The organism is Rathayibacter sp. AY1B6, from assembly GCF_002932755.1.
Classification (GTDB): Bacteria; Actinomycetota; Actinomycetes; order Actinomycetales; family Microbacteriaceae; genus Rathayibacter.
Genome location: NZ_PSWL01000019.1, coordinates 1 through 57,671 on the forward strand (window position 1 = coordinate 1; position 57,671 = coordinate 57,671).

Below are 57,671 nucleotides of genomic sequence, written 5' to 3' on the forward strand. Positions count from 1 at the left end.
GGTTGTTCGGGGCAGCTTGCCGGCTGTCCCGCCCCCGCCCCCCCCGGGGAGACGGGGGGCGCTGGGTGGGGGGGGGGGGGGGTGGGGGGGGGGGGGGGGGGGGGGGGGGGGCACCGGACGAGAAGCGCTCGTGACGGACTCGGTCGCATCCCGGGTGACGCTGCTCGGCCCGCAGCGGCGAGGGTGCTCCTCGAGGGGCGACCGGCATCGGAGCCGAGCGCTCGCATGCCGGGAAGAGGAGCGGAGGACCGCGGATGTGCCCCCAGTAGGATTCGAACCTACGCCCCTGCCTCCGGAGGGCAGTGCTCTATCCCCTGAGCTATGGGGGCCAGGAGTGCCTGACCACATTAGCACCCGGGCGGGGCGGGCCCCGACGCCGGGAGCGGTCCTCGCGCGTGCCACCATGGAGCCATGCTGCGCACTGTCTCCGCCTCGCTGGATCTGCGTCTGAACGGTCCGACCGACCTCATCTTCCTGGTGGCGGCGACGCCCACCGGCGATGCGTTCGAGGACTCGTTCACCGTCCGGCTCGACGGGCAGGACGTGCCTGTGCGGGAGTTCCCGGCCCGGCACGGCGCGCGGGTGCACCGTGTCGCGGGGAACGAGGGCGACCTGCGTGTCGAGTACCGGGCGCGGGTCGCCGGGCACGGCGTTCCGGACGAGCCGAGCGAGCTCGAGCTGGTGGAGTACCTCCGCCCGAGCCGGTACGCCGAGGCGGACGTGCTCGGCGGCATCGCCCGGCGCGAGTTCGGGCGGGCCCGCGGCTTCGAGGCTCTGACGGCCGTGGAGGAGTGGGTGCACGGCCACCTGTCCTACGTCTACGGGTCGACGGTCGGCACCGGGGGAGCGGCGCAGGTGATCGAGAGCGGCCAGGGCGTGTGCCGCGATTTCGCGCACACGGTCGCCGGGCTCCTCCGCGCCCTCGACATCCCCGCCCGGGTGACGGCGGTCTACGCGCCGGGGCTCGAGCCGCGGGACTTCCACGCGGTCACGGAGGCGTGGGTCGGCGGCGCCTGGCACGTCGTGGACGCGACCCGGCTGGCTCCGCGCGGGTCGATGCTGCGCATCTCGTCGGGCCGGGACACGGCCGACACCGCGTTCCTCAGCAGCTATCTGACGGACCTGCGCCTGACCGGGATGAGCGTGGAGGCGGACTGCGACGCGGCGCTCGTCGACGACCACGTCTCGCCGGTGCGCCTGGGCTGACGCCGGGGTCAGCCGGCGAGGACGCCGATCGCCGACCGCACGAGCGGCTCGGGGTCGCCCGGCTCGACGAAGGAGGCGCTGGACGCCTCGATCCAGTACTCGCCGACGAAGGCGTCCGCGGCGCCCCTCCCCTCGGCCACCTGGTAGTAGCCCTCGATCTCCGGCGGCTTGCCGTAGGTGGGGACGGCCTTGCTGGTGGTGAAGAACTCGTTCTTGAGCGCCTCGATCACCGCGGGGTCGAGGTGGGCCACGGCCAGCTGCAGCTCGGCTCCCGAATCGTCGGACCATCCGCAGACCAGCCCGTCGTACTGGGCGATCTCCTCGGAGACCGCGGTGGTCTCGATGCCGTCGTCCGGGGAGAATCCGCCCCAGAGGCCCGCGAGCGCCGAGGCCGGGACCAGCTGCTCGCAGGCGAGGGGGATCGGCGTGCCGCTGACAGCGCCGCTCGCGCTGGGCTCCGGGTCGGCCGCGGGGGAGCAGCCGCAGAGAGCCGCCGCGGCGAGGGCGACGAGGAGGAGGGCGGCGGGACGGCGCATGCGTCGCACCCTAGCAACGCCGCCCTGCTGAGCGGCTCCGCGGTGCAGGAGAGACGGAGGGCGCGGGCGCGGCGGCCGGTAGAATCGCTCCCCGTGACTCCCGAACAGCTCGCCGCCTCCCTGCACGCCCTCGTCCTCGACGCCGTGCAGCGACGGGGGAGCGACGCGGGCGTCGAGCTCTCGGACGTCGTGCTGGAGCGCCCGAAGAACCGGGACCACGGCGACTGGGCCTCGAACATCGCGATGAAGCTCGCGAAGCGGGTCGGCGCGAATCCGCGCGAGCTCGCCGCCGAGCTGGCCGAGGGGCTCGGCGCGGCCGAGGGCGTCGCCTCGGTCGAGGTCGCCGGTCCCGGCTTCCTCAACGTCCGGCTCGAAGCCGCGGCCGCGGGCGCCCTGGCCGGCGCCGTCGTCGAGGCGGGCGAGGCCTACGGCACCGGATCCGCCTACGCCGGCGTGCGGATGAACCTCGAGTTCGTCTCCGCCAACCCCACCGGCCCCATCCACATCGGCGGGACGCGCTGGGCGGCGGTCGGCGACAGCCTGGCCCGGATGCTCCTCTCGCAGGGCGCCGAGGTGACCCGCGAGTACTACTTCAACGACCACGGCGCGCAGATCGACCGCTTCACGCGGAGCCTGCTCGCCGCCCACCGCGGCGAGCCGACCCCGGAGGACGGCTACGGCGGCGCCTACATCGGCGACATCGCCGAGCGCGTCGCCGCCGCCTACCCGGGCGACCTCGCCGTCCTGCCCGAGGAGGAGCTCGCCGAGACCTTCCGCTCGATCGGGGTCGAGCTGATGTTCGGCGAGATCAAGCAGAGCCTGCACGAGTTCGGCGTCGACTTCGACGTGTACTTCCACGAGAACTCCCTGCACGAGTCGCGCGCCGTCGACCGCGCGATCGAGCGCCTCCGCGAGCTCGGGCACATCTTCGAGGCGGACGGCGCCACCTGGCTGCGCACCACCTCGTTCGGCGACGACCGCGACCGCGTCATCATCAAGAGCGACGGGGAGGCGGCCTACATCGCGGGCGACCTCGCCTACTACCTCGACAAGCGCGAGCGCGGCTTCGACCGGGCGATCATCATGCTCGGCGCCGACCACCACGGCTACATCGGCCGGATGATGGCGATGTGCGCGGCGTTCGGCGACACCCCGGGCGTGAACCTCGAGATCCTGATCGGCCAGCTGGTCAACCTGCTCCGCGACGGCGAGGCGGTCCGGATGTCCAAGCGGGCGGGGACCGTCGTCACGATGGAGGACCTCACGGAGGCCGTCGGCGTGGACGCCGCGCGCTACTCGCTGGTGCGCTCCTCCGCCGACTCGACCCTCGACATCGACCTCGACCTGCTGACCAAGCGGAGCAACGACAACCCCGTCTACTACGTGCAGTACGCCCACGCGCGCACCCGCCAGGTCGCGGCGAAGGCCGCGGCGTCGGGCGTCCCCGTCGAGCCGTTCGCGCCCGAGACGCTGGTGCACCCGACCGAGTCGGCGCTGCTCGGCGGCCTCCAGGAGTTCCCGCGCATCGTGGCGCACGCCGCGGAGCTGCGCGAGCCGCACCGCGTCGCGCGGTACCTCGAGGAGGTCGCCGGGCTCTACCACCGCTGGTACGACAACTGCCGGGTCGTGCCGCAGGGCGAGGATCCGGTCGAGGCCGTGCACTCGACCCGGCTGCGCCTGAACGAGGCGACCGGGCAGGTGCTCCGCAACGGGCTCTCGCTCCTGGGCGTCACCGCTCCGGACCGGATGTGAGCGCGTCGGTGGCGGTGCCGCGGCGCCGGCGCGGGGGACGCGCGGTCGTGGTGGTCGTCGTGGTGCTGGTGCTGCTCGTGGTCGCGGCGGTGGTGGGCGACTCGCTCGCTCGCCGCGCCGTCGCCGACCGCGCCGCCGCGAGCCTCCGCGAGGCGCTCGCGCTGCCCGCGGACCGGGCGGTGGACGTCGACGTCGCCGGCTGGGCCGTGCTCCCGCAGCTCGTCTCGGGGCGACTGGACCGGCTCGACCTGAGCAGCTCGGACGTGACCTTCGGCGAGCTCGACGGCGATGTGACCGCGACCCTGATCGGCGTGCCGGTGAGCGGAGTCGGAGCAGTCGAGTCCGGCAGCACGACGGTCGCGATCGACGCGGCCTCGGTCGCGCGGCTCGTGACCGAGCGCAGCGCCGTGCCGGTCGACGAGGTGACCCTGGACGCTCCGCTCGTGCGCGTGACCGCCTCCGTCGAGGTGCTCGGCCTCCGGCTCGGCGCGGGCGTCGGGATGGAGCTCGCCGCCGTGGACGGAGCCATCCGGCTGACCCCGGCCGAGGTCTCCGCCGCCGGAGCGACCTTCTCGGCGACCGACTTCCGCGACCGCTTCGGCGCCGTCTCCGGCGACCTGCTCGCTCCGTCCTCCGTGTGCATCGCGGACTCGGTGCCGCGAGGGCTGACGCTGACCGGTGTCGAGGTCGCCGACGAGTCGCTGAACGCGAGCTTCGCACTCTCTCCGACGTTCCTCAGCGACCCCGCCGAGCAGGAACCGGGCACCTGCGCCTGAGCCCGCGCGGCGCCGCCGCCCCGGACCGGTAGGATCGGAGCCCTGTGCCGGCGTCTTCCGCGGGCCGAACACTGACATCGCTGGCTTCAGGGGTCAATCCGGACCCGCTCGCCCCGCAGTGACGCTCCCACTCTCTCCTGTGAGGTCTCACCCGTGGACACCGTCGACGCCCGCGCCCGCGCCCCCCGGCATCCGCTCGCGCCTGAGTGGCTGCACACGCCCGCCGACCCGAACGCGCTGGCCGACGGCGTGTGGCCGGACAGCGCCGAGCGCGGCGAGGACGGCGCGCTCCGGATCGCCGGAGTGCCCGTCGCCGAACTGGTGCGCGAGCACGGCACTCCTCTCTACGTGGTGGACGAGGCCGACGCCCGTCGCAGGGCCGTCGAGATGCGCGAGGTCTTCGCCCGCGAGCTCGGCCGCATCGGCACCGGCGTCACCGTCTACTACGCGGGCAAGGCGTTCCTCTCGACCGAGGTCGCCCGCTGGATGCGCGACGAGGGGCTGAACCTCGACCTCTCCAGCGGCGGCGAGATGGCGGTGGCCCTCGCGGCCGGGATCGAGCCCGAGCGCTTCGGCCTCCACGGCAACAACAAGTCGCTCCGCGAGATCGACCGGGCCGTCGAAGTGGGCGCGGGCACGATCGTGCTCGACAGCCTCGTCGAGATCGAGCGCGTCGCGGCCGCGGCCGAGCGGCACGGACGCGTGCAGGCGGTGCGCCTCCGGGTCAACAGCGGAGTGCACGCGCACACCCACGAGTTCCTCGCCACGGCGCACGAGGACCAGAAGTTCGGCCTCGCGCTCGCCGACTGCCCGGCCGCGGTCGCCCTCATCCGCTCCTTCTCGTCCCTGCGGTTCCTCGGGCTGCACTGCCACATCGGATCCCAGATCTTCGGCTCCGCCGGGTTCGCGGAGTCGGCGTCGCGCCTGCTCGACGTCCACGCGGCACTGCTCGCGGACGGCCCCGTGCCGGAGCTCAACCTCGGCGGAGGCTTCGGCATCGCCTACACCAGCGCCGACGACCCGACCCCGATCGCCGAGATCGCGGCCGCCGTCGCCGACGCGGTGGCCGAGCAGTGCGCGGCCCGCGGCGTCCCGGTCCCGCACATCGCGATCGAGCCCGGCCGCTCGCTGATCGGGCCCGCCGGCGTCACCCTCTACGAGGTGGGCACCGTGAAGGACGTGACGGTCGGCTCCGAGGGCTCGACCGCGGTCCGCCGCTATGTCAGCGTCGACGGCGGCATGAGCGACAACGCCCGTCCGGCGCTCTACGGCGCCGACTACACGGCGCGGATCGCCGACCGCTCCTCCTCGGCCGAGCCCGCCCTCGTGCGGGTGGCCGGGAAGCACTGCGAGTCGGGCGACATCGTCGTCCACGACGACTTCCTGCCCGCGGACGTCCGGCCGGGCGACCTGCTCGCCGTCGCCGCGACCGGCGCCTACTGCTGGTCGCTCGCCAGCAACTACAACTACCTCGGGCGCCCCCCGGTGGTCGCCGTCCGCGACGGGCGCTCCCGCGTCCTCGTGCGCGGCGAGACCGAGGAGGACCTCCTCCGCCGCGACGCCGGCATCGAACGAAAGGCCACCTCCCGATGATCGAGTACCGCAGCCTCCGCGTCGCCCTGCTGGGCGCCGGGTCCGTCGGTGCCCAGGTGGCGCGCCTCCTGCTCGACCACGGCGACGAGCTCGCCCAGCGCGTGGGGGCGCCGCTGGAGCTCGTGGGCGTGGCCGTCAGGGACGTGGACGCGCCCCGCACCACCGACATCCCGAAGCACCTCCTGACCACCGACGCCGAGTCGCTGATCCTGGGCGCCGACATCGTGGTCGAGTTGATCGGCGGGCTCGAGCCCGCCCGCAGCCACATCCTCACCGCGATCTCGTCCGGCGCGGACGTGATCACGGCCAACAAGGCGCTGCTCGCCGCCCACGGCAACGAGCTCTTCGAGGCGGCCGACCAGGTCGGCGCCCAGCTCAACTACGAGGCGGCCGTCGCCGGCGCGATCCCGATCATCCGGCCGCTGCGCGACAGCCTCGCCGGCGACCGGGTCCACCGCATCCTCGGCATCGTCAACGGCACGACCAACTACATCCTCGACCGGATGGACACCGAGCACGCGAGCCTGGAGGACGCGCTCGCCCGCGCCACCGAGCTCGGCTACGCGGAATCCGACCCGACCGCCGACATCGAGGGCTACGACGCGGCGCAGAAGGCGGCGATCCTCGCCCGCCTCGCGTTCCACACCGACGTCCCGGTCACCCTGGTGCACCGCGAGGGCATCACCGGCATCACGAAGGCGCAGGTCGACCAGGCCCGCGACTCCGGCTACGTGATCAAGCTGCTCGCGATCTGCGAGCGGCTGACCGACGCCAAGACCGGCGTGGAGGGCGTCTCCGCGCGGGTCTACCCCGCGCTCGTGCACCGCTCCCACCCGCTCGCGGCCGTGCACGGGGCCAACAACGCGGTCTTCGTCGAGGCGGAGGCGGCCGGGGACCTGATGTTCTACGGCGCCGGCGCCGGCGGGATCGAGACGGCCTCCGCCGTCCTCGGCGACGTCGTGTCGGCCGCCCGCCGCCACGTCGTCGGCGGCCCCGGCCTGGTGACCAGCGCGAGCTCCGGGCTCGCGGTCCTCCCGATCGGCCACGTCACGACCCGGTACCAGGTCACCCTCGAGGTCCTCGACCGCCCCGGCGTCCTCGCGCAGATCGCGGGCGTCTTCGCCGACCACGGCGTCTCGGTCGAGACACTGGTGCAGACCCCGCCCGGCGCCGACCCGCTGGAGGAGCAGGGCGGTGCGGAGCGGCGCGAGCCGACCGCTACCCTGGTCATCGGCACGCACGCCGCGGCGGAATCCGATCTGGCGGCCACCGTCACCGCCCTCCATTCGCATGGTTTCGTCGGCGCCGTGACGTCCGTTCTACGAGTTGAAGGAGCCTGAGATGGCCAAGCAGTGGCGCGGAGTCCTGCACGAGTACGCGGACCGCCTCGATGTCACCGAGGCGACCCCGGTCATCACTCTCGGTGAGGGCGGCACGCCGCTCATCCCCGCGGCGGCCCTCTCGGCGCGCACGGGCGCGAAGGTGTGGGTCAAGTACGAGGGCATGAACCCGACCGGCTCCTTCAAGGACCGCGGCATGACCATGGCGATCTCGAAGGCCGTCGAGCACGGCGCGAAGGCCGTCATCTGCGCCTCGACCGGCAACACCTCCGCGTCGGCCGCCGCCTACGCGACGCACGCCGGCATCACCGCGGCCGTCCTCGTGCCCGAGGGCAAGATCGCCCTGGGCAAGCTCAGCCAGGCGATCGCGCACAACGCGCAGCTGCTGCAGGTGCAGGGCAACTTCGACGACTGCCTCGACATCGCCCGCGACCTCGCGAAGAACTACCCGGTCCACCTGGTCAACTCCGTGAACCCGGACCGGATCGCCGGCCAGAAGACCGCGGCCTTCGAGGTCGTCGAGGTCCTGGGCGACGCGCCGGACTTCCACATCGTGCCGGTCGGCAACGCCGGCAACTACACCGCCTACTTCCGCGGCTACTCGGAGGAGCTGGAGCGCGGCGAGTCGACCCGCCTCCCGCGCATGTTCGGCTTCCAGGCCGAGGGCTCCGCCCCCATCGTGCACGGAGCGCCGGTCCGCCATCCCGAGACGATCGCCAGCGCGATCCGGATCGGCAACCCGGCCTCGTGGGAGCTCGCTCTGAACGCGCGCACCGTCAGCGACGGCTACTTCGGCGCGATCAGCGACGAGAAGATCCTCGAGGCGTACCGCATCCTCGCGGGCGAGGTCGGCGTGTTCGTCGAGCCGGCGTCGGCGATCAGTGTCGCGGGGCTCCTCGAGCGCGCCGAGGCCGGAGCGATCCCGAAGGACGCCACCGTCGTCCTGACGGTCACCGGCCACGGGCTCAAGGACCCGCAGTGGGCGCTCCGCACGGCCGACGGCGCGGACATCACGCCGACCGTCGTCCCGGTCGACACCGCCGCGATCGCGGACGTGCTGGGGCTGGCCGGCGCATGACCTCGGCGGTTCCCGTCGGCCGCACCGTCCACGTCAAGGTCCCCGCCACCTCGGCGAACCTGGGCCCCGGCTTCGACACGCTCGGCCTGGCGCTCTCGTTCTACGACGAGCTCGACGTGACGGCCGTCGCGGCCACGGGTGCGCGGGTCACCGTGCACGGAGTCGGCGAGGGCGAGGTGGCGACCGACGAGACGAACCTCGTCGTGCAGGCCATCGCGTACACGTTCGCCGACCAACGGCAGGAGATGCCCGGCATCGAGGTGATCGCGCGCAACATCATCCCCCACGGCCGCGGGATGGGATCCTCCGGCGCCGCGATCGTCTCCGGCATCATGGCCGCGAAGGGCCTGCTCGAGGGCGTCGTCGAGCTGGACTCGGACGACCTCCTCCGCATCGCCACCGAGATGGAGGGGCACCCCGACAACGTGGCGCCCGCGCTGTTCGGCGGCCTCACCATCGCCTGGGTCGAGCCGCACGCGTCCGGCGCCGACGACTCGCCGCTGCGCCCGCGCTCGAAGAAGCTCATGGTCCACCGCGGTGTGTCCCCGGTCGTCTTCGTGCCCGAGCACACCATGTCGACGCGGCTGGCACGCTCGCTGCAGCCGCAGAGCGTGCCGCACGAGGACGCGGTGTTCAACGTCTCGCGCTCCTCGCTCCTGATCGCCGCCCTCATCCAGAGCCCGGAGCTGCTGTTCGCGGCGACCGAGGACAAGCTGCACCAGAACTACCGCGCGGCCGCCATGCCCGAGACCTCCGCGCTGATCGCGCTGCTGCGCTCGCACGGCTACGCGGCCGTCGTCTCGGGTGCCGGACCGAGCGTCCTGGTGCTCTGCAGCGACCCTGCACAGCGCCTCGCCGCCGCGGATCTGGTGGAGCGGGAGGCCCCCACGCCGTGGCGCGCGCACATGCTGGCCGTCGACTTCAAGGGTGCTACAGTGGGGACCGCATCCCGAGGAACCGCGTAACGAGCGGAATCTGTCCGACGGATCGTCCCGACAACCACGGCCATCACATCGTGTGAAGGGCGCCCCTGCTCCTCTTGCAGACCGGCGCCTGGTCTCCGGGCCCTCTCTTCGCTCTCTGCGGCAGTCGGTCCCGGCGGCCGAGAGCATCGCGTGGATCAGAACACGCGATGGCACCGCACGGTCGATGAGCTCTCCCGGTGAGCACTCGTTCCCGGGGGGAAGGAACCCTCTCCAGTGACAGACGTCAACACCCACGGCTCGACCGTGGACCTCACCGCCGACCTCTCGGGTCTGCGCGTCGCCGAGCTCCAGGCTCTCGCGACGCGGCTCGGCCTCGGCGGCGCCTCCAAGCTCCGCAAGGGCGAGCTGGTCCAGGCCATCTCGGACCTGCGCGCCGCCTCCGCCGAGGACGCGCCCGCCGCGATCGCCGACGCGGTCGCTCCGGACGACGCAGCGGTCGCCCCGGACGTCGACGCCACCGGCGTCGAGGCCGAGCCGGCCGATGTGGCCGAGCAGTCCGCTCCGCAGCCCGAGGCGCCGGCGGAGCTGCCGACGCCCGTCGAGAGCACCGAGGCCGACACGGCCGACGTCCTCGAGCAGGCTGCGCCCACCGTCAACGAGCCCTCCGCGACGGCCGCCGAGTCGGCCCCGGTCGAGCTCGAGCTCCCCGCAGCGGCCGAGCCGGTCGCCGAGCCCGCCGAGCGCACGCCCCGCCGCCGCAGCTCGCGCCGTGCCTCCAGCGGCACCGTCGCCGCCGGCGAGCACCTCAACATCCCCGGCGGGACCGGCGTCGAGTCGCTGATCCCCGACCTCCCCGTGATCGAGCAGGACCGCGACGCCGGCCAGGCCCCGAGGCCCGTCATCGACATCGAGCTGCCCAACGGGCCGGAGTCGGACGACTCCTCCCGCGAGGGCGGCCAGCGCGAGCGCCGCGGACGCCGCCGCAGCCGCGGGGGCGGCTCCGAGCAGGGCGAGCAGGCCGAGCAGGCGCCCGCCGAGAACGACGCCGATTCCTCCGACTCCGTCGACCAGCAGGAGCAGCAGAGCGGCGACCAGCAGCAGAACGGGGACCAGCAGGGCACGGGCCGCGGCCGCAACCGCCGCAACCGCAACCGCAACCGCGGGGACGACCGCCAGAACGACGCTCAGCAGAGCCCCGCCGCGCAGCCGCAGAACGGCCAGGGCACGCGCGCCGCGCAGTCCGAGGGCCAGCAGGCTCCTCAGCAGAACGGCTCCGGGCAGCCCCAGAACGGCCAGCAGGCCGAGGGCGAGGACGGCCGCCGCAGCCGCTACCGCGACCGCAAGCGCCGCGGCGGAGCGATCGGCGACGACTTCGAGCCCGAGATCGGCGAGGACGACGTCCTCATCCCCGTCGCCGGCATCCTCGACGTCCTCGACAACTACGCCTTCGTGCGCACGACCGGCTACCTGCCCGGCGTCAGCGACGTCTACGTCTCCCTCGGCCAGGTCAAGAAGTACAACCTGCGCAAGGGCGACGCGGTCGTCGGCGCCATCCGCCAGCCCCGCGAGGGCGAGGGCGGCGGCCGCCAGAAGTACAACGCGATCGTCCGCGTCGACTCGATCAACGGCCAGACCGTCGAGGAGGCCGCGGCTCGCGTCGAGTTCCAGAAGCTCACGCCGCTCTACCCGACCGAGCGCCTGCGCCTCGAGACCGAGCCCGGCAAGCTGACCCAGCGGATCATCGACCTGGTCGCCCCCATCGGCAAGGGACAGCGCGGCCTGATCGTCGCGCCGCCCAAGGCGGGCAAGACCATCGTCCTGCAGCAGATCGCCAACGCGATCGTGCAGAACAACCCCGAGGTCCACCTGATGGTCGTCCTGGTCGACGAGCGTCCGGAGGAGGTCACCGACATGCAGCGCACCGTGCGCGGCGAGGTCGTCGCCTCCACCTTCGACCGCCCGGCCGAGGACCACACGACCGTCGCCGAGCTCGCGATCGAGCGCGCCAAGCGCCTGGTCGAGCTGGGCCACGACGTCGTCGTGCTGCTCGACTCCATCACCCGCCTCGGCCGCGCCTACAACGTGACGGCGGCCCCCTCGGGCCGCGTGCTCTCGGGCGGCGTGGACGCCTCGGCGCTGTACCCGCCGAAGAAGTTCTTCGGAGCGGCGCGCAACATCGAGAACGGCGGCTCGCTCACCATCCTCGCGACGGCGCTCATCGAGACCGGCTCGAAGATGGACGAGGTGATCTTCGAGGAGTTCAAGGGCACCGGCAACATGGAGCTCCGCCTCTCCCGCCACCTCGCCGACAAGCGGATCTTCCCCGCCGTCGACGTCAACGCCTCCGGCACGCGCCGCGAGGAGATGCTGCTCAGCGCCGACGAGGTCAAGATCACCTGGAAGCTGCGCCGCGCCCTCGCCGGGCTCGACCAGCAGCAGGCGCTCGAGATCATCCTGTCGCGCCTGAAGGAGACCTCGTCCAACGTCGAGTTCCTCATGCAGGTCTCGAAGTCGGCCGTCGGCCCGGCCACCGCCGGCCACGGCAACGGCCACCACTAGCGCCCCGACGTCCGCGGTCGCCCCTGTCACCGGGGGCGGCCGCGGACGTTTTCGCGTCCCCGGGCGATGAGCCCGACCCCGACCACCTCCGGAAGCCAGGACCCCATGTTCGAATCCGTCAGCGTCCTCCTCGCCGAGCACGAGGACCTGCAGACGCAGCTCTCCGACCCGGCCCTCCACGCCGATGCCGCCCGCGCCAAGAAGGTCAACCGGCGCTACGCGGAGCTGAGCCAGATCAAGGCGGCGCACTCCGCCTGGGTCCAGGCCGGCGAGGACCTCGAGGCCGCGCGCGAGCTCGCCCGCGAGGACGAGGCCTTCGCGGAGGAGGTCCCCGAGCTGGAGGAGTCGCTGCGGGTGGCGCAGGAGAAGCTGCGGCGCCTGCTCATCCCGCGCGACCCGGACGACGGCCGCGACGTCATCATGGAGATCAAGGGCGGCGAGGGCGGAGCCGAGAGCGCGCTGTTCGCGGCCGACCTCCTCCGGATGTACCTGCACTACGCCGAGGCGAAGGGCTGGAAGACGGAGATCCTCGACCGCGACGAGTCCGACCTGGGCGGCTACAAGAACGTGCAGGTCGCCATCAAGAGCAACGCCACCGATCCCTCGCAGGGCGTGTGGGCGCACCTCAAGTACGAGGGCGGCGTGCACAGGGTGCAGCGCGTCCCCGTGACCGAGTCGCAGGGGCGGATCCACACCTCCACCACGGGCGTGCTCGTGTTCCCCGAGGTGGACGCGCCCGAGGAGGTCGCGATCAACCAGAACGACCTGAAGATCGACGTCTACCGCTCCTCCGGTCCCGGCGGGCAGTCCGTCAACACGACCGACTCCGCCGTGCGGATCACCCACCTCCCGACCGGGATCGTCGTCTCGATGCAGAACGAGAAGAGCCAGCTGCAGAACCGCGAGGCGGGCATGCGCGTGCTGCGCGCCCGCATCCTGGCGCGCCAGCAGGAGGAGATCGCCGCGGCGGCCTCCGACGCGCGCAAGACGCAGATCCGGACGATGGACCGCTCCGAGCGCATCCGGACCTACAACTTCCCCGAGAACCGCATCGCCGACCACCGCACCGGCTACAAGGCGTACAACCTCGACGGCGTGATGAACGGTGCGCTCGATCCCGTGGTGGAGAGCGCCATCCAGGCCGACGAGGAGGCCCGCCTGGCCGACATCGGCTCCGAGGAGGCGTGACCCTCGTGACCACCGGCGCCGACGCGCGCACCCTCCTCGCGGACGCGGTCGCCCGCCTCGCCGCCGCCCGCGTCCCCACGCCGGACGTCGACGCGGAGCTGCTGCTCGGGCACCTGCTCGGGCTCGGCCGCGGCCGGCTGCAGGCGCGCCTCATCACGGGGCTGAGCGTCGACGACGAGCACGCCGCAGCGTTCGCGAGCGCGATCGAGCGCCGGTCCGCTCGCGAGCCCCTGCAGCACATCACCGGGATCGCGCCGTTCCGCTCGCTCGAGCTCGCGGTCGGACCCGGCGTGTTCGTCCCGCGCCCCGAGACCGAGGGCGTCGCGCAGATCGCGATCGACGCCCTCCGAGCGGTCGTCGACCCGGAGCCGGTCGCCGTCGACCTCGGCACGGGCAGCGGAGCCCTGGCCCTCGCACTCGCGCACGAGGTGCCGCACGCGCGCGTGATCGGCGTGGAGAACGCTCCCGAGGCGTTCATCTGGGCCCGCGGCAACCGCGAGCGGCTCGGGCTCGAGAACGCGCGCATCGTCTTCGACGACCTCGCCCGGGCGCTGCCCGAACTGGACGGCACCGTCTCGGTGGTCGTCTCCAACCCGCCGTACATCCCGGCCGCGGCCGTCCCGCGCGACCCGGAGGTGCGGCTGTTCGATCCGCCCTCCGCGCTCTACGGCGGCGAGGACGGGCTCGACGTCGTCCGCTCGCTCTCGGCCACGGCCCTCCGCCTGCTCCGGCCCGGGGGAGTGCTCGTGATGGAGCACGGCGAGCTGCAGGGCGCCGAGATCCGCGACCTGCTCACCGCCGACGGCTGGCGCGGAGCGACCACGCAGCGCGATCTCACCGGCCGCGACCGCGCGACGGTGGCGGTGCGCTGACGCGTCGCGGGGCTCTGCTAGCCTCAGCGGCGATCCGGTGGCCGCGCCGGGCAGGCAGGCTCGGGAGGCTCGCATCGTCCCTGCACGCGATCGGCCGCGCCGTCGGCTCCGCCGCACGCTGGTGATCGTCCTGGCGGTCGTGGTGGTCGCGGCCCTCGTCGTCGTCGCCGTGCGGCTCCTCGAGCGGGGCGACCGCACTGCTCCCGTGGCCTGCGCGCCGGCGTCCGCCTCCGCGTCGCCAGCGGGGACATCCGCCACCGGCTCGGTCGACGACTACCTGGGCGGCCGGTCCGCCCTCCGCGGCGTGAACGTGTTCGACCTGCAGTCGCGCGTCGACGTCGGAGTCGACTGCACCGCCGGGAACCCGGCCGAGAGCTACGAGTTCCTGGCGGGCCGCGGGCTCACGCTGGTCCGGCTCGCGGTGCCCTGGTCGCTCCTGCAGCCGCAGGCCGAGGGGGAGAGCACCGACGACGCGCTGGCGAAGGGGCTCGATCCGGCGGCGGTCTCGCTGCTCCGGACCGAGATCGCCGCCATCGGCGCCGCCGGCATGCGGGTCGTGCTCGACCTGCACAACAACGGCACCTACCCGGCGAGCCAGGGCGATCTGCCCGAGGGGACGGTCTGGTTCGGATCCGGGCTCTCGGTGTCCCAGGCGCAGCGGGTCTGGACCCTGCTCGCGGCGGAGTTCCAGGACGACGGACGCATCGCCGCCTACGACCTCTTCAACGAGGTGAAGCGGGCGCTGGTCCCGGTCGAGACCTACAAGGCCTACACGCAGGCCGTGGTGTCGGCCGTCCGGGGGACCGGTGATCGGCACACGATCTGGGTCGAGGGGATGCGGGAGGCGACGACCGGCACCGTCGCCGCGATCGCGCCGGACGGGCCGTGGATCCAGGATCCGCTGGACCGGATCGTGTACTCGCAGCACTTCTACCCCGGCGGCACGGGCACGACCCTGCGCTCGGACAAGCAGGGCGGCAGCGACGAGGAGGTCTTCGTGGCGGCTGTCACGACCTTCGGACAGTGGTGCCGGCAGTACTCGGTGCACTGCTCGGTCGGCGAGGTCGGCTGGCCGAGCGATCAGAGCCTCTCCCTCGCCGCGGGCGGCGCGGGCTCCTGGACGGACGTCGGCGAAGCCTTCTACACGGCCGCCGACACCTACGGCCTCGACGTCACCTACTTCGGCTCCACCCGGAAGTCGGACTGCGGCTGGCTGATGGCCTACTGCGGCGACGATCACGAGATCGACGACGCACGCTCCCAGAGCTCCGTGATCGAGGCGCACCTCCTGCGCTGAGCGCAGATGTCCCCCTGGTGGGAGGGGGTCTCCTCGAATAAGGCTCACTCGCGCCACCCGTCGGCGACCCCTTCCGACAATGGGGGCGCGGGGCTCTCCCCGCGACCACGACCGCACGTCCGGGAGGCCCCCCTTGATCGGCGACCGAACCACTCACGAGAACCCGGGGCGTCCCGCCTCCCTCCTGCGTCGCGGTGTCCTCGCCGCCGGTGCGATCGGCGCGGTCGGCGCCTGGAGCGCCGCCGCGGCCCCCGCCGCCGAGGCCGCGGTCACGATCTCGCAGGGCGAGCTCGACCGGATCGCCGTGGTCGCCTCCGCCGCCCGCTTCTCGGGCATCGACGCGACCGGCGCGACGGACTCGAGCGCCGGCCTGCAGAAGGCGATGAACGCCGTCCCCGAGGGCGGCCTGCTGGTGATCCCGACCGGCACCTACCTCGTCGGGACCTCGCTCTACCCTCGGCTCGCCAAGTCCCTGCGGGTGAGCGCGCACGGGGCGACCCTCATCGCCACCTCGTCGAAGCCGATCTTCTCGGTCTCCGGGGCGTACGGCACCGTCCTCCCCGTCACCGCGGTGACGATCGCCGCGCCCGCCGGAGCCTCCGCCGTGTCGCAGCTGAGCGTCGGCGGCACACCGGACTGGGCTCCCGGCACGATCGTGAAGATCGTCTCGGACGACCCGATCCCGGAGCGCCGGCCGGGGGACGGCGTCGTCGAGTCGCGCCTGGGCGAGTTCGCGGTCGTGCGCTCCTCCTCCGGATCGACGGTGGTGCTCGGCGGAGTGCTCCGCGAGACCTACAGCACCAACATCCGCGTCGCGCAGATCTCGGACCAGACCTTCTCGATCGAGGGGGGCACCCTGATGGTCGCGGCTGCGCGCGCGACCGCGTCGAACGAGCCCCTCGTCTACTTCTCCCGCCTGCGCTATCCGCAGCTGCGCTCCGTGACGGTCACCCGTGCCTCCGGCCCGGTCTTCCGCTTCACCTCCTGCTACGGATACCTCGTCGAGGACGCGGTCGTGCGGTTCGCGACCGACGACGCGGGCTCGTCGATCCTCGGGTACGGCGTCTCCGACGTCGGGAGCAGCTTCGGCCAGGTCGACCGCGGCGTGTACTCGCATGTGCGCCACTCCTACTCCGACGACACCAACCGCGTCGCGGCCAACAGCGATCTCTCCGGCTACGGCCGCACCTACGGCACGGTCGTCTCGGGAGTGAACGCGCTGATGACCACCTCGAGCGCCTTCGACACCCACCACTGCTCGGAGGGAGTGACCTTCATCGGCTGCACGGCCACCTCCGGCATCGGCCAGGGCAGCCAGGGACAGTCCGGCTACCAGCTGCGGGGGATCGGGCACCGGGTCGTGGACTGCACGGCCCGTTTCGTCGAGAACGGCGTCATCGTGCAGGACGAGGCCAAGGGCGGGGACTCGCGCTCGCACCAGATCAACGGATTCCGGGCGTTCGACGCCCGGGGGGCCGCGGTGCGCGTCGTCCGTCGCCCCGCCGGGCACCCGAGCGCCGGCGTCTTCGACCCCTCGCCGACGGTGACGGCCTCGGACGTCTACGCCGAGCGCACCGGAGCGCTGCTGGTCAGCTACAACGCCTCGGTCGTGCTGGCCGGTGGCGTGTTCCGCGCGGGCGCGAGCAACCCCGGCACCGGCGACTACCACGGCATCTACTCCGAGAACAGCCTGCTGCGGATCCGCGACACCATCCTCGACTTCGAGGCCAACACCTCCGGCACGCCCCGGCCCATCGGCTCGGGCAGCACGGCGGGCGCGGTCCCGGGTCAGCAGCGCACGGAGATCGACGGACTGGAGGTGCGCAGCACGCCCGACGTGGTCGCCCGCACCTGGGGCGTCTTCAGCGGGACGGACCACCTGGTGCGCGCCCGCAACGTGCGGTTCAGCTACCCGTTCCGCTACATGCCGGGGGAGAACCTGTCGCCGCAGTCGTCCGTCGAGTGGCGGTGCGACGTGCCCGCCGACGGAGCGACCGAGGTCGCCACCTCCGGCGTCTTCGTCTGGGGCAACAACGAGGTCACGGCGACCCAGAAGCGCCTGCCGCTCTCACCCGACCCGGTGATCATGGTGCGCCTGGTGTCCACGAACACGCTGACGATGGCGGCCCTGCTTTCGGGCAGCGTCTTCGGTCAGCGGCTGCACCTGCTGCACGCCGGGGCGCGTCCGGTCACCGTGCGTCACGGCGCGGCGGGCGGTACTGCGCTCACCGGCGGCCAGGACGTCGCCGTCGATCCGGGCGGGCAGCTGCTGCTGTTCTGGGACGGCGGGGCCTGGCGCCAGTCGGTCTAGCCGCAGGGCTGCACGGCCGGCCGACGTCCGACCGTGCACCGGGTCAGCGGGGGAGGTACTGCCGGCTACGCTTCGGCGATCCGGCCTTCGACGGCGGCACCGGAGGCGTCTTCGCTCGACGAGCCGCGACGGCCACGGCGAAGACCAGCGGCCAGAGCGCGAGGGGCACGCCGGGGTTCGAGAAGTGACTGTGGATGGTGGAGATCACCACGAGCACGACCATCAGGATCGTCACCGGGAACACGGCCGCGGCTCCGAGCATCCGACGGGAGCGGAGCACGACGGCGAACGCGACCAGCAGCAGCAGGACCTCGGCGAGGAGGCCGAGGACTCCGCTCGCGATCAGCGTGCGCATCCACTCGGACTCGGGCGACACCCACACCAGCGAGGACGGCCGCACGGGCCAGCCCTTGTCGACGGCCGAGTAGACCTGGGTGCCCCAGCCGTTGAGCGGACGCTCCGCGATGGCGGGAAGCGTCTCCGTCACCCAGATGTTGACCCGGTAGCCGATGGTCTGCGGCAGCCAGGAGTACTGAGCGATCGCGTACTGCGACTGTCCGGACTGCTGCTCCAGGCGCGCGGCGATGCTCTGCCCGAGCACGAGCCAGCCGGCCGCCAGCACGGCCACTCCCGAGAGGACCAGGACGGGGCGGGCCTTCAGCCGCAGGGCGGTGAGAGCCAGGATGACCGCTGCGGCGCCGATCGTCGCGAACGTCAGCGTCGTGACGGCGCCCGCGAAGAGCACGGTGAGGGCCGCGACCGGCCAGGGGGCGAGCTTCGTACCTGCGGAACTGATGATCAGGTCGACGCAGGACGCCGCGATCACGCAGGCGAGGTACCCGCCGAGAGCGGTCCAGTGGCCGATCGTCGACGTGCCCCGGATGTCCCAGCCGCTCGAGAGCCGCTCGGCGAGACCGCCGGAGCTCGTGATCTGCACCAGCACCTCGTTGACGCCGGGCACGCGCAGCAGCTGGGCGATCGCGATCAGCGCGACGAGCACGCCCGGTGCGCTGAACCCGCGGAGGAACGGCGCCAGGTCCGACGGAGCGCGGACGACCATCCGGACCGGGAAGGTGGCCGCATAAGAGACACCGACAGTGAGCAGTACGCCGATGAAAGGGGAATGCCTCAATTCGCCCGAATTCACGAGTTCGAGCATTCCCCAGACGGTGAGGAGGAGAAGGAAGGAGTAGTCGAGAGAAGTCAGTCTCACTCGGGCGAGAAGAGCTCTGTCCTTCCAGAGAAGTGCCGTGAGGAAAGACAGCCCCACCAGCAGCATGCTCACTCCCTGGAAAGGGCCGAGAGCATTGACCTGGACTCCGACGAGCCCTGCCGCGGAGCCCAGGAGCGCGCCTACCAGTAGCGGTCGTCTCGCCCGTCGAGGATCGCTCGAGGGCATTCCGCGTCGCGCGACTCTCTGCCGCCCGTTGGGGGGTACAAGAGCTGATCGATTGTTCGAGATGGGATCGTCTTCCGTCGAGAGCGCGGGCGCCGCTCGCTAGCGGGGATATCACGCGGTGAGGCAGCTGTGCCGAGTGCCGTTAGTCTAGGTCGGCGTCGTGATTCTCGCATGCCGCAGGACGAGGAGAGCATACTTCTGTGCCGAAGATCGACGTGGTCCACTGGAATCCCGCACAGCCGATCAGTCGCGCCCCCTGGGCCCGATTCGTGCCGATCCGCAGGAGAGTCGACAACTTCGGCGATCTGCTCGGCCCGATGATCGTGGAGCGGATCCTGCAGCGCGAGGGGATCTCGCCCGGCTCCGCTGCCGAGCGCCGCCGACTGCTCGCCGTGGGGTCGATCCTCAAGCTCGCCCGCGACGGGGACACCCTGTGGGGCATCGGTGCGAACGGCAAGTCGCTGGACGCGCGGTTCGACTTCACCGACCTCGACGTCCGGGCCGTCCGCGGCCCTCTGACCCGCGGCTTCCTCCGCGCCCGGGGCATCGCCGTCCCCGAGGTCTACGGCGACCCGGGCCTGCTCGTCGGCACCCTCTGGGGCCGCGAGGAGCTGCGCCGCGGCACTCCCGACCGCCGGGTGACCGTCCTCCCGAACCTCAACGATCTCCGCCGGATGCGCGCCGACGGGACAGCCCCTCGGGCGGAGGACGGCCTCGTCGAGCCGACGCGCCCCGTCCTCGAGGTGCTGGGTGCGATCGCGGCGAGCGACCTCGTCGTCGGCTCGTCTCTGCACGCGATCGTCGTGGCGGAGTCGCTGGGGATCCCGGCCCGGCTGGTGGCCTCGGCGAGCGAGCCCGACTTCAAGTACCGCGACTACTACGAGGGCTCCGGCCGCGCGGGCTTCACCCCGGCCGCGACCGTCGCCGAGGCGATCCAGGCCGGGGGCGAGCCGCCCCTGCACTGGCGTCCGGACGCGCTGCTCGAGGCCTTCCCGCGCGATCTCTGGGGGAGCGTCGTCGAGGCCGCGCGGTGACGATCGCCGGTGACGCCGCCCGCGGCGCCGCTGCCACGCTCGGCGGGCAGTGGATACGCTTCGTCCTGCAGCTGGGCGCGCTCGCGGTCCTCGCGCGCCTCCTGAGCCCGGACGACTACGGCGTGGTCTCCATGGTGCTGGCCATCGCCGGAGTCGCGACGCTCCTGGGCGACTTCGGGCTCTCCATGGCGTCGATCCAGTCCAGCGACGTGACCGACGCCCAGCGCAACAACCTGCTCTGGATCAACGTCCTCCTCGGGCTGGTGCTGGGCGGGATCGTGTTCCTGCTCGCGGTGCCGATCGCGGCGTTCTACGGGCGCGACGAGCTCGTCCCGGTCTGCCAGGCGCTGTCCGCGGTGTTCGTGGTCAACTCCGTCACGGCCCAGTTCAAGGCGGAGGTCTCCCGCCGCTTCCGGTTCCGCTGGCTCGCCGCCTCCGACGTTCTGGCGCAGCTCGTCGCCTCCACCGGCGCGGTCCTGCTCGCGCTGTCAGGAGCCGGCTACTGGGCCCTCGTCGCCCAGCAGCTGCTGGTCGCGGTCACGACCCTGGTCGTCCTGGTGATCGGTGCCGGCTGGCTGCCCGGCCTGCCTTCGCGCACGCAGGGCATGCGCGCGTTCCTCGGCTTCGGCGCGAACACGGTCGGGGTGCAGCTGGTCAATTACATCAGCGGCAACGCCGACAGTGTGCTGATCGGTCGGGTCTGGGGCGCCGGCGCGCTGGGCGTCTACGACCGTGCCTACCAGATCTTCCGGATGCCGCTCCAGCAGATCGCCGCGCCGATGACCAGGGTCGCCTTCCCCGTGCTCTCGCGGATGAAGGACAGCCCCGAGTTCGAGCGGTACGTGCAGCGGGCTCAGCTCGTGCTCGCCTACGTCATGGGCGGAGTCTTCTTCGCGGCAGCCGCGCTCGCCGACCCGATCATTGAGATCGCGCTCGGCCCCGGCTGGGACGAGTCGAAGACGATCTTCCGGATCCTCGCGATCGGCGGCGTCTTCCAGGCGCTCGGGTTCGTCTACTACTGGGTGTTCCTGGCGAAGGCGTTGACCGGGCTCCAGCTGCGGTTCAGCATCGTCTCGCGCTCGCTCATGGTCGTCTTCATGGCGATCGGAGTGGTGTGGGGGCCGATCGGCGTCGCGATCGGCAGCACCGCCGGCCTCGTCCTGAACTGGGTGGTGCTGTCGTTCTTCGCCGTGCCGCGCGCCGGCATCGACGTGAGGGCGCTCCTCCTGCAGGCCTGCCGTCCGCTCGCGCTCGGTGTCGCGATCGTCGTCGTCTCTCTGCCCGCGCTGGCGCTGACCACCGGCCTCGGCGCCCTGGGCCAGCTGCTGATCGTGGGCGCGATCGACCTGGCGATCGCCGGGCTCGCCGTCCTCCTCCTCCGCGCCTACCGGGAGGACGCGCGGCTCCTCCAGCGGACCGTCCTGGCGATCCGCCGGCGCTGACGGCGCGGAGGCGCCCTCGGCGCCCCCGGTCGCGGAGGACTCCCGGCCCGGGTGCCCCGGCGGTCAGAGGGCGAGCGAGCCGCGGAGCCCGGCGAGGCGCTCCCGCCCGACGGCGAGGTCGGCCAGGAGCCGGTCCCTCTGATCGAGCAGGGCCTGCGCCCGCTCCAGGGCGTCCGCCTCGCCGGTGACGTCCTTCTCGGCGAAGGCCACCGGCAGGGTCGTGACTGCGGCGAACGTGCGGCGCACCTTCTCCGGGTCGCTCGTGGTGAAGCCGATCGGGACGGCGCCCTCGGTCATCCCGAGGATGAGGGCGTGGATCCGGTCGCTGACGACCGCGGCGCAGTCGCGGTAGAGCTCGCGCACCCGCTCCTCGTGGTCGGCGTGCGAGACGGAGGCGTCCCAGCCCAGGACGGTGCCGTCCAGGTCGCGGGCGAGCTCGGCGCAGCGCTGCTCGTCCTCCTGCATCTGATCGACGACGACGATGCGGGCGTCGAGCGAGCGGGCGAGTGCGCGCACCGTCCCGAGCCAGACTCCGGTGGGGGCCGGGCGATCGCCCCTCAGCGCGACGGCGATCGCACGGCGCTGATCCGCAGGGCGGAACCGCTCGGGCGCGCTGCCCAGCGCGAAGGCCCAGTCTGGAGCGACGGTCCCGATGCCCAGGTCGGACCGGCTGTCCGGGTCGCGCCAGCTGGTCGTCCCGGTCAGGGAGAGCATGCGTCGGAACCACCGGCGGGGGAGAGCTCCCTGGTCCCGCCGCAGCGCGATGCCGAGGGCGACGGGACGGCCGCCGCCGAGGCGCGAGCGGGTCAGCAGCGCCGTCTGCCAGGCGGAGTTGACGAGGAAGCGGCGATCGAGGACCCATTCGCCCGCGTTCAGCGCGAAGCCCATGCGGGAGCCGCGCGGGCCGACGGCGAGGGCGGCGCGGAGCCAGCTCGAGCGGGAGTGGTAGACGACGTCCTCCGCGGACAGGCCCAGTCCCGAGATGTACGCGGAGTGGGTGCCGGCGTAGACGTGCAGCTGTCCCTGGTCGCGCAGTGCCTCGAGGTACGCCCGGCGGAGCACCGAGTCGCCCAGGTTCTCCTTCTGGCCGCTCGGATTGACGAAGATGCGGGTGCTCATGAGGTCCCTCTTGTTCGGCGGGCACGAGCGACAGGGGCGTCGACCGCGAGGTGGTAGGCGCGGGCGTAGGACGCGCCGACGGCGCTCCAGTCGCGTCCCGCGAGGACGGGTCCCGACGCGGGGAGATCGGCGGTCGCGCGGACGGCGGCGAGCAGGTCGTCGCGGTCGATCCCGCCGTCGAACATGCGTACCCACTCCTGCCCGACCTCGTCGGCGAGCAGGACGTTCGCCGGGGTGCGCGGCACGAGGACGGGGCGGCCGAGCGACAGCGCGACCAGCAGGATGCCCGAGTTGTGCATCTCGGTGTACGGGAGGATCACCAGCTGCGACGAGGTCATCTCGGCGACCATCTCCTCGTCCGGCACGAAGCCGAAGCGCGTCGCGACACGGGCGTCGAGAGCGGCGGCCCGCGCGATCCGCTCGGCGAGGGCCGCGGGCGCCTTGCCGACGACGCCGAGGACGAGCTCCGGATCGTCCAGCTCCCGGAAGACCTCGACCAGGCGCTCGACGTTCTTGTAGGGCTCGATGCGGCCGAAGTACAGCAGTCGTCCCGGCTGCACCGGAGCGCTGTGCTCGAGCGGGAGCACGTCCCGGTAGTGGCCGTGGGGGATGAGGACGGAGCGTGCACCGCGCGGCACCGGCGTCACCCCCGTCAGGGTCACGAAGAGGTCCGTGCGGCGCTCGAGAGCGGACAGGAGCGCCGTCTCGATGCGACCGCCGGGGGCGTGCGGCTCGAGGTTGTGCAGAGTGCGGACGATCTTTCCCCGGGAAAGCGACAAGCGAGCGAGAAAGAGCGCGAACAATGCCGTCCGTGCCGCGGCTATCGGCTTCGATCTCCCTCTCATCAGGAATTCCGGCCAGTGGACGTGGAACACGTCCCATCCGCCGATCAACGCCTTTCTCCAGGAGAAGAAGGAGAAGTCGATCTCTTCGGGAGCGAAGCGCGTCACCTGGTCGACGAATCGCGTGGTTCCGTCCGGCGGAGCGACGGAGAGGAGGACTCGGACGGTATTCCTCTTCGGGGCCGGATCGGTCACGCGTGATTCCCTTTCAATGTGTTCAGGATATGAAGTCCCCTTTGGGAATCCGATGATTGTCGGTCGGACGAACGGGTGTCATGCCACCGTCCTGCACTGTCTGTAATACTCGACGAACCGAGGTGAAGGCTAATCGATCGGACTCACGAGCGAGGTGAACGATTCTCGCCGCCATGACCCCCCAACGGGTAGCCGAACCAGTCTCGGACCCGAATTGCCCGGTGTTACCGTCAAGTGATCCGTCTGGAGAGCATCGCCCCGTGAAAGCACTGTATCTATCCGGCGCTCCGCGCCTGTCGACCAAGCCCTCCACCGAGAGTCTGGGCCCGCGCTCGCACATCCTCGGCGTGATCAACGGCCTGGAGCAGAGCGGAGTCGAGGTCGAGCGCTTCATCGTGGGGGACACCATGCCGGAGGCGGTGCACGGTCAGGGGTCCGAGAGCCGCATGTCCGGCTCGCGCCTGTCCATCGTGGCGACCGACGTCTTCCGGCTGGTCTCCCGGGTGCGCTCGCGCTTCCAGCTGAAGCGCCGGGTCTCCGGGTCGACCGCCGACTTCGCCTACGAGCGGTACGCGCTCTTCCAGGAGCTCGGCTCCCTCGCCCGTCGCCTCACCGGGGCCGTCTGGGTCCTGGAGGTCAACGCCCTCCTCGCCGTCGAGGCGACCAGCGAGCGGCGGGCGACCACCAGCCGCGTTCTCGCCGAGTGGATGGAGGGACGCACGCTCCGCCGCGCCGACCTGATCGTCGCCGTCACGGACGCCCTCGCCGACCAGCTCACCGCCCGGTACGGCATCCCCCGGCAGCGCATCCTCGTCGTCGCCAACGGCGTCGACCACACCGTGCACCGCCCCGCAGAGATCGTGGACGGGACCCGCACCCCGCGGATCGGGTTCCTCGGCACGCTCTACCCGTGGCAGAACGTCTCCTCGCTGATCGAGCTGCTCGCCTCGGAGGACCTGGGCGAGGTCCACCTCGACATCGCCGGCGACGGACCGGTCCGCGCCGACCTGGAGAGGCAGGTCCGCGAGCTCGGCCTCGCGGATCGCGTCACCTTCCGCGGACGGGTGCACCCCGACGACGTCCCCGCCTTCCTCGCCGGCGTCGACCTCTGCTTCGCCGGCCATTCCAGCGCCAACGGCAGCTACTTCTCCCCGCTGAAGCTCTGGGAGTACCTCGCCGCGGGCAAGCCTGTGGTCGCGAGCCGGCACGACGTGACGGCGGGCCTCCAGCGCGAGGGCTACCCCGTCGTCTGCTACGACTCGGCGGGAGAGAAGGACCTGCGCAGCGTCCTCACCGAGAGCGTCCGCTCGCTGCCGGAGCTCTCCCGGGTCGCGGCCGACCGCCAGCGCGACGTCTGGGCCGAGCACTCGTGGGCCCGCCGCGTCGAGACCATCGTCACCTCCGTGAAGGAGACCGCATGACAGTCGCTGCGCGCACCGCGCTCCCCTTCGACCTCGGTCATGTGGACGCCCGGACCGCTCCGGAGATGATCGCCGAGATCCTCGCCGGCGAGCACCGGGGCCGCATCATCGGGAACCTGAACCTGCACGGGCTCTACATGGCGCAGACCGATGAGCACTTCCGCCGGTTCTGCGAGCAGGCCGACACGGTGCTGATCGACGGCTGGCCGATCCTGGCGCTCGCCCGAGGAACGGCGGTCGACTCGCCTCTGACGCCTCAGCACCGCATCGGCAGCACCGACTGGCTGTTCCCGCTGATCGAGAACGACGAGCCTCTGGTGGTGGTCGCCGTGGGCGGCACGCCGGAGTCGTCGGCCGCAGCGGCGGAGGCGGTCGCCGCCCGCACCTCCCGGATGACCTGGCTCGCGTACGACGGATTCGACCAGCAGTGGCACGGCGCCGGCGAGGAGCGGCCGCTCGCCGAGTCGCTCGCCCGCGCCGACCTCGTCCTGGTCGGGATGGGCATGCCCCGTCAGGAGCGCTGGATCTTGGAGAACCGGGAGCTCGCCCCGCGAGCGGCGTTCGCGAACGTCGGCGGCTGCCTCGACTACATCGCCGGCACCCAGGCGCTCGCCCCGCGGTGGATGGGCGCCCTGGGCGTGGAGTGGCTGTTCCGTCTGGCCCGCGATCCGCGCCGCCTCGCGGCCCGCTATCTCCTCGAGCCGCTGCAGCTGCTCCGCATCGTCCTGTCCGGTCGTTCCCGCGCGAAGCGGACCCCCGGCCCGTGCGACGCTCCGCGGCCCTCGGGCCGGGTGTCGACCGGAGTCGGTCCGCGCTGATCCGAGCCGGCGGGCCGCGTCAGGCCTGAGCGGAGTACTTCTTCTCGGTGGCGGCCTTCGCGGGGCGCCACCAGTCCTCGTTGGCGCGGTACCAGTCGATGGTGGCGGCGAGTCCTGCGTCGAAGTCGGTGTAGCGGGGGCGCCAGTCGAGTTCGGTGCGCAGGCGGGTGGAGTCGATGGCGTAGCGGAGGTCGTGTCCGGCGCGGTCGGTGACGTGGTCGAAGGCGTCCTCGGGCTGTCCGAAGGCGGTGAGGATGCGGGTGACGACGTCGAGGTTGCTCTTCTCGCCGTCGGCGCCGATGAGGTAGGTCTCGCCGATCTCGCCGCGGTCGATGATGGCCCAGACGCCGGTGTTGTGGTCGTCGACGTGGATCCAGTCGCGGACGTTGGCGCCGGTGCCGTAGAGCTTGGGGCGGATGCCGTCGATGGCGTTGGTGATCTGGCGGGGGATGAACTTCTCGACGTGCTGGTAGGGGCCGTAGTTGTTGGAGCAGTTGGAGATCGTGGCGCGCACGCCGAAGGAGCGCACCCAGGCGCGCACGAGCAGGTCGCTGGCGGCCTTGGTCGAGGAGTAGGGGCTGGAGGGGTTGTAGGGGGTGCGCTCGGTGAAGCGCGCAGGGTCGTCGAGCTCGAGGTCGCCGTAGACCTCGTCCGTCGAGATGTGGTGGTACCGCACGTCGTGCGCGCGCACCGCCTGGAGGAGCGCGAAGGTGCCGATGACGTTCGTCGCGAGGAAGGGCGTCGGGTCGTGCAGCGAGTTGTCGTTGTGCGACTCCGCAGCGAAGTGCACCACGAGATCCGCATCGGCGACCAGCCGGTCCACGAGCTCGGCGTCGGCGACGTCGCCCTCGACCAGCCGCACGCGGTCGGCGACGGGGGCGAGGGAGTCGCGGCTGCCCGCGTAGGTGAGCTTGTCGAGCACGGTGATCCGCGCGTCGGGACGCTCGCGCAGGGTCAGGTGGACGAAGTTGCTGCCGATGAAGCCGGCACCGCCGGTGACGAGGATCCGCACGGGGTTCTCCTGGAGGTCGGGGAGGTCGGGGAGGCCGGGCTCAGCGGCCCGCGTTCACGCCTTCGAGTCTGAGAAGGCGGTGGAGGTAGGCGCCGTAGCCGCTCTTGACCAGCGGTGCGGCGAGCTCGGCGAGGCGGGTGTCGTCGATCCAGGAGTTGCGCCAGGCGATCTCCTCGATGCAGCCGATCTTGAACCCCTGCCGCTGCTCGATCACGCGCACGAACTCCGTCGCCTCGATCATCGAGTCGAAGGTCCCGGTGTCGAGCCAGGCCGTTCCCCGGTCGAGCACCTGGACGTTCAGCCGCCCCGCCTCGAGGTAGCGCTCGTTGATCGTCGAGATCTCGAGCTCGCCGCGGGCCGAGGGCGTGATCGTCCTCGCGATCGCCACGACGTCGTTGTCGTAGAAGTAGAGGCCGGGCACGGCGTAGTTGCTGCGCGGCTGCTCGGGCTTCTCCTCGATGGAGACGGCTCGGAAGTGCTCGTCGAACTCGACGACTCCGTAGGCGCGCGGGTCGGCGACCTGGTAGGCGAAGATGACGGCGCCCTCGATCGTGGTGTTCGCCGCGAGGGCGGTGCCCAGGGCGGTGCCGTGGAAGATGTTGTCGCCCAGGACCAGGGCGACGGACTCGTCGCCGATGAACTCCTCACCGATCAGGAACGCCTGCGCGAGCCCGTCGGGGGACGGCTGCACGGCGTACTCGATCCGCATGCCCAGGCTCGACCCGTCGCCCAGCAGGGCGCGGAACTGGTCGTTGTACTCGGGCGTCGTGATCACGAGGACCTCGTCGATCCCGGCCATCATCAGCGTCGACAGCGGGTAGTAGATCATCGGCTTGTCGTAGATCGGCATCAGCTGCTTCGAGATGCCCTTGGTGATCGGCCACAGGCGCGACCCCGATCCGCCTGCGAGGACGATGCCCCTCATGAGGCGACCGCCCGGGCCGCCGCGATGGGACGGAGGAGCGGCAGGCTCCCCGATCGGCGAGGAGCGGACGAGTCGGCGCGGAGTCGGATGTGCAGCACGGTCGCAACGCTACACAAGGCGATCGGTCCTCGAGAGGAGCCGACGCCCCGGAGGCGCGAAAGAGCGCAGCGGGCCACTCTTCTGACGGAACGCGCCATTGCTGCGGACCGTCCTGGGCCCGCGAATAGCCTTCGAGCGCTGTGCTCCCGTCCGTCATTCTCGACGCGAGGCGGCCCGAACCAGTGAGGAGGCGGTCCCGATCAGTCCGCGATCCGCCGGTGTCAGATCCGCCGGTGCACGATCCGCCGGTGCATCGTCTGCCCGACACGCGCGCGCGTGCGCTTCGCGCCGGCGCACAGTCAGAACGAACCCGTGCTGCACACCGCGCCCGCCGTCCCGATGACGGCCGGGTCTCCCCGGGCCGTCCCGCTTCCCGCCGCGGTCCTCCTCTGTCATGCGCTCGTCGCGGCGGCGGCCGACCGGGTGGGCGTGCGAGTGCTCTTCGTCAAAGGTCCGACGGCGCAGCTGCAAGGTCTGCGCTCCCCGAGGATCTCGTCCGACACGGACGTCCTCGTCCCCGAGGAGAGCCTGTCAGCCCTGGTCGCCGAGCTCAGCAGCAGGGGATGGCTCGTCCGCCCCGAGGATCCTGACAAGGCCTTCCTGCAGCCGCATTCCATCACGCTGTACAGCCCGAGCTGGCCCTGCGACATCGACCTGCACTTCCGGTTCCCCGGGATGGAGGAGGAGTGGGGCGCGGTGTTCGACCGTCTGTGGTCGCGACGCACGAGGGTCGATGTCGCGCACCGGGCGATCACCGTGCCGTCGTCCGGGGACCACCTCGGGATCCTCCTGCTGAACGAGCTCCGCTCGCGGTCCGACGGCTCCGCCCAGCTCGACGAGATCCGGGACCTCGCAGTGGAGCGCCCGCACGAGCTGCTGGACTTCGCGCTCGGGACGGGAGCCGTCGGTCCGCTCCGCCAGGTGCTCGAGCTGCTCCCTGAGAGCCAGGGCGTCGTCTATCCGCGCCTCTCGCGGAACTGGCGGTGGCACACCCGTACGAGCTCGGATTCGGCTCGGCGCATCATCGCCGTACTTCAGGCTCCGTGGCGGGAGAAGCCGCGGCTGGTCCTCCACTCCGTGTTCGCCCCGCTCGAGGTCGTGCGCATCACCGACCTCCGCGCCGACGCTTCACTGCGGTCGCTCGCCGTCAAGAACCTCCAGCGATGGTCCCGAGCGCTCACGCACCTGTGCGGGTCGCTGCGAGAAGTCGTCCACTACTTCCTCGCTCCACCGCGCCGCTGAGCGCGCACTGATCGGAAAGGCCACCATGCGCATCCTGTTCCTCGCGGACGACCTGCTCTTCCCCACCACCAACGGCGGACGCGTCGAGCTGCTCGGAGAGATCCGGTGCCTGGTCGAGGCGGGCCACGAGCTCGACCTGGTGGTCTTCCACCGGGAGCCCGTCGACTCCGCTGTCCGAGACCTGCATACGGCACTGGTTCCAGGTGCCGTGCTCGTTCCGCGTGGCGGGCTCGGTCACACGAGTCTCCGCCGGCCTTCACAGCCCTACCAGCTCGCATCGCGTCGTGCTCCGCGCCCCGTCCCGGAGTACCACCCCGATGTCATCGTGGCCTCCCACGAGTGGACTCTGCGCGCCGCCCGCACCTGGAGCCGGCGCACCGGGGCACCGGTCCTCCTCCGAAGCCACAACGACGAGAAGGCGTTCCTCCGGTCCCTCGCCCGCCACACAGGAGGCGGACACGCTCTCTATCTCCGGGCCGAGGCGGCCCGCCTCGGCCTCTCCGTCCGCGCCGGCCTGCTCCACGCCGTCGCCGCGGTCGGAGTCATCTCGCCGGAGGACTCCGGCGCCTACCGTCGGTTCCGCGGCCCTGTGGAGTACCTGCCTCCGGTCTTCGACGACGCGCGGCTTCCGGTGGGCCCCACGGTCGTTGCAGAGGACCGAGTCGCCTTCGTGGGATCCCTCGACCAGTCGCACACCGAGACGGGGCTGCGCTGGTTCATCGCGGAGGTCCTCCCTCGGATCCGCCGGATCCGCCCCGACGTCCGGCTCCTGGTCGCGGGCCGCCGAGCCTCCGGCTCCCTCGCTTCCTTCCTCCGCGAGACTCCCGGAGTCGATTTCGCCGGGGAGGTCGATGATCCCGGCCCGTTCTACGCCGCGCGGGTGTTCGTCAATCCGATCTTCTCGGGCAGTGGAGTGAACATGAAGATGGGAGCACCGGGTGCGGCCGGCCAGCCGGTCGTGTCGACACGCCACGGGGTTCGCGGCCTCGGGTCCTTCGAGTCGGCCGCGCTCGTGGCCGACACCCCGGAGGAGTTCGCTCGGGCGTGCTCCCTGCTCCTGTCCGATGACGACGAGTGGGCGGATCGGTCGGCGCGGATGCGGCGGGCGGCCTCTGCGCACTCTCCTGCTCGAGTGGGCGAGGCCTGGACGCAGCTGCTCGAACGCGTCGCGGGCTGAACCGCCTCACGCGGAGCTGCGCTCGAGGAGCCCGTGCTCGAGGAGCTCGGCCAGGAAGCGCTCGACGTCTCCGGCGATCTGCTCGCTCGCGACGCGGTAGGCGTCTGCCAGCGCGTCGACGACGAGCTCGGTCGTGCAGTGGCGCGGGTCCGCCGCCGCGACCACCGACCAGATCGAGGCGGCTGTGTCGCTCAGCACCAGCGGCTCGGCGGCGCCGACGATGAGAAGCGCCACCACGGCGTCCTCCGTCCGGACCCATGCGGCGTCGTCGGAGATCCGCCATGACCAGGGCATGGTCGGAGTCACCGCCAGGGGGCGGCGCGCCGCCCGGACGGCTCGCTCGGGGTGCGCGGCGGGTCGAGGCGATGAAGGGCGAGCGGCGGCGTGACCGCACGAGCACGGCTTCTGTCGGCAGTGCCGGCGACGAGCGGACCCTCGGATCCGGTCACGGCGAAGAAGCAGAGCACCAGCGGCAGCCAGGTGCACCAGGCCAGCAGGTCGACCGTGTCGATCCGCAGCGGCGTCTCCGCGATCGAGATGCCGATCAGGGTCAGCAGGAAGTACGACACCTTGCGCATCGGGCGTCCGATCGGGAGCATCAGGACGCGAGCGACAGCCAGTCCGAACAGGACGGCGAAGAGCATGGCGGCGACGAGACCCGAGGTCGTCATCAGAGTCACGAACTCGTTGTGACCGTGATAGGAGGGAGCGCCGAGGGCCGTGGCGATGGCACCGCCGATCCCGTAGACATCGAGCCCGCTGCCGAACAGGAGCGCCGTCGGAGACCCCCAGTGCTCCCTCGAGTAGATCCAGATCTGGCCCCGTGCGGTGAAGGCCAGTGGATCGGTCGTGAGGATCGGGAGGGCCACGACCACCGACGTGATCGCCACGGCACCGAGGACGGTGAGGATCCGGAGGACCCGGCCCTTCCGCGCGGCCAGCAGGACGAGCACGACGGCGGTGCTCACGGCGAGGCCTGCCCAGGAGGTGCGGCTCGCGGTCAGCAGGAGCGCCCACAGACCCACGGCGAACGAGGCGAGGCCGAGAAGCCTCCGCTTGAAGAGGAGCATCAGAGGCATGGTCGAGCTCAGGACCATGCCGAGGATGTTCCCCTGCGGGTAGATGCCGCCGAGCGTCCTGTCGCCGATCAGCGCCTTCTCGTTGAGGGTGGCGTAGCTCTCGGACATCCACCCGGTGCCGGAGGGGATGAGCGCGAGGCTGGCGACGGCGACGAGCAGCCCGACGGCGCCGATGATCCCGAGGTCTTCGAAGCGCGGCTGCACGCTCCATCCGACGACGAGCAGGACGGCGATCGCGTAGTAGGAGAAGCGGAGGCCGGACGCCTCGTTCGCGACGAAGTCGGCCACCGTGACGACCGCGAAGAAGACGAGGAAGAGGATGAGAGCTGTCAGCTGCGGGAAGCGCCGCACCTGCGCGACGTTGGCGACGACGACGCCGAGGCAGGCCAGGACGAAGGCGGCGGCGGCGACGTTCCCGGCGAGCTCGCCCGCACCTGTCGCGACCACGGTGCCGGTCGAGGTGGCGGTAGCTGCGGCCCGTCCGCCGACCAGCAGGTTCACGACGCTTCTCGAGGACCCCAGCGCAAAGGTGACGAGCGCGATCACGAGGACCTGGCCACGCCGTCTCCGTCGATCTCTCGCCTCGGCGAGGTCCGCGGGAGCAGCGGCACCGAGCGTTGCGGGTCCGCGTCCGGTGGGCGGGACGGTCCGGGCGGTCACGATCGATCGTCTCCTTCGGATCCAGCCGAGAGGCGCCTCCCGTGCAGCGGAGGCGGCATCCGGCTTCGAGCGTCCGCCGTCCGCACTGCGGCGAGTGTAGGCGCGCTGCGGTGCCCTGAGACGGTCGGTGGCGCGTTCTGTGCGTCGGACGTGCGCGATCGGTCGCGAGGCGGCTGCGGCCTCCTACGCTGGGCGGGCTTCCTCGTCGAGGAGGCGCTCGCCGTGCGGTCCCGCGGCCGGGCCGGCGCCCTCCGGCCGGCATGCCGCCGAGCGCACGACCATGCGTTCCCGGGCCGATCAGACGACAGAACGAGGAGATCCCGTGCCGATCCTGCCCTTCATGCGCCATGCGGCGAGCGCCGCTGCGAAGCGCGCGCGCTTCGCCCTCTGGCGGGCCACCGGCGCGGTGCGGTCGTCGCCGCTCACGGGCACCGCGCCGGTGGCCGTGTCCCTCACCTCGTTCGGGCCGCGCATCCCGGACGTCGACCTCGTCATCGAGTCGATCGGCTCCGGCTACACCCGCCCGCGCAGGCTCGTGCTGTGGCTGAGCGAGTCCGACCTGTCACGCCCCCTGCCCCGTCGCCTGCTCCGCCTGCAGCGGCGAGGACTCGAGATCGCCGCCTGCCCCGACTACCGCTCCCACAAGAAGTACTACCCCTACGCCGTGGAGGCCGAGCGGATCGAGCTCCCGCTGGTCACGGCCGACGACGACGTCCACTACGGGCGCGACTGGCTGGCGGGGCTCGTCCGAGTCGGCGCGGCCCATCCTGACGACGTCGTGGCCTACCGGTCGAAGGAGATGACGTTCGACCGCGAGGGCCGGGTGCGGCCCTATGATTCGTGGCCGATGAGAGCGTCGACCGAGGCGTCCTCCCGAGTCTTCAACACGGGAGTCGCGGGCGTCCTCTATCCCGTGGCGGTCCTCGAGGAGGCGCGGCGGCACGGCACCGCCTTCATGGACCACTGCCCCGACGGCGACGACCTGTGGCTGCACCGGTGCACCCTCCGCGCCGGAGCGGTCTCCCGGCAGGTCCGAGCTCGTGCGCTCGACGTGCCGGGGATCCCCGGCGCTCAGCGGGTCTCGCTCATGTCGGCGAACATCGAGCAGGGCGGCAACGACCGGCAGCTCAGGGCGACCTACTCCGACGCCGACCTGGCCGCGATCCGGGACGATCCCCGTGCCTGACGCGGAACAAGGGCACCGGGGGGACCGACCGCGCCGCGACGCCCGCTCCCGCCCGGGCGCGCAGACCCATGAGAGCCGCGCGGTGGCCGGTGCGAAGTGGACGGCGTTCTCGGTGGTCGGCGGGAGCCTCGGGCAGATCCTGCAGATCTTCGTCCTCGCCCGGATCCTCGGTCAGGAGGAGTTCGGCCTGGTCGCCATGATCACCATCCTCAACTCCCTGCTCGACGTCTTCATCGGCCTCGGCCTGACGAACGCGCTGATCGTGCGCCGCTCGGTGACGTCGTCCGAGCTGTCCTCGGTGCACTGGTTGAACGTCGGGTTCTCTGCTCTCGTCGTGCTGATCGTCGCGGGCGCGAGCCCGGCCGTCGCCGCGTTCTTCCACGCCCCGGGGGCCTGGCCCCTGCTCGTGATCGGCTCCTCCGCGTTCCTCATCACCTCCTGGGGACAGGCGGCACGGGCCATGCTCGAGAAGCGGCTGCTGTTCAAGCCGCTCGGGATCGCCGACGTGCTCTTCGCCGCCCTGCTCCTCTCGGTGTCGCTCGTTCTGGCGCTGGCCGGTGCGGGCGCGGCGAGCGCCGCCTGGGCGGTCGTCGTCGCCTCCGCCGGGCGGACCGCGGTCTTCCTCGTGGCGGGACGACGCTACTTCCGCCTCCGCCGGCGGTTCCGGTGGTCCGATACCCGCAGATTCCTGAGCTTCGGCGTGCTCCAGTCCCTCGACGGAGTCCTCAACTACATCGGCAACACCCTCAGCTCCATCTCGACCGGCCGGTTCGTCAGCACCGCCGCTCTGGGCGGCTACAACCTGGCCTTCAACGTCGGCGTGAGCATCCCCGGGCGGATCAATCCGATCATCACGCGGGTCCTCTTCCCCTACTTCGCACTGATCCAGGACGATCTCGGCCGCATCCGGCAGAACTATCTGCGCATGGTCACCCTCTGCGGTCTGGCGAGCATCCCGCTGCTCGTCGGTGTCGCACTCACCGCGGAGGACGTCATGGTCCTCGTCTTCGGGCGCACCTGGGCCGGGTACGGCGAAGTCCTGGCCCTGCTCGCGGTCGTCGGAATGCTCCGAGCACTGGGGAACCCGCTCGGATCGCTGCTGCAGGCGACGGACAACGTCCGGCTCGGCCTCGCCTTCAATCTCGTCCGGACCACTGTCAACATCCCCCTGGTCATCGTGTCCACGATGACCGGGGGAGTCCTCGGCGCGGCCTGGTCGATGGTCGCCATGGGCGCGATGAGCTACGTGATCGGATTCCTCTGCTTGCGCCGCATCACGCGCGCCACCCTCCGCGAGTACCTCGCCTCGACGCTCTCGCCGTTCCTCCACTCGGTGCCGCTCGCGCTCGCCGTGGTGGCGGTCGGACTGCTCCTGCAGTCGTCGCCGACCGTGCTCCGCTTCGCCGCGCAGGTCGTGGCCGCAGTGCTCGCGCTCCTGATCACCCTCGTCCTCTCGCGCGACGCCACCGTCGTCCTGCTGGTGGGCACGGCGAGGGCGCGGTCGTCCCGCGCGCCTGCTCGCACGGTCGCCGTGCTGCTTCCCGTCGAGGAGCGGTTCGACGGGACCGGGGGCGCCGTCGCGAGCTGGGTCCGCAACGCCTACCGCCCCCTCTCGTCCACCCTCTCCGTCGAGGTGTTCTGCCCGGCGGCCTCCCCGGACTTCGCCTCAGGGGTGCCCCTCGCACCGCTGCGCTCGTACTCCGCTCTGGACCGGCTTCTGCGCGGGGCGAGCCGCGCGGCGGGCGCTCTGACGCGGCGGAATCCCCACGGCGTCCTGCGCCTCCTCACGCTCCAGGGCGTCGTCTGGGTCTGGTGGTGCTCGCCCTCCCTCGCGCGCGCGGACGTGGTCCACATCCACAACCGTCCCGGCTACGCGGTCCAGCTGCGACGGTCCGGGTACGCCGGCCGGATCGTCCTGCACATGCACAACGACGCGGTCGACTCGGTGGAGAGCTGGGTCCGCCGCGGCTTCGGCGCTCGCCGCGGAGTCGATGAAGTCCTCCGCTCGGTCGACGACTGGGCCTTCTGCAGCGGGTACCTGAGGCGCAGGGCGGTCGACCTGCTCGGTGTGCCCGGGGACCGGTCGAGCGTCCTCTACAACGGAGCCACCGTGGTGGCGGGCTCCCGGTCGGATCGTGGGCGTCCCGAGGTGGTCTCGGCGCTGTTCGCCGGGCGCCTGATCGCCGAGAAGGGAGTGGTGGAAGCTGTGCGCGTGTGCGGTGCAGCCAATCGGATCGCCCCGACGACCCTCGACGTCTACGGCGGCAAAGCGACGGGGAGCTCGACCGGGGAGTCTCCTTACATCCGGCGGGTCCGCGAGGAGGCGCGGCGCGTGAACGAGGAGTGCGGCGTCGAGCGGGTGCGCGTCCACGGCTTCGTGACCCCCCATGTCCTGCTCGAGGAGATGGCACGAGCGGACGTCCTGCTCTACCCCTGTCGGTGGGAGGAGCCGTTCGGCATGGTGCTGGTCGACGCGATGTCGGTCGGGACGCCGGTCGTCGCTCCCGCCCGGGGCGGCATCCCCGAGATCATCGATGACGGGGTGGACGGTCGCCTGCTGCCACCCGATGCCGATGATCAGGAGTTCGCCGAGGCGATCGTGGGGTTGGCGCTGTCGGACCGCTATCCCGCGATGGCGCGTCGAGCTGTCGAGAAGGCGTCGACGCTGTTCTCCTGGGACTCCATCGCGGAGGAGCTGCAGCGGGTGCTGCGCGCCGATGGACCGGTACTCACAGGTGACCGGCGATGACGCGCTCGAGCGACAGCATCGCCGTGTACGACCGTGCGCGCACCGTGCACCTGGAGCGCTTCGCCCACCTCGGAGTCCGGCTGGTCTTCCGCGCCCGCAACTACGACTTCGACGAAGCCGTCGCAGGTCGGGCCTCGTACCGTCGGCTCGGACGCGTCCGGACCGCGGTGCACCTCCTCCGCACCCCGTACAGGACCGTGGAACTGAACGAGCCGTTCCAGCTGAACGCCTGGCCGGGACTCCTCCTGCACCTCGCCGCGATCCGGACCTCCGACGCGCTGCGCCGCAGGCACACCGTCGTGAGCGCGTACGCCATCGGCAACGACGATCTCGCTGCGAACATCGCGGGCTACACCCGCCTCCCTCTGTCCGTGTGCCGCCCGATCGCGGCCGCGATGATGCGGCTGCTCGTCGGCGGCTACGACCGCATCGCTTTCGGCATCCCCGCCGCGGAGCAGGTCTATCGTCGGCTGGCCGGCGCCGCTCTCGACGGCGTGAGGACCCGGCTCTTCGGCGCTCTGGCTCCGGCCTGCACCGAGCATCCGCTTCCTCCGACCCGACAGCGGCGGCTCGTCTTCCTCGGCTCCCTCGAGGCCCGCAAAGGCGTCGAGCACCTCCTCAGAGCCTGGCCGGCGATCGCCGACGGCGCCGACGGCGCCAGCATCCTCGGCAAAGGCGAGCTGGCTCCACGCGTGTCCGACCTCGCCGAGTCCGACGACAGGGTCGAGTTCGTCGAGGACCCGCCGGGGGAGACGATCCATGCGCGGCTGGCGGAGGCCTCCGTGCTGGTGCTCTTCTCGCAGCGCACCCCGCGGTGGCGCGAGCAGGTGGGCCTCCCGATCCTCGAAGGGCTGTCGCACGGGTGCACCGTCGTCGCGTCCACCGAGACGGGTATCGCCGACTGGCTGCGCGCCCGCGGGCACACGGTTCTCGATGCCGACGCCGATCCGGCAGTACTCGCACACGCGATCCGCGCCGCTCTCGAGCGGCCTCTGCCCGTGTCGCAGGTGCTCGCTTCGCTGCCGGCTCAGGACACCCGGTTGGACGCTGCCGCCTGGATGATCCAGCACTGAGCTCCGCGCCGGACGCTCCGGGATGGTCGGCGCGCGGAAGCGCAGGCCCGTCTTCCGCACTCACCCGGGGACGGACCCGGATGTCCTGACCCGCCCGTGCTCGATGGCAGGTTCCCGTCGAGGTCGGCCGGCCCACATATCGGGAGAAGACTCTCCTCTGATCGAAGAACCGGGGGGCTCTTGTCGCACGTCCTATCGATCGTTCGGATGAAGGCGCGGCGCTCTGATTCCGGAGAGCATTCCCCGAAGAGAGGCACGAGTCTTCGCCACTCGGCCGCTCTTCTCCTTGAACAGCGGCTTGACGACACTCCGTAGAGTCTCGATGAGCCCCCGGCCCAGAAGGAGATCGGCTTTCCGGGTGTACTGCGAGCAGACTCTTATCCGATTGAACGCGTAGTAGTAGTAGTAAGTGGTGCTCCTGCCGATTCCGGCCGAGCTCGACCCGCCCTCGAGGTGCATGATGCGCGCCTGCGGAACGACCGTCAGCTCGATGCCCGACCGTGAGGCGCGCACCGACAGTTCGCTGTCCTCCCAGTAGAGGAAGAGGTCGTCCCGGAAGCCGCCGAGGGCGTGCCAGGTCGTCATGGTCGTCGTCATCGCCGCTCCCGTCATGAACCGGGTGGGGAACGCCCGGGTCGGAAGGCCGTCCGGCGATCGGCCGTAACCCGAGTGGGTCGACCGGCCGGACGGGAGGGAGAGCTCGCCGCCGGCGAACCACACCCCTCCCGTCGCATCGAGGATCAGAGGAGAGGCGATGGTCCTCGGGTGCGTGGCGAGATGCTCCTCGAGCACGGCCACGCACCCGGGCGCGACGACCGTGTCGGGGTTGAGGATCCAGAGCACGTCCTCGTCGGGAGCCTCGACGCTGTCGGCGAGTCTGTTCACTCCTGCGCCGAATCCGAGGTTGGTCGGGCTGACCGAGACCTGCATCCGCTCGTCGGAGCGGGCGACCTCCTCGAGGATCCGGACCTGCTCGGGACCGGAGCCGTTCTCCAGCACGCGGATCGAGTCCACGGGCTCGTCGCGGAGCGAGGCGACAAGCGCTCTGACGAGTTCGGCGGACGCGTAGTTGACGATCAGGACGTGGACGCTGATGACGGTTCCTCCGTAGTGGTGGATGCCGGTGCCGCTCCGGCGGGTTCACCTCTGGTGGTCACGACCGGACCCAGTCGGCGAGCTGCTCCTCGAACCGGGAGCGTGCGAACATCCAGGAGTGCCGTCTGCCGGCCTCGGGATCGAGCGACAGAGCTCGGATCGCCTCGTCGGCCAGGTCCGCGGAGTCCCAGTCGTGGATGTGAACGCCCGTGACTCCGTCCACGACGGTCTCCGTCGCACCGCCGGTGTCGCTGCAGATCACGGGGGTGCCGACGGCCATCGCCTCGACCGGCATGATCCCGAAGTCCTCGACCGGTGGGAAGACGTAGGCGAGCGAGCGCTCGTAGAGCGTGAAGAGGAGTGCATCCGAAGGCCGGGGGATGAAGACGACGGGCGCCGAGGAGGCGGCCGCTGCGGCTTCGAGCCTCTCCTTCTCGGGACCTGAGCCGGCGAGCACGGCGGTCGTGCCGATGGCCTCCGCGACGCGGATGACGAGTTCGAGGGATTTGTAGGCGATGAACCGGGAGGCTCCGAGCACGAAGTCGGAGGGGAGCCGTTCGACGATCCGCTCCTCCTCGGGAGTGAGGTGCGTCGACCAGTCGGCGACCGCGTGGATCCGCTCGACGTCGACCGGTGGATGGATGACGATCGAGTCGCGGTCCCACGCCCGGTCGATCCGCTCCTTGACGTACTCGCTGATGGCGGCGATCGACGTCGCCTCCTGCGCGCGCCTGCGGTCGATGCCGCGGAACGCGGGAGCGACCGCGCGCACGGCGGCGCCGTCCCCCCGAGAGTCGAGCTCGGGATTCCACACGTAGCGGGCCGGCGTGTAGGCGTAGACGTACTTGCGGAAGCCGTCCGGCTGGTTGCGGAAGCGCACGTGGTGCGCGAACGCGTGCGAGCTGACGAGCGCCCAGTCGTAGTCGTGGAACGGCTGCGACCTCCACGTCGGCAGCATGGCGGGGAGGGAGAGCGCCTTGTGCGAGCGGAGGGGCGTGCGCGCCAGCCAGGTCTCGCGGACCACGTGGTCCGGATAGCGGTCGGGGGCGTCGTTCCACAGGCACAGGATCTCGGCGTCGCTGAACGAGTCGGCCATGGCGTCGAGAACCTTCTCCGCGCCGCCGAAGGGCTCTATCCATTCGTGGACGATGACTCCGCTCATCGATTCCTCTTCTCTCCTCTCCGCGGCCCGGATCGATGTCGTCGCAGAGAGATGCAGTGAAAGGGGACGCCTCTGCACGACGAAGAACGTCTCGTCCCGGGGCCGACCGCGCGCAGTGCGTGGCGGCAGGGGAGAGTCGATCAGCGACGAAGAAGGCGTCCCGGATGAACGGGCTTTCGGATGTTACAACTCGCATTTCAAAAGCCGCCATTTCGCATTCATAACGCGACAGAGAAGAGAAAGGCGCCAATTCCGGCCGCATATCGCGCCAGTCCCGGATCGCGCGGCGGACGGGACCGTCGAGCGGATCCGGGCGATCCGCGGCAGGCACGACGGGCGCGCCGGTATCATCGACCCGTTATGGCACGCATCTACGACTGCTCCGTCGACACGGACCTCCTGACCGGCACCCGTCTCGCGCGGACGGCCATCGGCCGCGGCGAGCTCGTGGTGATCCCCACCGACACCGTCTACGGCGTCGCGGCCAACGCGTTCGACGCGGCCGCGGTCCAGCGCCTGCTCGACGCGAAGGGACGGACGAGGCAGTCGCCGCCGCCCGTCCTGATCGGGGACGTGGCCGCCCTCGACGCCCTCGCCGAGAACGTGCCGGAGGCGGTGCGCGACCTCGCGCGGGAGTTCTGGCCCGGCGGGCTCACCATCGTCCTGCACGCCCAGCCCTCCCTGGTCTGGGACCTGGGCGAGACGCGCGGCACCGTGGCGCTGCGCATGCCGGACAACCCGGTCACGATCGAGCTCCTCGCCGAGACGGGCCCGCTGGCGGTCTCCTCCGCCAACCGCACCGGAGCGCCCTCGGCCACGACCGCGCAGGAGGCGTTCGACCAGCTCGGCGATTCGGTCGACGTCTACCTCGACGCCGGCGCCGCCGGATCGCGCTACAGCGACCGCCCCACGGGCGCCAGCGAGTCCTCGACGATCGTCGACGCGACCGCGCTGAGCTTCGAGGGCGGCACCCTGCGCATCCTGCGCCAGGGCGTCGTGTCGGCCGAGCGGATCCGCGAGGTCGTCGGCGACCTGCTCCCGGATCCGGACGCGCCCCGTGCCGAGACGTCGGAGCCCGACGCCTCTGCGGTCGGCGCGGCGCAGGCCGGGGACCAGCAGGAGCCCGACGAGGCCGCGACCGCCGGCGACCCCTACGCCTTCGAGCGGACCCCGACAGCGCGTCCCGACTGGGCCTCCGGCGCGCGCCTGCAGGACGACTCCGCGCCCGTCGACTCCGCCGATGCGCCGGACGCCGACCCGTCGAGCACGGACGCGCCGACGCCCGGCACCGGCGCCGCCCGCACCGACCCCGCTCCGGGTGAGTAACCGGTGATCACCTTCGCCCTCGTCTCGCTCGCGGTCGCGCTCGTGACCGGAGCGCTCTCGTGGGTCATCTGGAAGCTGAGCCTGAAGTACCGGCTCTACCCGAAGATCCGCGTCAGGGACATGCACACGCGGCCGACCCCCCGCCTGGGCGGCATCGCGATGTTCCTCGGGATCCTCGTCGGCTTCGGCATCGCCTCCCAGCTGCCCTACTTCCGGCTGGTGTTCGCCAATCCCGAGCCGATCCTCGCGATCCTCGGCGCGAGCCTGCTCATCGTGCTCATCGGCGTCGCCGACGACATCTGGGATCTGGACTGGACCACGAAGCTGGCCGGTCAGCTGATCGCCGCGGGCCTGATCGCCTGGAAGGGCGTGCAGATCGTCTCCCTGCCGATCGGCGGCCTGACCGTCGGCTCGCCGTGGATGTCGCTGATCATCACCGTGCTCGCGATCGTCCTGGTCACCAACGCCCTGAACTTCATCGACGGCCTGGACGGCCTCGTGGCGGGCGTCGCCCTGATCGCCAACGGAGTCTTCTTCCTCTACAGCTACCTGCTGGTACAGCAGACCTCGCCCACCGACTACTTCAACCTGGCCTCGCTCATCGCGGTCCTGCTGGTCGGCGCCTGCGCCGGATTCCTCCCCATCAACTGGCGTCCGGCGCGGATGTTCATGGGCGACAGCGGCGCACTGCTGATCGGGATGCTGATGGCCACCTCCGCGATCGCCGTCACCGGCCAGATCGACCCGGCCCAGCTCGCGGCGAAGGAGCTCCTGCCCGCGTTCATCCCGATCATCCTGCCGTTCGCGATCCTCGTGGTGCCGCTGATGGACTTCGGCCTGGCCGTGATCCGGCGTCTGCGCGCGGGCAAGTCACCGTTCAGCGCCGACCGGAAGCACCTGCACCACCGCCTGCTCGACATGGGGCACTCCCACCTGCACGCCGTGCTGATCTTCTACGCGTGGACCGCCGTCGTCGCCGTCAGCTGCCTGCTGATGTTCGTGGTCGACGTGCTGTGGGTCCCGCTCGTCTTCCTCGGAGTCGGACTGCTGGTCTGCACCGTCGTCACGCTCGCCCCGCTCAGCCGTCGCAAGCGGCTCGAGGCGGCGGCGCAGTCCGCGGAGGCCTCACCCGTGCTCGACCCCCTCGACCGCGCGTCCTCGACGGAGCTGCTCCGTCCGCCGGCCGGACTCCCGATCGACCGGGACACGACAGCGCCGACCACGGCGCGGAAGGAAGCATCATGACCGGAGCCTCCCCGGCCACCCCCCGTCCGCAGCCCGCGTCCGTCCCCGTCCTGCGCCGCGCGCTGGTCGTGGGCGGCCTCTTCGTGCTCGCCCTGGCCGTTCTCGGCACCGTCGTCGGCGGGATCGCGGCCGGGGGAGAGGGCGCGATCGGCGCCCTCCTCGGCGCGATCGTCGGCGGTGCGATGGTGCTCCTCACCGCCGCGAGCATCCTCGTCGCCAACCGCCTCGACATCGGCGGGTTCTTCGCGGTCGTCCTCGGCACGTGGCTCGCCAAGTTCGTGCTGTTCGTGATCGCCGCTCTGGTGCTGCGCGATCAGCCGTGGTTGAACAGCACGGCGATGTTCGTCACGATCATCGTCGCCGTCCTCGGGTCCCTGGTGATCGACGTCCTCGTCGTCTCGCGCTCGCGCATGCCGAACGTCAGCGACATCGCTCGATGAGGACGAGCCGAACGGTTCCTGAGAGGACCACGATTCGGCTCTCAGGCCGTTCTGTTGCTACAGTAGGGACGAATCCCGCAGGCGAACGTGTCCTCAGATCGTCTCATCGTTGATGGCGGTCGTCGAGCACGATCGCCGTCCGAGCGGAAAACCCACCTTTCGTCGTCGCGAGAGCGTTGCGTCCGAATGATTCGATTCGGTCGGCTGCAACGTGCCACGCCCCGAATTCCAGGAGCTAGCGCTGTTTGCTAACGCTGTGACCCTGTTGGTCTCGTCCTCGACCGGTGAGAGTGACTTCCACACCCCGTCGATCTCCGAGTTCTTCCCGCCCGGTTTCCTCTTCGAGGGAACCCCTTTCGAGATCAACCGCGTCATGCTGGTCCGCTTCATCGCGGTCATCGCACTGATGCTGTTCTTCTGGCTCGGGACGCGCAAGCTGCGCCTCGTCCCCGGCCGCTTCCAGAACGTCGTCGAGCTCGCGTTCGACTTCGTCCGCGTCACCATCGCCAAGGACATCCTCGGCGAGAAGGACGCGCGCCGGTTCCTCCCGATCCTCGTCACGATCTTCTTCGCGATCATCTCGATGAACCTGACCGGCATCGTCCCGTTCCTGAACATCGCCGGGACGTCCGTGGTGGGCATGCCGCTCTTCCTCGGCCTGGTCGCCTACGTCACGTTCATCTACGCGGGCATCAAGGACCGGGGAATGGGCTTCTTCAAGAACGCCCTGTTCCCGCCCGGAGCGCCGTTCCTGATCTACTTCATCCTCACGCCGATCGAGCTGCTGCAGACGTTCATCATCCGTCCGCTCTCGCTCGCGCTGCGGCTCGTGATGAACATGATCGTCGGCCACCTCCTGCTGGTGCTGTGCTTCTCGGCCACGCAGTTCTTCCTCTTCAGCTCCCAGATCGACCCGGGCTTCAAGCTCTTCGGCGTCGTGACCTTCGCCTTCGGCGGTGCGTTCACGCTCTTCGAGCTCCTCGTCGCCGTGCTCCAGGCCTACATCTTCACCCTCCTCGCTGCGGTCTACATCCAGTTGGCCGTCGCCGAGGAGCACTGACCCCACTACTCACGGGCTCCCGCCCGTTCTCACGATCACCCCACTGAAAGGACCCACTCGTGGACTCAGTCACCGTTCTCGCCGAACTCACCGGCAACATCGCGACGGTCGGTTACGGCCTCGCAGCGATCGGCCCCGGCATCGGTGTCGGCATCGTCGCGGGCAAGACCGTCGAGGCCATGGCGCGCCAGCCCGAGATGGCCGGCCGCCTCCAGACCACGATGTTCCTCGGCATCGCGTTCACCGAGGTGCTCGCGCTCATCGGCCTCGCCACCTACTTCATCTTCGCGGTCTAGTCGTGCTCAGCACCGCTGTGAACATCGCTGCGGAAGAAGGTGACGTCCCCGCGGTCATTCTGATCCCGGAGTTCTACGACTTCTTCTGGTCGGGGGTGATCTTCCTCATCCTGCTGTTCTTCTTCTGGAGGCTGGTCCTGCCGCGCCTGCAGAAGATGCTCGATGCGCGGTCCGCTGCGATCGAGGGGAACATCGCGAAGGCCGACGAGGCCCAGCGACAGGCCGAGGCGGCCCTCGAGAAGTACACCGCTCAGCTGGCCGAGGCGCGCGCCGAGGCCGGAGTGATCCGTGAGAAGGCGAACGCCGACGGCAACGCGATCGTGGCGGCGAAGAAGGAGCAGGCGCAGGCCGAGGCCGAGCGCATCCTCCACAACGCGCACGCCCAGATCGAGGCGGACCGTCAGGCCGCCGTCGTCTCGCTCCGCTCCGAAGTCGGAACCCTCGCCATCGACCTCGCCTCCGGCGTGATCGGCGAGAGCCTCAACGACGACGCGAAGGCGTCCGCGATCGTGGACCGCTTCCTCGCCGACCTCGAGGCCTCGGAGAAGGCGAACAACTGATGGGCAGCGCGTCCAGGCAGGCACTCGCATCGGCGAAGGCGGAGCTCTCCGCCCTCGACGGTCAGGCGTCCCTCGACACGGCCCAGCAGCTCTTCGAGGCGGCTCGGGTCATCGACGGCCAGGCGCAGCTGCGCGCGGCCCTCGCCGACCCGAGCGCCGACTCGAGCAGCAAGCAGGCTCTCGTCGCCCGCGTGTTCGGTCCCTTCGGCGAGCCGGCCAAGCGCCTGCTCACCGTGATCGTCGGTCACCGCTGGTCGAGCCCGAGCGACATGGTCGCCGGGGTCGAGGAGGTCGGGGTCCGCGCGATCGCGTCCTCCGCTCCGGAGGGCGTCAACCTCGAGAAGGAGCTCCACTCCTTCGGCGAGGTCGTCGCCTCCGACGCCCAGCTCGAGCTCGCGCTCGGCAGCAAGCTCGCCGCCGCCGACTCGAAGGTCGCGCTCGTGCAGCGCCTCCTCGAGGGCAAGGCCGCGGCCGAGACGCTGGCGATCCTCCGGCAGCTGATCGCGCACCCGCGCGGTCGCCGCATCCCGGAGCTCGTCCGCTTCGCCGCCGGCGTGGTGGCCGACCAGGGCGGATTCATCCTCGCCACGGTCTCGGTCGCCGCACCGATCGCTCCCGAGCAGCTCGACCGGCTCCGCTCGGCGCTCACGCGCCAGTACAGCCGACCGGTCTCCGTCAACGTCGTGGTCGATCCCTCCCTCCTGGGTGGGATGCGCCTGCACGTCGGCGACGAGGTCATCGACGGAACCGTCTCCGCACGGCTGTCCGACCTGAAGCTCCAGCTCGCGTCCTGACGGGCGCACGTATCCTCAGAGGGCACTGCCCTCGACCCCCGCACCATCCAGGTCAGGCCCCGACGACCTCTTCGGCTCGCACGGACCCAACGAATAGGAATTCCCATGGCAGATATCACCATCAGCCCGGATGAGATCCGCGACGCGCTGAAGGACTTCGTCTCGTCGTACGAGCCGGGCAAGGCCTCCACCACCGAGGTCGGCTACGTCATCGACGCCGCCGACGGCATCGCCCACGTCGAGGGCCTCCCCGGCGTCATGGCCAACGAGCTCATCCGCTTCTCCAACGGCGTCCTGGGCCTGGCCCAGAACCTCGACGAGAACGAGATCGGCGTCGTCGTCCTCGGCGAGTTCTCCGGCATCGAGGAGGGCATGGAGGTCACCCGCACCGGCGAGGTCCTCTCGGTCCCCGTCGGCGACGGCTACCTCGGTCGCGTCGTCGACCCGCTCGGCAACCCGATCGACGGACTCGGCGAGATCGCCTCCGAGGGCCGCCGCGCCCTCGAGCTCCAGGCTCCCGGCGTCATGTCGCGCAAGTCGGTCCACGAGCCGCTGCAGACCGGCATCAAGGCCATCGACGCGATGATCCCGGTCGGCCGCGGCCAGCGCCAGCTCATCATCGGCGACCGCCAGACCGGCAAGACGGCCATCGCGATCGACACGATCATCAACCAGAAGGCCAACTGGGAGTCGGGCGACACGAACAAGCAGGTCCGCTGCATCTACGTCGCCATCGGCCAGAAGGGCTCGACCATCGCCTCGGTGAAGGGCGCGCTCGAGGACGCCGGAGCGATGGAGTACACGACCATCGTCGCGTCCCCCGCCTCCGACCCCGCCGGCTTCAAGTACCTCGCCCCCTACACCGGCTCGGCCATCGGCCAGCACTGGATGTACGGCGGCAAGCACGTCCTGATCATCTTCGACGACCTGTCGAAGCAGGCCGAGGCCTACCGCGCCGTATCGCTCCTCCTGCGCCGCCCGCCGGGACGCGAGGCGTACCCCGGTGACGTCTTCTACCTGCACTCCCGTCTGCTGGAGCGCTGCGCGAAGCTGTCCGACGAGCTCGGCGCCGGCTCGATGACCGGTCTCCCGATCATCGAGACCAAGGCGAACGACGTCTCGGCCTACATCCCGACCAACGTGATCTCGATCACCGACGGCCAGATCTTCCTCCAGTCCGACCTCTTCAACGCCAACCAGCGTCCCGCGGTCGACGTGGGCATCTCGGTCTCGCGGGTCGGCGGCGACGCGCAGGTCAAGTCGATCAAGAAGGTCTCCGGCACGCTGAAGCTCGAGCTGGCGCAGTACCGCTCGCTCGAGGCCTTCGCGATGTTCGCCTCCGACCTCGACGCCGCGTCGCGCCGCCAGCTCGCCCGCGGCGCCCGCCTCACCGAGCTGCTCAAGCAGCCGCAGTACTCGCCGTACCCCGTCGAGGAGCAGGTCGTCTCGATCTGGGCCGGAACGAACGGCAAGCTCGACGAGGTCCCGGTCCCCGACGTGCTGCGCTTCGAGCGCGAGCTCCTGGACTACCTGGGCCGCAACACCCAGGTGCTGAACACCCTCCGCGACACCAACGTGCTCTCCGACGACACCGTCGCCGAGCTCAACCGTGCCGTCGACGGCTTCAAGCTCGAGTTCCAGACCGGTGAGGGCAAGCCGCTCGCCTCGGTCGGGCGCGAGGAGCACCAGGCCATCGCGGCCGACGAGGTCGGCCAGGAGAAGATCGTCAAGGGCCGTCGCTGACCAGCGGCACCCCGACGATTCGCCACTTTTAGGACAACAGGAGACACATGGGAGCGCAACTCCGGGTCTACCGGTCGAAGATCCGCTCGGCCCAGACGACCAAGAAGATCACTCGGGCCATGGAGCTGATCTCGGCCTCGCGCATCCAGAAGGCGCAGAACCGCGTCGCTGCCGCGGCGCCCTACTCGAACGCGATCACGCGCGCCGTGTCCGCTGTCGCGACCTACTCGAACGTGGAGCACCCGCTCACGACCGAGCGCGAGAAGCTGGACACGGCCGCGATCGTCATCTTCACCTCCGATCGCGGCCTCGCCGGCGCCTTCTCCTCGAGCGTGCTCAAGGAGGCCGAGGAGCTGGCCGCGCTGCTGCGCAGCGAGGGCAAGGAGGTCGTCTTCTACCTGGTCGGCCGCAAGGCGAACGCGTACTTCTCGTTCCGGAAGCGGGCCAGCGTCCGCGTCTGGACGGGCGGCACCGACCAGCCCGTGTTCGAGACGGCGAAGGAGATCGCGGACGCGGTCGTCGAGTCGTACAACCTCGATGACGAGGAGGGCGGCGTGGATGAGATCCACCTCGTCTACAACCGCTTCGTCAGCATGGTCACCCAGCAGCCGACCGTCGTCCGGCTGCTGCCGCTCGAGGTCGTCGAGGGCGCCGAGGAGCAGAACAGCGAGCTGTACCCGCTCTACGAGTTCGAGCCCGACCCCGAGACGGTCCTCGACCGCCTCCTGCCCGTGTACGTCGAGAGCCGCATCTTCAACGCGATGCTGCAGTCGGCGGCCTCGGAGCACGCGGCGCGCCAGAAGGCCATGAAGTCGGCGAGCGACAACGCGGACACGCTGATCAAGACCTACACGCGTCTCGCCAACAACGCCCGCCAGACCGAGATCACGCAGCAGATCGCCGAGATCGTCGGCGGCGCCGACGCCCTGTCCTCCTCCAAGTAAGAGGGCTCCGCTCCACACAGTTTCGACTCCGCCCTCCGGGAGCGGTGAGACCACAGAAGGAAGTAGCAATGACACTGACCGCACCTGAGGCGGCGACCGGGACGTCGGGCGGGGCCATCGGCCGCATCGCCCGCGTCACCGGCCCCGTCGTTGACATCGAGTTCCCCCACGACGCGATCCCCGAGGTCTACAACGCGCTCTACACGCACGTCGAGGTCGAGGGCGTCTCGAGCAAGCTGACCTTCGAGGTCGCGCAGCACCTGGGCGACGACCTCGTCCGCGCCATCTCCCTGAACCCCACCGACGGACTCGTCCGCGGCCAGGAGGTCCACGACACCGGCCTGCCGATCTCGGTGCCGGTCGGCGACGTGACCAAGGGCAAGGTCTTCAACGTGATCGGCGAGGTCCTCAACGCCGACGCCGACGGGAAGATCAACGGCGAGTCGTTCGAGATCACCGAGCGCTGGCCCATCCACCGCAAGCCGCCGGCGTTCGACCAGCTCGAGTCCAAGACCGAGCTGTTCGAGACCGGCATCAAGGTCATCGACCTGCTGACCCCGTACGTGCAGGGCGGCAAGATCGGCCTGTTCGGCGGCGCGGGCGTCGGCAAGACCGTCCTCATCCAGGAGATGATCCAGCGCGTCGCGCAGGACCACGGTGGAGTGTCCGTGTTCGCCGGCGTCGGCGAGCGCACTCGTGAGGGCAACGACCTCATCGCCGAGATGGAGGAGGCGGGCGTCTTCGACAAGACCGCGCTCGTCTTCGGCCAGATGGACGAGCCGCCGGGAACGCGTCTGCGCGTCGCCCTGTCGGCGCTGACCATGGCGGAGTACTTCCGCGATGTGCAGAAGCAGGACGTGCTGCTCTTCATCGACAACATCTTCCGCTTCACGCAGGCCGGCTCGGAGGTGTCGACCCTCCTGGGCCGCATGCCCTCCGCGGTGGGCTACCAGCCGAACCTCGCCGACGAGATGGGTGTGCTCCAGGAGCGCATCACCTCGACGCGCGGACACTCGATCACCTCGCTGCAGGCGATCTACGTGCCCGCCGACGACTACACCGACCCGGCGCCGGCGACCACCTTCGCCCACCTCGACGCGACCACCGAGCTCTCCCGCGAGATCGCGTCGAAGGGCCTCTACCCGGCCGTCGACCCGCTCACGTCCACCTCGCGCATCCTCGACCCCCGCTACCTGGGCGCCGACCACTACCGCGTGGCGACGAACGTGAAGCAGATCCTGCAGAAGAACAAGGAGCTGCAGGAGATCATCGCGATCCTCGGTGTCGACGAGCTGTCGGAGGAGGACAAGATCACGGTGTCGCGTGCGCGCCGGATCCAGCAGTTCCTCTCGCAGAACACCTACATGGCGAAGAAGTTCACCGGTGTCGAGGGTTCGACCGTCCCGCTGAAGGACACGATCGAGTCGTTCGACGCGATCACCAAGGGCGAGTTCGACCACGTGGCCGAGCAGGCGTTCTTCAACGTCGGCTCGATCTCGGACGTCGAGGAGAAGTGGACCCAGATCCAGAAGGAGAACGGCTGATCATGGCCGGGACCCTGAAGGTCAGCGTCGTGTCCGCGAACGCCGAGGTGTGGTCCGGAGAGGCGAAGCAGCTCACGGCTCGCACCGTCGAGGGCGAGATCGGCATCCTCGCCGGCCACGAGCCGATGCTCGCGATCCTCGCCACCGGCGAGGTGCGCGTCACGGCCCTGGACGGCACGCGTCTCACCGCTCAGGCGGACGACGGCTTCCTGTCCGTCGAGAACGACGTGGTGACCGTGGTCGCCCGTCAGGCCTCGCTGGTCTAGTACACCGCCGCCCACCGCGGCACGGAGGGGCCGGACGATCATCGCGATCGTCCGGCCCCTCCGTCGTGCCGTCCTCCCCTCTTGTCCGAAGGAGTCCTGTGCACGTCCTGCTCCCACCGTCCGAGACGAAGCGGGACGGAGGCGACGAGCCGTTCGTGCTCGAGTCGCTCGCCTTCCCCGAGCTCCATGCGAAGCGGCGCGAGCTGGCGGAGGCGCTGATCGCCCTGGCCGGAGACCGCGAGCTCTCGGCGCGGGCGCTGAAGCTCGGTCCGCGCCAGCTCGGCGAGATCGATCGCAACGCCGCCCTCGCGACGGCGGTCGGCCTCCCCGCGGTCGACCGCTTCGACGGGGTGCTCTTCGATGCGCTCGACGCGCGCAGCCTCGATTCCGGTGCTCGGGAGACGCTCGGCCGGACGGCGATCGTGCAGTCCGCGCTCTGGGGGCCGATCCGGGCGCTGGACTCGATCCCCGCGTACCGGCTCTCGCACGATTCCCGCGTCCCGGGGATGCCGCTCAAGCGCTGGTGGGCGGCGGAGGCCGGGCGGGTGCTGAGCGCGCTGGACGGGCTCGTCCTGGATCTGCGGAGCGAGGCGTACGCGGCGCTCGGACCGGTACCTGCGGGCGAGGGGCGGTTCTTCGTCCGTGTCCGCTCGCGCGGAGCCGACGGTGCCCTCCGGTCGCTGAACCACTTCAACAAGCAGGGCAAGGGCCGCTTCGTCAGGGCCCTGGCCGAGGACCGGGTGGCGACGGAGTCACTCGGCGAGCTCTCGGCGTGGGCAGCCGGGCGCGGGTTCCTGCTCGCCGAGAACCGGGAGACGGGAGAGCTCGACCTCGTCGTGCCGGAGTCGTAGGCGTCAGCGTCGGCGCCAGCAGCCGGTGAGGTGGTCGTCGACGACTCCGGCCGACTGCATCAGGGCATAGGCGGTGGTCGGTCCGACGAAGCGGAGCCCGGCGGCCTTCAGCGCTCGCGCGAGCGCCGTCGACGCGGGCGTCGTCGCCGGGACGTCGGCGGCTCGGACCACCCGATCCTCGTCGTCCGGATCGTGGAAGGACCACACGAGCCTGTCGAGCGCGCCCTCTCCGCCCTGCTCGAGGAGCGCGAGCACGGCCCGGGCGTTGTCCCGGGTGGCGATGATCTTCGCCCGGTTCCGGATGATGCCGCTGTCCTCCATCAGCCGCTCGACATCGGCGTCGTCGTACCGTGCGACCAGTGCCGGATCGAAGCCGTCGAAGACCTCGCGGAACCGCGGCCGCTTGCGGAGGATCGTGATCCAGGAGAGGCCGGACTGGAACGCCTCGAGGGAGATCTTCTCGAACAGTCGGCGATCCCCGTGCAGCGGGGTGCCCCATTCCTCGTCGTGGTAGCGGCGGTACTCCGCATCCGCGCCGCTCCAGGCGCAGCGGAGAAGGCCGTCCTCTCCCTCGACGAGCCCGTCGGCCGTGCTCATCGGTGGGGGATCCCCTCGTGATCGAGAAGCCAGGCCTTCGTGGCGACGCCCTCGCCCGCGCTGAAGCCGGTGATCCGTCCGTCGCTCGCGAGCACGCGATGGCAGCCCACGATGATCGGCACCGGGTTCGCGCCGACCGCCCCGCCGATCGGCCGGCCCGCTCGGGGGCGACCGGCGGCCGCGCCCAGTGCGCCGTAGGAGGTGATCTCCCCGAACCTCAGAGCCTGGAGCCGCTGCCAGACCTCGAGCTGGAAGGGCGTGCCGCGCAGAGCGACCGGCAGATCGAACGAGCGGCGGGTCCCGTCGAAGTACTCGTCCAGCTGCTCGACGGCCCGCAGGAGCACCGGGAGATCCGATTCCGCGAGGTGCTCGTGCGGGAGCAGGCCGGCCTGCTCGATGGCGAGCGAGACGATCGCATCGCCGTCGCTGCCCACCTCGATGCGGCCGAGGGGGCTCGTCGTCCGTCGGACGTGGAGGGGAGTCGTTCTCATGCGTCGAGAGTATCCGCGGGACTCCGGACCGACCGGCGGGAATCGGACACCGGTGCAGAACTCGGCGGCTCGGGTCCTGTGGAGGGACCCCTGGTCGGAGGGCGTGCTCCGCGCGCCGGTGATCCGGTGTCGGCCGCGACCTCTCCCTCCACAGGCGTCGATCCCGGGATCCTTCTGATGATCACGGGAGAGCGTCGATCCCGGCGAGTGCAGTGGTCGGCAGGATCGCGGCATGACCTCCTCAGCGCTCCTCCTCCGTCTCACTCCCGCCTCGCGCGTGCCGGCTCCGCCCGACGACGCCGCGCTGCTCCCTGCCGCTCACGGGTCCCGACAGGACAGGTCGGAGGCGACTCTCGTGCTCGTCCCGTTCCGCTCCGGAGCGCCGAGCGGCTCGCTCCGCTTCGAACTGACGGGAGCTGATCCGTCCCTCGTCGCGCGGGCCTGCCTCGGTGCGCTCGGCCGGTTCGGGCGGGTGCAGCGAGCACTCGCGCTGGTGCATCCCGGCGAGGCGGGTCCGGAGTCGTGCGAGGGTCTCGTCGCCGCCCTCGAGGAGCGTGCGCGCGGGCTCCCCGGCCTCGCCCTCCGTGTCGCCGTGCTCCTGTCGTCCGGCCGCGATGCCGGTCGCGAGGCCTGTGACCGGGACGACTCGCGAGCGGTGGCCGCCGCGGTCGATCGCCTCCTCGACCGCCACCCGCGGGCCGAACTGCCCGACGTCCTGCTGCACGGTGTCGACGACCTCGTCCGGCGAGCTCTCGACAGTCCCGATCCCGACGTCCGGCCAGCGGGCCTGGCCGCGCTCATCGTGGCCGTGCAGCGCGGCCGCGGTGCGGATCGCGTGCTGCGGTCGGCGCGGAGCGGTGACCCCGGCGTGGCGGGAGCGCTCGCTCCGCTGCTCCGCCGTGCCGCCGTCGTCGCACCCGCGAGCGAGCGAGCCGGAGTGCTCGTCCTCCTCGCGCGGCTCCTCGCCGGCGAGGGCCGTGCCGAGGATGCCGGGCGGTTCGCCGACGAGGCCGTCGCGCTCGATCCGCACCACGCGGGTGCACGCCGAGTCGCGGCCGCGCTCGCCGCCGCTCGGCGGGAGCGCGCCGCGTGAGGGTGCTAGAGCCGCGACCAGGCCTCGGTGAGGACGCTCCGGAGGATCTGCTCGATCTCGTCGAACTCGCGCGGGCCGATGGTGAGCGGCGGCGCCAGCTGCACGACGGGATCGCCTCGGTCGTCCGCCCGGCAGTACAGCCCCGCGTCGAAGAGCCCCTTCGAGAGGAATCCGCGCAGCAGCCGCTCCGACTCGTCCTCGTCGAAGGTCTCCTTCGTCGCCTTGTCCTTCACCAGCTCGATGCCGAAGAAGTAGCCGTCGCCCCGGACGTCGCCGACGATCGGCAGGTCGAGCAGCTTCTCGAGCGTGGACCGGAAGACGGGGGAGTTCTCGCGCACGCGCTCGTTCAGGCCCTCCTCCTCGAAGATGTCGAGGTTCTCGAGCGCGACCGCGGCCGAGACGGGATGGCCGCCGAAGGTGTAGCCGTGCGGGAAGACGACCTGACCGTGGCGGAAGGGCTCGTAGATCCGATCGCTGACGATCGTCGCGCCGATGGGGGAGTAGCCGCTGGTCATCCCCTTCGCGCAGGTGATCATGTCCGGCACGTAGCCGTACTCGTCGCAGGCGAACATGTGCCCGATGCGGCCGAACGCACAGATCACCTCATCGGACACCAGCAGCACGTCGTGCTTGTCGCAGATCTCGCGGACCCTCTGGAAGTACCCGGGAGGGGGCGGGAAGCAGCCGCCCGAGTTCTGCACGGGCTCCAGGAACACGGCGGCCACCGTGTCCGGCCCCTCGAACTCGATCATCTCCTCGATGCGGTTCGCCGCCCACAGGCCGAATGCCTCCAGGTCGTCGCCGTGCTCGGGAGCCCGGTAGAAGTTGGTGTTGGGGACGCGGAAGCCGCCCGGCACCAGCGGCTCGAACATCGACTTCATCCCGGGGATGCCCGTGATCGCGAGCGCTCCCTGGGGGGTGCCGTGATACGCGACCGAGCGGGAGATCACCTTGTGCTTGCCCGGCTTGCCCTGCAGCTTCCAGTAGTGCTTGGCGAGCTTGAACGCCGTCTCCACCGCTTCGCCGCCGCCGGTCGAGAAGAAGACCCGGTTCAGGTCGCCCGGCGCGTGGTCGGCGAGCCGGTCGGCCAGCTCGATCGCCGAGGGGGTCGCGTAGGACCAGAGCGGGAAGAAGGAGAGCTCCGACGCCTGCTTCGCCGCGGCCTCCGCCAGTCGGCGCCGCCCGTGTCCGGCATTGACGACGAAGAGGCCGGACAGGCCGTCGAAGTACTTGCGCCCGGTGCTGTCCCAGATGTGGTGGCCCTCGCCGCGCGTGATGATCGGCACGCCTGCGCCGGAGTCCATCGTCGACTGACGCGTGAAGTGCATCCAGAGGTGGTCCTTCGCCTTCTTCTGCAGGGAGGCGTCGTCGATCCCCCCTGGCGCGTCCGTCCCGCGGACGGGGTCGCCCGACTCGAGGCCGGAGGTCGAGAAGGCTGTCTCGGTGGTCATCTTTTACCGCGTTCCCCAGTTGTAGAACTGCTTGTGGAGCTTCAGATAGACGAAGGTCTCGGTCGAGAGCACGCCGGGAAGCGACCGGATCTCCTGGTTGAGCAGGGCGATCAGATCGTCGTCGTTCTCGCACACGACCTCGGCGAGGATGTCGAAGGAGCCGGCCGTCAGCACGACGTAGTCGACGGCGGGGATGGAGGCGAGCCGGTCCGCGACGTCGCGGGTGTCGCCGGTGACCCGCACCCCGATCATCGCCTGGCGGTAGAAGCCGAGCTGCATCGGATCCGTCACGGCGACGATCTGCATCACGCCCGACTCGGTGAGCTTCTGCACCCGCTGCCGGACGGCCGCCTCGCTCAGGCCCACGGCCTTGCCGATCTCGGCGTACGAGCGCCGCCCGTCGGCCTGCAGCTGCTCGATGATCGCCTTCGAGACCTCGTCGAGCTGGACAGGGCGCTGAGAGGGAGGGCGGGAAGGGGCCATGCGGCGATTCTGGCAGTCCACAGGGGTCCGGGCAAGTGGATCCGCACGTCGGAGCTCTGTCCGGCGTCGGATCCGGTGGTCGGAGCGCCCGACCCTCCGTGCGACGGGCATCGCGGGGAGTGGACGGCGGGCGGGCTCGGCGGAGGGTCGTCAGCGACTACCATCGGGAGGCGGCCGGGCACCCCGGAGCCGGCGGTCACGGGCCGTCGGACCGGACGGCCACGGGCCACGGGGAGGCGAGGAGCAGCGATGACGCAGATCGGCCGCAGCCGCGCGTCCGTCATCGTCCCCGTCTCCGCCTGGAGCTCCGACTCGCCCTCGGCCGAAGTGACCCTCGGCTGGGCCGCGCGCACCGAGACCGGCCACGTGCGCAGCGCGAACGAGGACAGCTACCTCGCCAAGAGTCCGCTCTTCGCCGTCGCCGACGGAATGGGCGGGCATGCGGCGGGAGAGGTCGCCAGCGACGCGGTGGTGTCGCGCCTGTCCACGGCGGCGCTCGGCGCGACCGTCGGAGCGGAGGAGATCGACCGGGCGCTGCGGGAGGCGGTCGGAGACATCGCCCGGCAGTCGCACACGGCCGACGTCGGCACCGGGACCACGGTCACCGGGATCGCGCTCACGGTGGTCGGGGGAGAGCCCTACTGGTCCGTCTTCAACATCGGCGACTCGCGCGTGTACTTGAGCGTCTCCGGGACCCTCGTGCAGCTCACCGTGGACCACTCCATCGTCCAGGAGCTGGTCGACGCGGGCCTGATCACCCGCGACGAGGCCGACGTGCATCCGCACAGCAACGTGATCACCCGCGCGGTCGGCTTCCACGAGGCTCCCGTCCCCGACTACCGGCTGGTGCCCGTCCTCGCCGGATCGCGTCTGCTGATCTGCTCGGACGGCCTCACGAAGGAGCTGACGGACGCCGGCGTCGGCCACCTGCTCAGCGGCACCGGCTCCGCGCAGGAGGCGGCCGACGCCCTGGTCGACGCCGCGCTGGACAACGGCGGGCGCGACAACGTCACCGTGATCGTCGTCGACGTCCTCGCGGTCACCGGCGACGAGGAGGCCGGCGCACCGGTCTGACGAGCAGCTCTCCGGCACGGGACGGCCGTGCGGTCGCGGTGCCGCCGAACCGCCCGCATACGCCGAACAGCCGCACGACGGTCCCGGGCCTGCCGGTTCGCGTCGGGTTCGGCCGGCTCGGGGCTCCCCGCGCCGGCGCTGGGTACGATGGGGAGCGGAAGGGCGTTCTCGGTGATCTGCAGCACGTGTGGCTCCAACCTCGCTCCCGGGGCGATCCTCTGCGGCGAGTGCGGTTCGTCGGTGGCGGCGCACGCCACGACGGGTGCGTCCCGACCCTCCTCCTCCGGCGACACGACGGTCCTCGATCCGTCCCGCCGTGCCTGGCTGCCGGGCCTGGCCCCCGGCCGGCACCGGCGTCCCGCCCCCGGCGCTCCGATGGCACCGCCCTCGCAGGGGCTCGTCCGCCTCAGCTTCGCGACCGGGCAGCACGCGATCGTGACCGGCAACGGCCTGATCGGACGCCAGCCGCTCCCGGACCCCAACGAGACGTTCCGGCACATCCTCGCGATCCCGGATCCGTCGCGATCCCTCTCCAAGACCCACCTCGAGTTCGGCTTCGACGAGGGCGGGCTCTGGGTCAGGGACCGCTGGTCGGCCAACGGGTCCGTGCTGGTCGCGCCGACCCAGGCGCCGCTCCCGCTCGAGGCCGGCCGCCGCTACCGCGCGAAGCTCGGCAGCCGGATCCTGCTCTCCTCCGTGGAGATGGCGGTCGAGCGCGTCGACGGGTCCGCCGGCGGCTCGGGACGCCCGCCCCTCACTCGCTGAGGGCACGGCCTCCGGGGACCGAATCGGCGGTCGACACGGCCTCCGGGTGCGGAATTCGTGACGATCATGTTTCCGGATGAGCGTTCTCCTCCGTTCGCCGTGACAGGCGGACGAGCGCTGTGCCAGTATTTCCCCACGTTCGGCCCCCGAGGCACGAGCCCCGACGCAGTCAGGAGCCCCCGCCATGACCCGTCCCCTCCCGAGGGATCCCGTCCTCCGCCGGGCCGTCGCCGCGGCACGCTCGCACGAGCGCGAGCGCCGGGCGGTCCTCTCGCGTCGGGCGGTCCTCGGCGGGATCGGCCTCGGAGCGGGTGCCCTCGCCCTGGCCGCCTGCGCCCCGCAGACCCGTGCCGCTCCGACCGCCGCCGCCGACGGATCGGCCGACGACCCGCGCCTGGTCTGGGACAACTGGCCCGCCTACATGGACGAGGACGACGACGGGAACTACCCCACGCTCCAGGGCTTCGAGGAGCAGACGGGCATCGCGGTGACCTACAACGTCGCCGTCGACGACAACAACTCCTACTACGGCAAGGTGAAGGACCAGCTCGCGCTCGGGCAGTACATCGGCGCCGACACGGTCTGCCTGACGGAGTGGATGGTCTCGCGCCTGGTCCGCCGCGGCTACGTGCAGGAGCTCGACCACGCGAACATCCCGAACATCGCCAACCTCACCCCCTCGCTGGCGAACCCCGACTTCGATCCGGGCCGTCGGCTCTCCCTCCCCTACCAGGCGGGGTTCTCGGGCATCTGCTGGAACAAGGAGAAGCTGCCGAACGGCCTCTCGAGCATCGAGGAGCTGTGGGATCCGTCGCTCCGCGGCCGCGTCGGCGTGCTGAGCGAGATGCGCGACACGATCGGGCTGATCATGCTCGCGCAGGGCACGGACATCGCCGGCTCCTGGGGCGACGACGAGTACATGAACGCGATCGACGTCTTCCGCGAGCAGGTCGACGCCGGTCAGATCCGCAACATCAAGGGGAACGCGTACCTCAACGACCTGCAGAACGAGGACACCCTCGCGGCGATCTGCTGGTCCGGCGACATCACCCTGATCAACGCCGAGGCGGGCGACAAGTGGGAGTTCGCCTTCCCCGACTCGGGCGGCGCACTCTGGAACGACACCTTCGTCGTCCCGATGGGCTCCGAGCGCAAGGCCAACGCCGAGGCCCTGATGAACTACTACTACGAGCCCGAGGTCGCCGCCGAGGTGGCCGCCTGGGTCAACTACATCACCCCCGTGGATGGAGCGAAGGACGTCATGGAGAGCATCGATCCGGAGCTGGCCGAGAACCAGCTGATCTTCCCCGATGAGGACACGCTCGCGCAGGCGCACGTGTTCCGGACCCTGACCGCCGCGGAGGAGAAGGAGTACCAGGCCGAGTTCCAGAAGGTGCTCCTGGGCATCTGATGGCGATCGGGACCTTCGCCGAGAGCGGCGCCGACCTCCAGCTGGTCGGGATCAGCAAGCAGTACCCCGGCTTC

The 57,671-nt window shown here is 71.0% G+C and carries 52 protein-coding genes and 1 tRNA gene (1 of these 53 running past the window's edge); 38 read left to right on the forward strand and 15 right to left on the reverse strand.

Annotated features, from left to right (window positions below; genetic code table 11):
* Positions 1-257: 257 nt before the first annotated feature.
* Positions 258-329: transfer RNA gene (locus tag C5D08_RS11175), tRNA-Arg, on the reverse strand.
* Between the two features lie 82 nt (positions 330-411).
* On the opposite strand from C5D08_RS11175, the gene C5D08_RS11180 reads away from it, so the two are divergent.
* Positions 412-1,206, forward strand: coding sequence for a transglutaminase family protein (locus tag C5D08_RS11180; RefSeq protein ID WP_104277094.1), 795 nt, complete (start codon positions 412-414; stop codon positions 1,204-1,206).
* A gap of 8 nt (positions 1,207-1,214) precedes the next feature.
* Here C5D08_RS11180 and C5D08_RS11185 read toward each other — a convergent pair whose 3' ends face one another.
* Positions 1,215-1,742 (reverse strand): hypothetical protein, encoded by a 528-nt coding sequence (locus tag C5D08_RS11185; protein WP_104277095.1) that lies wholly within the window; start codon positions 1,740-1,742, stop codon positions 1,215-1,217.
* Positions 1,743-1,835: 93 nt separating this feature from the next.
* Here C5D08_RS11185 and argS point away from each other — a divergent pair, with 93 nt between their 5' ends.
* The 11 genes from argS (at position 1,836) to C5D08_RS17030 (ending at position 17,434) form a co-directional block, all read left to right on the forward strand.
* Positions 1,836-3,494, forward strand: a complete 1,659-nt coding sequence (gene argS, locus C5D08_RS11190; protein WP_104277096.1) for an arginine--tRNA ligase — start codon at positions 1,836-1,838, stop codon at positions 3,492-3,494.
* A complete protein-coding gene (locus C5D08_RS11195) occupies positions 3,491-4,270 on the forward strand; it encodes an LmeA family phospholipid-binding protein (RefSeq protein ID WP_104277097.1) in 780 nt (259 codons plus the stop codon). Before argS ends, C5D08_RS11195 begins: the two co-directional genes overlap by 4 nt.
* A 153-nt stretch (positions 4,271-4,423) precedes the next feature.
* Positions 4,424-5,863, forward strand: coding sequence for a diaminopimelate decarboxylase (lysA, locus tag C5D08_RS11200; RefSeq protein ID WP_104277098.1), 1,440 nt, complete (start codon positions 4,424-4,426; stop codon positions 5,861-5,863).
* On the forward strand, positions 5,860-7,203 hold the full coding sequence (locus C5D08_RS11205) for a homoserine dehydrogenase (RefSeq protein ID WP_104277099.1): 1,344 nt from the start codon (positions 5,860-5,862) through the stop codon (positions 7,201-7,203). Before lysA ends, C5D08_RS11205 begins: the two co-directional genes overlap by 4 nt.
* 1 nt (position 7,204) lies before the next feature.
* Positions 7,205-8,281, forward strand: coding sequence for a threonine synthase (thrC, locus tag C5D08_RS11210; protein ID WP_104223003.1), 1,077 nt, complete (start codon positions 7,205-7,207; stop codon positions 8,279-8,281).
* Positions 8,278-9,246: a homoserine kinase gene (thrB, locus tag C5D08_RS11215; protein ID WP_104223004.1), complete on the forward strand. Its 969-nt coding sequence runs from the start codon at positions 8,278-8,280 to the stop codon at positions 9,244-9,246. The genes thrC and thrB overlap by 4 nt, the downstream gene beginning before the upstream one ends.
* A gap of 234 nt (positions 9,247-9,480) precedes the next feature.
* Positions 9,481-11,766, forward strand: coding sequence for a transcription termination factor Rho (rho, locus tag C5D08_RS11220; protein ID WP_104277100.1), 2,286 nt, complete (start codon positions 9,481-9,483; stop codon positions 11,764-11,766).
* Positions 11,767-11,871: 105 nt separating this feature from the next.
* Positions 11,872-12,954 (forward strand): peptide chain release factor 1, encoded by a 1,083-nt coding sequence (gene prfA / locus C5D08_RS11225; RefSeq protein ID WP_104277101.1) that lies wholly within the window; start codon positions 11,872-11,874, stop codon positions 12,952-12,954.
* Positions 12,951-13,826 (forward strand): peptide chain release factor N(5)-glutamine methyltransferase, encoded by an 876-nt coding sequence (prmC, locus tag C5D08_RS11230; protein WP_104277102.1) that lies wholly within the window; start codon positions 12,951-12,953, stop codon positions 13,824-13,826. The genes prfA and prmC overlap by 4 nt, the downstream gene beginning before the upstream one ends.
* A gap of 121 nt (positions 13,827-13,947) precedes the next feature.
* A complete protein-coding gene (locus C5D08_RS11235; RefSeq protein WP_181109925.1) occupies positions 13,948-15,123 on the forward strand; it encodes a glycoside hydrolase family 5 protein in 1,176 nt (391 codons plus the stop codon).
* A 133-nt stretch (positions 15,124-15,256) separates the two neighbouring features.
* Entirely contained in the window at positions 15,257-17,434 is a 2,178-nt protein-coding gene (locus C5D08_RS17030) for a hypothetical protein (RefSeq protein ID WP_181109927.1), read from the forward strand.
* 43 nt (positions 17,435-17,477) lie between these two features.
* On the opposite strand, the gene C5D08_RS11245 is transcribed toward C5D08_RS17030, so the two are convergent.
* Positions 17,478-18,647 (reverse strand): O-antigen ligase, encoded by a 1,170-nt coding sequence (locus C5D08_RS11245; protein WP_181109930.1) that lies wholly within the window; start codon positions 18,645-18,647, stop codon positions 17,478-17,480.
* A gap of 386 nt (positions 18,648-19,033) precedes the next feature.
* Between C5D08_RS11245 and C5D08_RS11250 the strand changes: the two genes are divergently transcribed.
* Positions 19,034-19,867: a polysaccharide pyruvyl transferase family protein gene (locus C5D08_RS11250; protein WP_104277105.1), complete on the forward strand. Its 834-nt coding sequence runs from the start codon at positions 19,034-19,036 to the stop codon at positions 19,865-19,867.
* Positions 19,864-21,309: a lipopolysaccharide biosynthesis protein gene (locus C5D08_RS11255; RefSeq protein ID WP_181109933.1), complete on the forward strand. Its 1,446-nt coding sequence runs from the start codon at positions 19,864-19,866 to the stop codon at positions 21,307-21,309. The genes C5D08_RS11250 and C5D08_RS11255 overlap by 4 nt, the downstream gene beginning before the upstream one ends.
* 63 nt (positions 21,310-21,372) lie before the next feature.
* On the opposite strand, the gene C5D08_RS11260 is transcribed toward C5D08_RS11255, so the two are convergent.
* Together C5D08_RS11260 and C5D08_RS11265 are read right to left on the reverse strand one after the other, a co-directional pair.
* Complete coding sequence (locus C5D08_RS11260; RefSeq protein WP_104277106.1) at positions 21,373-22,428, reverse strand: polysaccharide pyruvyl transferase family protein; 1,056 nt, start codon at positions 22,426-22,428, stop codon at positions 21,373-21,375.
* Positions 22,425-23,207 (reverse strand): glycosyltransferase, encoded by a 783-nt coding sequence (locus C5D08_RS11265; protein WP_181109936.1) that lies wholly within the window; start codon positions 23,205-23,207, stop codon positions 22,425-22,427. The genes C5D08_RS11260 and C5D08_RS11265 overlap by 4 nt, the downstream gene beginning before the upstream one ends.
* Before the next feature lie 518 nt (positions 23,208-23,725).
* Here C5D08_RS11265 and C5D08_RS11270 point away from each other — a divergent pair.
* The gene (locus tag C5D08_RS11270) at positions 23,726-24,886 is read left to right on the forward strand and encodes a glycosyltransferase (protein ID WP_181109939.1); all 1,161 of its coding nucleotides are present in this window, start codon (positions 23,726-23,728) and stop codon (positions 24,884-24,886) included.
* Positions 24,883-25,704 carry a WecB/TagA/CpsF family glycosyltransferase gene (locus tag C5D08_RS11275; protein WP_104277109.1) on the forward strand — a complete coding sequence of 274 codons (822 nt, stop codon included), beginning with the start codon at positions 24,883-24,885 and terminating at the stop codon, positions 25,702-25,704. The genes C5D08_RS11270 and C5D08_RS11275 overlap by 4 nt, the downstream gene beginning before the upstream one ends.
* A 19-nt stretch (positions 25,705-25,723) precedes the next feature.
* Here the strand turns inward: C5D08_RS11275 and rfbB are convergent, their stop codons facing one another.
* Positions 25,724-26,716, reverse strand: coding sequence for a dTDP-glucose 4,6-dehydratase (gene rfbB, locus C5D08_RS11280; protein WP_104277110.1), 993 nt, complete (start codon positions 26,714-26,716; stop codon positions 25,724-25,726).
* 40 nt (positions 26,717-26,756) lie between these two features.
* Positions 26,757-27,641 (reverse strand): glucose-1-phosphate thymidylyltransferase RfbA, encoded by an 885-nt coding sequence (gene rfbA, locus C5D08_RS11285; protein ID WP_104277111.1) that lies wholly within the window; start codon positions 27,639-27,641, stop codon positions 26,757-26,759.
* Positions 27,642-28,052: 411 nt separating this feature from the next.
* On the opposite strand from rfbA, the gene C5D08_RS11290 reads away from it, so the two are divergent.
* Positions 28,053-28,982: a nucleotidyltransferase family protein gene (locus C5D08_RS11290; RefSeq protein ID WP_104355547.1), complete on the forward strand. Its 930-nt coding sequence runs from the start codon at positions 28,053-28,055 to the stop codon at positions 28,980-28,982.
* Between the two features lie 25 nt (positions 28,983-29,007).
* Complete coding sequence (locus tag C5D08_RS11295) at positions 29,008-30,159, forward strand: glycosyltransferase (protein ID WP_104277113.1); 1,152 nt, start codon at positions 29,008-29,010, stop codon at positions 30,157-30,159.
* Between the two features lie 6 nt (positions 30,160-30,165).
* Here C5D08_RS11295 and C5D08_RS17035 read toward each other — a convergent pair whose 3' ends face one another.
* Positions 30,166-30,453: a PqqD family protein gene (locus C5D08_RS17035; RefSeq protein WP_181109942.1), complete on the reverse strand. Its 288-nt coding sequence runs from the start codon at positions 30,451-30,453 to the stop codon at positions 30,166-30,168.
* Between the two features lie 8 nt (positions 30,454-30,461).
* Positions 30,462-31,739: an O-antigen ligase gene (locus C5D08_RS17040; RefSeq protein WP_181109945.1), complete on the reverse strand. Its 1,278-nt coding sequence runs from the start codon at positions 31,737-31,739 to the stop codon at positions 30,462-30,464.
* A gap of 481 nt (positions 31,740-32,220) precedes the next feature.
* Here C5D08_RS17040 and C5D08_RS16690 point away from each other — a divergent pair, with 481 nt between their 5' ends.
* From C5D08_RS16690 to C5D08_RS11310, 3 genes are all read left to right on the forward strand, one after another.
* Positions 32,221-33,084 (forward strand): hypothetical protein, encoded by an 864-nt coding sequence (locus tag C5D08_RS16690; RefSeq protein WP_146082484.1) that lies wholly within the window; start codon positions 32,221-32,223, stop codon positions 33,082-33,084.
* Positions 33,085-33,166: 82 nt separating this feature from the next.
* Positions 33,167-35,833 carry an MOP flippase family protein gene (locus C5D08_RS11305; RefSeq protein WP_146086041.1) on the forward strand — a complete coding sequence of 889 codons (2,667 nt, stop codon included), beginning with the start codon at positions 33,167-33,169 and terminating at the stop codon, positions 35,831-35,833.
* Complete coding sequence (locus C5D08_RS11310) at positions 35,830-36,906, forward strand: glycosyltransferase (RefSeq protein ID WP_104277115.1); 1,077 nt, start codon at positions 35,830-35,832, stop codon at positions 36,904-36,906. Before C5D08_RS11305 ends, C5D08_RS11310 begins: the two co-directional genes overlap by 4 nt.
* A 192-nt stretch (positions 36,907-37,098) precedes the next feature.
* On the opposite strand, the gene C5D08_RS11315 is transcribed toward C5D08_RS11310, so the two are convergent.
* Both C5D08_RS11315 and C5D08_RS11320 read right to left on the reverse strand, forming a co-directional pair.
* A complete protein-coding gene (locus tag C5D08_RS11315) occupies positions 37,099-38,025 on the reverse strand; it encodes a glycosyltransferase family 2 protein (RefSeq protein WP_104277116.1) in 927 nt (308 codons plus the stop codon).
* Positions 38,026-38,059: 34 nt separating this feature from the next.
* The gene (locus C5D08_RS11320) at positions 38,060-39,163 is read right to left on the reverse strand and encodes a glycosyltransferase (RefSeq protein WP_104277117.1); all 1,104 of its coding nucleotides are present in this window, start codon (positions 39,161-39,163) and stop codon (positions 38,060-38,062) included.
* Positions 39,164-39,523: 360 nt separating this feature from the next.
* Here C5D08_RS11320 and C5D08_RS11325 point away from each other — a divergent pair, with 360 nt between their 5' ends.
* The 12 genes from C5D08_RS11325 to C5D08_RS11380 all read left to right on the forward strand — a co-directional run bounded on the left by C5D08_RS11325 (position 39,524) and on the right by C5D08_RS11380 (position 50,232).
* Complete coding sequence (locus C5D08_RS11325) at positions 39,524-40,489, forward strand: L-threonylcarbamoyladenylate synthase (RefSeq protein WP_104277118.1); 966 nt, start codon at positions 39,524-39,526, stop codon at positions 40,487-40,489.
* A gap of 3 nt (positions 40,490-40,492) precedes the next feature.
* Positions 40,493-41,734 (forward strand): MraY family glycosyltransferase, encoded by a 1,242-nt coding sequence (locus tag C5D08_RS11330; protein WP_181065442.1) that lies wholly within the window; start codon positions 40,493-40,495, stop codon positions 41,732-41,734.
* Entirely contained in the window at positions 41,731-42,174 is a 444-nt protein-coding gene (locus C5D08_RS11335; protein ID WP_104277119.1) for a hypothetical protein, read from the forward strand. The genes C5D08_RS11330 and C5D08_RS11335 overlap by 4 nt, the downstream gene beginning before the upstream one ends.
* Positions 42,175-42,430: 256 nt before the next feature.
* Complete coding sequence (gene atpB / locus C5D08_RS11340) at positions 42,431-43,234, forward strand: F0F1 ATP synthase subunit A (protein ID WP_068254016.1); 804 nt, start codon at positions 42,431-42,433, stop codon at positions 43,232-43,234.
* Positions 43,235-43,293: 59 nt separating this feature from the next.
* Entirely contained in the window at positions 43,294-43,530 is a 237-nt protein-coding gene (locus C5D08_RS11345) for an ATP synthase F0 subunit C (RefSeq protein WP_104277120.1), read from the forward strand.
* A gap of 2 nt (positions 43,531-43,532) precedes the next feature.
* Positions 43,533-44,090, forward strand: a complete 558-nt coding sequence (locus C5D08_RS11350) for a F0F1 ATP synthase subunit B (protein WP_104277121.1) — start codon at positions 43,533-43,535, stop codon at positions 44,088-44,090.
* Positions 44,090-44,884: a F0F1 ATP synthase subunit delta gene (locus tag C5D08_RS11355; protein WP_104277122.1), complete on the forward strand. Its 795-nt coding sequence runs from the start codon at positions 44,090-44,092 to the stop codon at positions 44,882-44,884. Before C5D08_RS11350 ends, C5D08_RS11355 begins: the two co-directional genes overlap by 1 nt.
* A gap of 105 nt (positions 44,885-44,989) precedes the next feature.
* Positions 44,990-46,627 carry a F0F1 ATP synthase subunit alpha gene (atpA, locus tag C5D08_RS11360; RefSeq protein ID WP_104223023.1) on the forward strand — a complete coding sequence of 546 codons (1,638 nt, stop codon included), beginning with the start codon at positions 44,990-44,992 and terminating at the stop codon, positions 46,625-46,627.
* Positions 46,628-46,674: 47 nt separating this feature from the next.
* Positions 46,675-47,571 carry a F0F1 ATP synthase subunit gamma gene (locus C5D08_RS11365; RefSeq protein WP_104223024.1) on the forward strand — a complete coding sequence of 299 codons (897 nt, stop codon included), beginning with the start codon at positions 46,675-46,677 and terminating at the stop codon, positions 47,569-47,571.
* Between the two features lie 68 nt (positions 47,572-47,639).
* Positions 47,640-49,115, forward strand: a complete 1,476-nt coding sequence (gene atpD, locus C5D08_RS11370; protein ID WP_104277123.1) for a F0F1 ATP synthase subunit beta — start codon at positions 47,640-47,642, stop codon at positions 49,113-49,115.
* Between the two features lie 2 nt (positions 49,116-49,117).
* On the forward strand, positions 49,118-49,381 hold the full coding sequence (locus C5D08_RS11375) for a F0F1 ATP synthase subunit epsilon (RefSeq protein ID WP_104223026.1): 264 nt from the start codon (positions 49,118-49,120) through the stop codon (positions 49,379-49,381).
* Positions 49,382-49,479: 98 nt separating this feature from the next.
* Positions 49,480-50,232 carry a YaaA family protein gene (locus C5D08_RS11380; RefSeq protein ID WP_104277124.1) on the forward strand — a complete coding sequence of 251 codons (753 nt, stop codon included), beginning with the start codon at positions 49,480-49,482 and terminating at the stop codon, positions 50,230-50,232.
* A 3-nt stretch (positions 50,233-50,235) separates the two neighbouring features.
* Here the strand turns inward: C5D08_RS11380 and C5D08_RS11385 are convergent, their stop codons facing one another.
* Together C5D08_RS11385 and C5D08_RS11390 are read right to left on the reverse strand one after the other, a co-directional pair.
* Positions 50,236-50,829, reverse strand: coding sequence for a DNA-3-methyladenine glycosylase I (locus tag C5D08_RS11385; RefSeq protein WP_104277125.1), 594 nt, complete (start codon positions 50,827-50,829; stop codon positions 50,236-50,238).
* Positions 50,826-51,320, reverse strand: coding sequence for a methylated-DNA--[protein]-cysteine S-methyltransferase (locus C5D08_RS11390; RefSeq protein WP_104277126.1), 495 nt, complete (start codon positions 51,318-51,320; stop codon positions 50,826-50,828). Before C5D08_RS11390 ends, C5D08_RS11385 begins: the two co-directional genes overlap by 4 nt.
* A 232-nt stretch (positions 51,321-51,552) precedes the next feature.
* On the opposite strand from C5D08_RS11390, the gene C5D08_RS16695 reads away from it, so the two are divergent.
* On the forward strand, positions 51,553-52,413 hold the full coding sequence (locus C5D08_RS16695; RefSeq protein WP_146086042.1) for a hypothetical protein: 861 nt from the start codon (positions 51,553-51,555) through the stop codon (positions 52,411-52,413).
* 5 nt (positions 52,414-52,418) lie between these two features.
* Here C5D08_RS16695 and C5D08_RS11400 read toward each other — a convergent pair whose 3' ends face one another.
* Both C5D08_RS11400 and C5D08_RS11405 read right to left on the reverse strand, forming a co-directional pair.
* Positions 52,419-53,864: an aspartate aminotransferase family protein gene (locus C5D08_RS11400; RefSeq protein WP_104277128.1), complete on the reverse strand. Its 1,446-nt coding sequence runs from the start codon at positions 53,862-53,864 to the stop codon at positions 52,419-52,421.
* 3 nt (positions 53,865-53,867) lie between these two features.
* Positions 53,868-54,347 carry an Lrp/AsnC family transcriptional regulator gene (locus C5D08_RS11405; protein WP_104223032.1) on the reverse strand — a complete coding sequence of 160 codons (480 nt, stop codon included), beginning with the start codon at positions 54,345-54,347 and terminating at the stop codon, positions 53,868-53,870.
* Positions 54,348-54,596: 249 nt separating this feature from the next.
* Between C5D08_RS11405 and C5D08_RS11410 the strand changes: the two genes are divergently transcribed.
* From C5D08_RS11410 to C5D08_RS11425, 4 genes are all read left to right on the forward strand, one after another.
* On the forward strand, positions 54,597-55,421 hold the full coding sequence (locus tag C5D08_RS11410; protein ID WP_104277129.1) for a PP2C family serine/threonine-protein phosphatase: 825 nt from the start codon (positions 54,597-54,599) through the stop codon (positions 55,419-55,421).
* A 240-nt stretch (positions 55,422-55,661) separates the two neighbouring features.
* Entirely contained in the window at positions 55,662-56,186 is a 525-nt protein-coding gene (locus C5D08_RS11415; protein WP_104223034.1) for a hypothetical protein, read from the forward strand.
* A gap of 184 nt (positions 56,187-56,370) precedes the next feature.
* Positions 56,371-57,597: a PotD/PotF family extracellular solute-binding protein gene (locus tag C5D08_RS11420; RefSeq protein ID WP_104277130.1), complete on the forward strand. Its 1,227-nt coding sequence runs from the start codon at positions 56,371-56,373 to the stop codon at positions 57,595-57,597.
* Positions 57,597-57,671, forward strand: partial view of an ABC transporter ATP-binding protein gene (locus C5D08_RS11425; RefSeq protein WP_104277131.1) — the start only. 1,125 nt of this gene lie beyond the right edge of the window; the window shows 75 of its 1,200 coding nt (coding positions 1-75); its start codon is at positions 57,597-57,599; its stop codon lies off the right edge, out of view. Before C5D08_RS11420 ends, C5D08_RS11425 begins: the two co-directional genes overlap by 1 nt.

Coding starts and splice junctions, on each gene's coding strand:
- prfA (WP_104277101.1), top strand. CDS start 11,872: ATGTTCGAATCCGTCAGCGTCCTCCTCGCCGAGCACGAGGACCTGCAG.
- rfbA (WP_104277111.1), bottom strand. CDS start 27,641: ATGAGGGGCATCGTCCTCGCAGGCGGATCGGGGTCGCGCCTGTGGCCG.
- C5D08_RS11320 (WP_104277117.1), bottom strand. CDS start 39,163: ATGAGCGGAGTCATCGTCCACGAATGGATAGAGCCCTTCGGCGGCGCG.
- C5D08_RS11375 (WP_104223026.1), top strand. CDS start 49,118: ATGGCCGGGACCCTGAAGGTCAGCGTCGTGTCCGCGAACGCCGAGGTG.
- C5D08_RS11335 (WP_104277119.1), top strand. CDS start 41,731: ATGACCGGAGCCTCCCCGGCCACCCCCCGTCCGCAGCCCGCGTCCGTC.
- C5D08_RS16695 (WP_146086042.1), top strand. CDS start 51,553: ATGACCTCCTCAGCGCTCCTCCTCCGTCTCACTCCCGCCTCGCGCGTG.
- C5D08_RS11420 (WP_104277130.1), top strand. CDS start 56,371: ATGACCCGTCCCCTCCCGAGGGATCCCGTCCTCCGCCGGGCCGTCGCC.
- C5D08_RS11185 (WP_104277095.1), bottom strand. CDS start 1,742: ATGCGCCGTCCCGCCGCCCTCCTCCTCGTCGCCCTCGCCGCGGCGGCT.
- C5D08_RS11310 (WP_104277115.1), top strand. CDS start 35,830: ATGACGCGCTCGAGCGACAGCATCGCCGTGTACGACCGTGCGCGCACC.
- C5D08_RS11390 (WP_104277126.1), bottom strand. CDS start 51,320: ATGAGAACGACTCCCCTCCACGTCCGACGGACGACGAGCCCCCTCGGC.
- C5D08_RS11275 (WP_104277109.1), top strand. CDS start 24,883: ATGACAGTCGCTGCGCGCACCGCGCTCCCCTTCGACCTCGGTCATGTG.
- C5D08_RS11405 (WP_104223032.1), bottom strand. CDS start 54,347: ATGGCCCCTTCCCGCCCTCCCTCTCAGCGCCCTGTCCAGCTCGACGAG.
- C5D08_RS11205 (WP_104277099.1), top strand. CDS start 5,860: ATGATCGAGTACCGCAGCCTCCGCGTCGCCCTGCTGGGCGCCGGGTCC.
- C5D08_RS11385 (WP_104277125.1), bottom strand. CDS start 50,829: ATGAGCACGGCCGACGGGCTCGTCGAGGGAGAGGACGGCCTTCTCCGC.
- atpD (WP_104277123.1), top strand. CDS start 47,640: ATGACACTGACCGCACCTGAGGCGGCGACCGGGACGTCGGGCGGGGCC.
- C5D08_RS17035 (WP_181109942.1), bottom strand. CDS start 30,453: ATGCCCTGGTCATGGCGGATCTCCGACGACGCCGCATGGGTCCGGACG.
- C5D08_RS11295 (WP_104277113.1), top strand. CDS start 29,008: ATGCGCATCCTGTTCCTCGCGGACGACCTGCTCTTCCCCACCACCAAC.
- C5D08_RS11180 (WP_104277094.1), top strand. CDS start 412: ATGCTGCGCACTGTCTCCGCCTCGCTGGATCTGCGTCTGAACGGTCCG.
- C5D08_RS11325 (WP_104277118.1), top strand. CDS start 39,524: ATGGCACGCATCTACGACTGCTCCGTCGACACGGACCTCCTGACCGGC.
- C5D08_RS11355 (WP_104277122.1), top strand. CDS start 44,090: ATGGGCAGCGCGTCCAGGCAGGCACTCGCATCGGCGAAGGCGGAGCTC.
- thrC (WP_104223003.1), top strand. CDS start 7,205: ATGGCCAAGCAGTGGCGCGGAGTCCTGCACGAGTACGCGGACCGCCTC.
- thrB (WP_104223004.1), top strand. CDS start 8,278: ATGACCTCGGCGGTTCCCGTCGGCCGCACCGTCCACGTCAAGGTCCCC.
- C5D08_RS11365 (WP_104223024.1), top strand. CDS start 46,675: ATGGGAGCGCAACTCCGGGTCTACCGGTCGAAGATCCGCTCGGCCCAG.
- C5D08_RS11260 (WP_104277106.1), bottom strand. CDS start 22,428: ATGAGCACCCGCATCTTCGTCAATCCGAGCGGCCAGAAGGAGAACCTG.
- C5D08_RS11400 (WP_104277128.1), bottom strand. CDS start 53,864: ATGACCACCGAGACAGCCTTCTCGACCTCCGGCCTCGAGTCGGGCGAC.
- atpA (WP_104223023.1), top strand. CDS start 44,990: ATGGCAGATATCACCATCAGCCCGGATGAGATCCGCGACGCGCTGAAG.
- C5D08_RS11410 (WP_104277129.1), top strand. CDS start 54,597: ATGACGCAGATCGGCCGCAGCCGCGCGTCCGTCATCGTCCCCGTCTCC.